The sequence below is a fragment of the Nocardioides astragali genome (assembly GCF_024436375.1).
GTDB classification, from domain to species: domain Bacteria; phylum Actinomycetota; class Actinomycetes; order Propionibacteriales; family Nocardioidaceae; genus Nocardioides; species Nocardioides astragali.
Map to the genome: position 1 here is coordinate 1 of NZ_JAFMZM010000001.1, position 55,955 is coordinate 55,955.

Below are 55,955 nucleotides of genomic sequence, written 5' to 3' on the forward strand. Positions count from 1 at the left end.
GCGTGGGCAGCCGAAAAGGGAGCGACAGCCCGGGCGCCTGGACCGAGCCTCGCCAGGCGCCGGTCCTGCGTCAATGAAACAAGCAGCCGATGACAGGACGTTCCCAAGCATCACTCGGGGGCGTACCGTCGCAGGGGTGATCACCGTGGTTCGGGTGGCTCGGGTGCTGCTCATCATCGTGCTGGCCTTGCTGGCCATCTCGTTTGTAATGGGTGTAGGCACAACAAGCACGGGGCCTGTTGAGAAGGTCGTATTCCTGCTCCTCATAGGCGGGTGCGTTTATGCGGCAGCGAAGGTCACCGCTGTGACCGAGTGGCTAGTTCACCGGTTAGCCCGTCGCTGACGCCTGCATTTGGCAGTCCGCTCATGCCGCGTTCCGGTCACGGCTGATCCCCACACGTCGCCACTACGGGGATGACATGAGTGGGCAGCGTCCAGACTTCAGCGGGATGACGGTCAACGAGCGCCTCTTCACGTCGGGCCTGGTTGAGCAGTTCGATGCCGCGACTGATGCGGGCGACCGGCATCGCGCAATCGAACTTCTGCAGCAGGTTGCGATGAGCGAAAGCAGCGCCACCACGACCGTGGATGCGGTCCTGGCCAACGCGCCGAAGTACGGATACCCCCGCCCTTCCTGAAGCTCCGGATCTGCCGCAATCAGTGCGGCATACCGCCGCCTATCGGACATCCGGATCTGCCGGCGGTCTCAAGGGGTCGGCGCAACACTTCCTTGATTCGACGTTGTCGAGGAGGTCGTTGTGGGGCATGGCGATTACGAGAGGTTGACGCCGGAGGCGACCGACCAGGTGTGGCTGCGGCTGCGTGCTGGGCAGGCGGCAAAGCCCACGGCGCGTGAGCTCGGTTTGTGCACCGGCACGGTGCGCGCCTATCTGTTGCGGTGTGGAGGCATCAGACCGGAGCCGCGGCGGCGCGCGCCGGGTCGGCTCAGCCTGGCCGAACGCGAGGAGATCTCCCGCGGTCTCGCGGCCGGTCAGTCGATCCGGATGATCGCGGCGGCGTTGGGCAGGTCGCCATCGACGGTTAGCCGCGAGGTCAACGCCAACGGTGGGACACGGCGGTACCGGGCGGCACGTGCCGACGTGGCGGCATGGGCTCGGGCGACCCGGCCCAAGCCATGCAAGCTCGCGGACAACCCGGCGCTGCGTGCCATCGTGGAGGAGAAGCTCCAGCGGCGGTGGTCACCGCAGCAGATCGCCGGCTGGCTCAAGATCAACTACCCCGACAGTCCGGAGATGCAGGTGTCGCACGAGAGCATCTACCGCACCCTGTACGTGCAGTCGCGTGGCGCGCTGCGCAAGGAGCTAACCGCCTATCTGCGCACCGGCCGGGTCATTCGCAGGCCCAAAGGAGTCCGTCTGCCCGACGGGCGCGGCGGTCGACCGAACACGCTGCATATCTCCGAGCGACCACCCGAGGCCGAAGACCGTGCGGTGCCCGGACACTGGGAAGGCGACCTTGTGTTCGGCAAAGGGATGAGCCCGGTGGCCACCTTGGTCGAGCGCTCTACCCGGTTCCTGATGCTGGTCGCTCTGCCTGATGGCAACCACAAGGCCGACGTGGTCGCCGACGCGCTGGCTGCCGCCGTGACCACCTTGCCGACCCAGCTTGCCCGCTCGTTGACCTGGGACCTGGGCCACGAGATGGCTGAGCATCAACGGTTCACCACCGCCACCGGGATCCAGGTCTACTTCTGCGATCCCAAGTCACCTTGGCAGCGCGGCAGCAACGAGAACACCAACGGCCTGCTGCGTCAGTACCTGCCACGACGAGTCGACTTCCGCACGCTGACCCAGGCCGACTTCGACGCCATTGCCCAAGAGCTAAACGAACGCCCTCGACAGACCCTCGGCTTCAAGACACCATCACAGGCACTAGCCGAGGTGTTGCGTTGACCGCCTGAACCCGCACCGATGAGGGGGCACACTGCCGAGGAGGCGCGGCGTCGCCTCCGGCCGGCTCGGCCAGGTGAACTGGCTGTGGAGCCGGTAGGAGACTGGGTCAGCGGCCGACCGCGGAGAAGATCACGACGTCCTCGCAGAAGTCGCGGCCGTCGGTCTCGTTGAGACCGGTCGACTCACGGAGCACCTCGAAGGACAGCTCCTCGTCGTTAATGGTGTCGATGACTATCCGGAACCGGATGTTGCCAGGGTCGCGAAGCACCATCTTGCCGGTGTTGTCGAAGTACTTGGCCCCGCCGGCGTTGTTGGTGTCGATCTGGATGACGCCGTCGCCGAGGTCGGTGATCTTCTGGTCCATGTTCATCGAGGTGAACTTGGTCGAGTAGGTGCCGCCGTCGGCCAGGTTCGTCCAGGTGATGGTGCCGCGGATCGACTCGCGGAAGTAGGCGAGGCCCTGGGGGCCACGCTCGTTGACGACGAACGATCCGGAGACGTCGCCGTCTTCGCGGATCGGCAGGCCGTTGCTCTCGCAGATGAAGTCCTCGGACCAAACCTCGTGGAAGTGGCCCCTTTCCAGCGGCTGGGCCGTTGCGGAGGGAGCGACCGGTGAGGCGACCAGAGCGCCTGCGGCGAGCGCTACTGCAGCGCAGACAGATGCGATGCGCATGGGAACTCCTGGGCGGGGAGACGGATGAGGCTTCGAGCAGTGTGGACAGCGTCTCCGACCGTGGCGAATCTGTCATGGCCAAAGATGGGGTACTCGACGCATAGCGTTCCGCTCATGCCGCGATGAGTGCACGCATTCTCTCGTTCGGTGGTTCGCACTAACCTCTGTTGATGTCCCAGGAGTCAGATCGTCGGCAGGCACGCGGGGCGGTTGCGGGCTACCACGGAGCGCGGCTCGCCGAACTCGTCGCGCCCGTAGCCGACGCGATTGACCGCTTCCGCGGCGGTGAACTGGACGCGTTTGACGTCGACGAGGTGCTGTTCCAGTACTCACGTGCTGCGAAAGAGCTTTGGAAGTTCTGCAATATCGGCGACATTGAGCTCACAGCGGGCCAGCTGCATGATGGTGCGCCGATCGACTGGTGGGAACGCGGAGCATCGACGCGCGCCAGGCACCCGCCTGTCAACGAAGTGCCGACCAGCGAACCTAGTTGACCGGCACGCAATCAAACGTGCGTCTTACCGCCGCGTTCGCCCCACCGAGTGATCTCGGTGTGCAACTAGGCCGAACGATGTCGGTGCATCCGGGCAGCATGCGTCCATGGTCTCCGTGGTCGAAGCTATGCAGCTACTGGAAGTAGCGCGCGCTGAGCGCCCTGAACAGAGAACCACGGGATTGCCAGCGCTGGACGAATCCACCGGAGGGTTCGATCTCGGGCAGTGCTGGATCGTGGTTGGAACCCCCGGCCAAGGGCGCAGCGCACTAGCCGCTCAGTGGGCTTGGCTGCTGGCCAGCCAACACGGCTTCACCACTCAGCTGGTCTCAACAAAGGAGCCGGTTGCCCGTGTTGCGACCCGCCTTGCCGCGTCTGTCGCGAAGGTGCCGATGAGTCACTTCGGTCATCGCGGGCTGTCGGGGCGCGATCCGGAGAAGTTGCGCCGAGTGGGTCCGAGGCTGGAGTCCGCGCCTCTCTCAATAGTCGGGCCAGGCGAACTTTCAATCGCCGACGTGGACATGGATGAGTTGCCGAGTTCGCAGGTGCTCGTCGTTGACGACTCTCACCACTCGGGCGGGATGTGTCCACAACGAACGGCCGCTCTCGCCGCTCGCGGGCACCTCGTCGTTCTGACGCTTCCCCGCTATCGAGTCGTATCCAACGCGGGAATCGAACCGACGTGGGCCGACGTCGCGGACTTCATCCTCGACATCGACCGCCCCGACCTGCTCGACCGCACCTCGCTGCGACCTGGCGAGGCTGACCTCCACCTATTGCGTAACCGCTGGGGACCGACTCAGTCCCATTTGGTCGGCTTTCAGGGGCACTACTCACGATTCGTCGATATGGCCCGTGTCTGAGCCCGAACGATGGAAAGGTCAGTGCATGAGACTTCCTCAACTTCTTCAGTCGTCCGACGACTCGGGTGCCGTCAGTGCGTTGCAGCGCTACTACTCCTTGGGTGAATACAGTGACTCGGACCCGTTCACGGGGGCGCGGTTCGACGACTGGGACAGCACTCTCTCGCGAAGTGAAGACGTGAACCGGTTCACGGCCGATGACTTAGTCGCCGTCAGCCTGCTATCTGTGTACGTTCCTCCGGCCGCCGCTATAGAGCTGCTCGACACGGGCGCGGCGAAGTTCAGTCGGCTCTTGCGAGAGCTCGGCGGTGATCGCGACTTGGTGGAAGAGACTCAAGCGTGGAGCGATGCTTGGGCGGGCTGGAGACTCTGGAGCGAACTGACGGCGCTACCAGGAGTGGGCGCCACAACGGCCAGCAAGCTTCTGGCCCGGAAACGGCCCCGTCTGCGTCCCATTTACGACTCGGTGGTAGCGACCGTGATTGATTCTCAAGACATCTGGGCGCCATTACGGAAAACCCTGAACGAGCTTGATGACCTCCACCCCCGCCTCCTACGCCTAAGGGAGCAAGCAGGGCTCACAGACGCCGTTTCGGCACTCCGCGTATTCGACGTGGTCGCATGGATGGAGGGCAAGGGCGCGACGTGACTGAGGTCCTACCGACGATCAGCCGGTGCCCCATTCCGCCGCCTACGACTGTCAAGCCATTAGGGGCGTCGGTGCTTCGCGTACCGGCGTAACCGTTTCGGTCCGGGGGCGCGTTGCCCGAGCATCGAGGAGTCCGACGGCTGATCGTGGGAATCGCGGTAGTCGTTGATGATCCTGTCCGGTTGACCGCTCAGCGGGCAATCTTCCTCGCTGCCGGCTGCTGGCCAGCCCCGAATGCGGTGAGTCCCAGCATGAGGGGCTGGTCCACTCCGCTTCATTTCGAACGGGCACCAGACAAGCCTGAAATCCGGACGGAGACTGGCCTGGCTACGCCCCTCCCTCACCGCCTTCCAGTTCAGAGAGTTGCCTGATGAAGAAGATCATGCAGATCTTGGCACCGGTGCTGGCCCTCGTGTTCCTCGCGCCCACTGCGACGCACTCAGCCCCTGACAGCACCCGGTACGGCACGGCCGGCCTTGTCGCCACATCGGCCTACGCATCGGACGAGGCGCCACCCCCTGCCATCGTGCAGTCTCGGGAGGTACCGACGGTGAAGGTTGGCCTGAGCGTGACCGGCAGGGCCGCGTGGGTCATAGGGACGCAGCCGGAGGGACGGTGCGCCGACATCACGTTCACCCCAGGCCAAACCGTCAGGGTTCGTGATGGGAAGACGGGCAGGAAAGTCGCGGTCGGCACGATGGGGTCGTGCCATTACCAGATGACCCAGGAAGGTTTCTGCATCGCGGGACTGGGCTGCTTTCCCGCAATCGTGAGGGCCGTGTTCAGGATGCAACTGCCGCGCCTGCCTTACGTCGGGATCCCGAAGTACGTCATCAACGTCGGCGGGAAGCAGTTCCAGATCGGGGTACGCAAGCTCGCCGCTGAAGGTTGGTCGTACCGGTTCTAGATCTAGTGCGCTGGATCTCCTTCTCCAATGGTCATGCACCCCTCGGTGATCGGCAGCACCGGGCACGAGCGGGTCGTTCTCACTGAGTCAGCCTGGCCTCGCGCAGCGTGAGTCGGGCCCGCGTACAACGCCGCGGCCGAGTCGCAAGCCTTCGCCTTCACCCAGCAGACGCTGCTGCACTTGGCGCACTCCTGGACTTCCTAGTTGGTCGAGAGGATGGTGGACCGAAACCCGCGTTCGGTCTAGGAGGCGCTTGAATGAAGAGTCTCCGGAGGCTACGACGATTATCGGTCGCCCTCGTGGCCGGTGTCGCTGCCATAGCTATCGCAGGTCTCGCTTCCTCCGCTAGGGCTGTGGATCTCGTTGGGGGTCCAGACCGAGTCTCGTTGGGGGTAAACGACGGTCAAGCTGACAAGAGCAGTTACGGAGGTCAGGTCTCAGACGACGGCAGGTACGTGGCCTTCATGTCCACTGCCGACAATCTGGTGTCGCGGGACTCCCGCCGCCAACAGGTGTACGTCCGAGACCGGGAGCTTGGCGTCACAACGCGTGCCAGCGTCTCGTCATCGGAGCGACCCGCCGACCAACACAGTTGGCTCGAGGACATGTCAGCCGACGGTCGATACGTCCTCTTCACCAGCAGAACCACCTACCTAGTACAACACGACACCAACCAGGCGCTGGACCTATTCATGCGTGACACTGTGAAGGGCAAGACGACAAGGGTCAGTGTGGGCAGCGGCGGCCGTCAGGCCAACGATCACACGCTTGAAGGCAACATCTCCGGCAATGGCAAATGGGTAGTGTTCTCCTGCCTAGCAACCAACCTTGCTCCCGGTGCATCAAACCCTGGCCAGGCACAGGTCTTCATGCGGAACCTCGACACGGGACAGACCATTCTGGTCTCCCGCAACAGCCGCGGAGAGCCGGCGAGCGGGGAAGGCGCGTCGAACGCGTCGGTGTCAGCGAACGGGCGCTTGTGACCTTCGAGTCCGCAGCGCAAAACCTTGGCGCGCGATCGACGAGCACGCGTTCGGGCAAGGTGTATCTCCGCGATCGTCGCACCGGCAAGACGCGCCTCGTGTCGGTGGACCCAAGCGGACAGCCGTTCACCCGAAGCAGCGAGAACTCGAACCTCTCGGCGGATGGCAGAGTAGTTGCCTGGATGACCGGCTACTACGACCGTGCCGGCCCCTACTTCACTACTTACGCTTGGGATCGAGACACAGGTAAGAGTGAAGCCGTGAGCGTCGCATCGACGGGCGCCGTGTCAAGAAACGGCTCGGTAGGGACTATTTCGCTTTCCCGGAACGGCGAGCTCGTGCTTTTTGGGTCCCGTGCCTATCTGACCAGCGACGAATCGCAGACCGACGACACATCGCAACTTCCCGAAGAACAGGATGCCGACGTCTTCGTCCGCGACAGAGTGTCCGGCGCGACAGTCCGAGTCTCTCGGCCCGGGGCCAACCCTATGTGGAGTGTAGGCAGCTATCCAAGCGAGATATCGCGGAACGGCCGCTGGGCCGTGTTCTATTCCTCGCACGACACATTGGTGCCGAACGACAACAACGGCTACATCGGGGACTTCGATGTGTTCATCCAGAGCCTTGAACGCGCCAACTGACTTGTTTGAGCTTTAGAGCGTCGGGGGACCGACGTACGCAACGCGTCCACCTGTCCTCTCCCGAACACCGGGCGAAGAGAGCGCGCTGGACGCGTCTATAAGCCCGCGGGCCGCCGGCGCACGCGCCCGAATCTCCGTCTCCGAGAGGTGTGAGGCATCCGGTGAGCGAGTGGTGAGGCACCCCAGTTACTGCCGTCTGCCCCATCGATCAAAGTCGTCCGCCAGAACTGTCCGATGCCTTCCACCGCTGAGTGCTTGTTCAGGCTGGTGACGGCCCCAGGCTCCCGGTTTAGATCTCGCATCCTCCTGGGCCTCTCCCCGGCCCGTCGAGTAAGCAGGGGGTTGCTGACCAGAACTTCGCCGAAGCGAGTCATTCCGCCGCCACTGCGCGCGCTCAGAGCCGACGAGCGTTATGCAGGAACGTAGATCAACCGGATCACGTCTTCGATCTGATCGATGGCCATGAGGCGGAGCGGCGGCCGGGGTCCGGCGAAGTACGGCTTGCCGTGACCGAGCACGACCGGATGCAGGTAGATCCGATACTCATCGATCAGGCCGAGCTCGGTGAGGCTCTGGGCTAAGCCGGGGCCGGCAACTTCGACCTCCCCGTCGCGCTCGGCCTTCTGCTTGCGGATGGCGCCCTCAAGATCATCCTGAACGAGCGTGGCGTTGGGGCCGACCGACTTCAACGAGCGCGAGACGACCCATTTCGGCTGGTTCCGCCATGCCGCCGCGAAGGCCAGTTCCGGTGCATCCCATTCGGGATGATCGTCGTCCCAGTAACGCATGACCTCATACATTTGGCGACCGTAGACACAGCCGGCTTGCGCCCGAGCCTCCTCGATGAAGTGGCGGAAGAGCGTAGGGCTTGGCGCGAACGCCATGTGGTCGACGTAGCCGTCCAGGGACTGGTTCATTCCGAACACGAGCTTGGCCATACCGAGTCCTTTCATCGCCGCACCCCCATCGATCATCGCCCATCAAGCCTCCGCACATGCCGCGATTCCCGCGCTGATAGGTGCCCCGTTCCGCCGCGATCGCCCTGCGCGAGCGGCAGCGACGGTCCGAGACCGTCTCGGCGTGGCGGTCCTCGTCGAGCTGCCCGGAACTTGACGAAACTTCAAGCATCGTTGCGGTTTGGGCGATGTCCGTTACACCTGCTTCTACGAGGCGCCCGGGAGCATTCGCTCACGCAGTTCGAGTGTTCCTGGCGCCTCGACCATTGCTCAGAGAGATGCTTGTCGTGGCGGACGATGGAGCCGGAGGTCCGCAGCGGCTTACCCACACGGGTGGGCGTGCGTCTTTCCCGGCGTGAGTCTTTTCGCCGCGAGCCGCGTACCCGGCTTTGCCGATGTCACGGGTCCGGTGCGTTCTTGATCCGATCGCGAACATCCCAGATGACGTGCCGCAGTTCTGCTGGTTGACGCTGCGCGGCCACCTGAGACGTCTTGCAGCCCGGGGACGCACTCGCCGCTGTCCGGTCGCAGCAGCCAACGGAGGCTCGATCACCCGTGAAGCTCGGAGCCCCCGAACGGCAGCCGGGCCACCACCGGCACGCGGCGCTCAAGTCGGTCGACTGCGATCCGTGCCTGCGCAGGTGCGTGGCGCGCCGCCCGACCCGACCGGCGCAGGGCCTCGCAGCTGATGACCCGCTCGGCACCCAGACAGGTGTCGTTGCCCTTGCGGCCGTTCGCGAAGTCGCCGCCGCCACTGCCCAGGTCGAGGAAGTCCGGCCCTCGTGTGGCGACGACGGAGTCGCGCCCTCCGCGCATCCAGGCCTCCAGGCTCCGTCCTCCTCGCATGATGATGTCCTCGTTCCGATGGGTGCCGCGGACCCGCCAGCGTGCGTCCTCGCCCTGGATCCACAGGACCTCGAGGCCGCGCACCCGACCGGCCCGCACCTTGGTCAGGAGAACTCCGCGGGCTAGGTCCACGGTGATCGTCGTGCCCTTGCCGAAGCCCGCCTTCCGCACGTCGAAGGTGACGAGGTCTCTGGAGCTGCCTCCGTCCACCGACATGCCGCGGGAGGCGGGGGTGAGTCTGAGGTCGATGTCGTCATGGCCCCCACCGCCGTCGACGTCGACGTGCTCCACGCCCTCGACCAGGAGCTGGTCGTCTCCGTCCTGGCCGCGGAGGACGGCCGGGCCGGTCGCCGGATGGGCTTCGAGGTGGTCCCTGCCCTCCCCGCCCCGCGCTGTACCTCCGGCCTGCCCCAGGACGATCCAGTCGCTGCCGGACCCTCCCTCGATGTCATCCGGGCCGTCGACCGCCGGGTCCACGTCCGTGCGACCGTCAGCGTCCGTCCAGTCCGCGTAGAGGGAGTCGTTGCCGCCGGCGCCGTCGATCACGTCGGCACCGCCACGACCCGTCAGCACATCGAGGTACGGCGATCCGATCAGGACGTCCGCGGTGCGCGTGCCCACGACGCCCATGGCCTCGGTCACGACGACCCGGTCGGTGCCTGACGGCTCTGCGACGACACCCAGACCGCCGATAGGCGTGAGGTCGGCTCGGATCCCGCCCGATACGCCGGCGGCGAGGAGGTCCGAATAGATCACGGTGTCCGCAGGCAGGGAGAAGTCGTCGCGCGTCACGGGATCGAGGCCGAAGTCGACGTAGTCGTTGCCTACGCCCGGCCAAATGGCGTCGCCTCCGGCATCGCTATCGAGCCCACCCAGGATGCGGTCGTCGCCCGCCATGCCCGCCAGACGGTCCGACCCCTCGTCACCGCAGATGACGTCGTTGCCGAGCAACCCGGAGATGGTGTCGTCGCCCCCGAGGCCAACCATCACGTCGTCGCCTTCGGTCCCACGGAGGACGTCGTCCCCCGGCGTACCGAGGTGCGTCGCGACCCTGCCTTCGCACGTCCCCTCGACTGCACTTGCGGGGACAGCGGGAAGCAGCGGCGCGACGAGCGCCAAGCCGGCGAGGATTAGCCGCGGCACCATGGTTCCTCCAAGAGAATCCATCTCATGGAAACCCCGCCAGGCGGCCCTGTCAAACCCCACATTGGCGATCTCGACTGCGCCCCCCTCGCCGCTGATCCCCCCGGTCTCACGCTGGCCGTCTTCGCTGTCCGCGGCGAGAGACGGTACGTCGATCTCTTCGCCGTCGGAGATTTGCTGCGCGACGCGGTCGCGCTGCGCCGCCACGAGGGTGGCCTGGAACCGCGGGGGCACGGACGCGGGGTGCATGAGGGATCCGGCGGGGCCGCCTGCTTGGTGTGGAAGTAGTGCGCGGAGCGAGCACGCCATCGAGGCGCGTCTTACCGCCGCCTGTCGGCGCCTGACAGCAGCCGGATCTAGCCAAGATGAGTGCGAGCGACTCGTGTCAGGTTAGGACCGGGTTCAGCGGCTTCGCCTCCTGGGTCGAACCTGCCGTCGTCGCGCGAGAACCGGCGCTCAGGCCGTGGCTTGTCATCGTGAGCGCACTACCTCTCGGACATCCGAGACAAAGCGCTTCACTCCCCGAAGTAGATCCGACGGGCCTCCTCATCCGGGACGAGCCCATCCGGTCCGCAAGCCTCGAGCATTGCGAACCCACCGAGCGTGGGGTCTGCCTCGCGGGCGGCCGCATTGAGTTCGCGTCGACGGTCGGCCTCGGGTCCCTCTTCCGCGTCCAGAAGCGCGCACCAGCGGTCGTACGCGCGAAGCACTCCGTAGTAGGCGTGCCGCTGGTACGCGAACTCGCTGGTGGCCCGCTCCCAGTTCCCGTTGTCTGCCAGCAGTTCACTGAGCCCGCGGACGTCGCGGAACAGCAGTGAGGTGCCAAGTCCTTGGGTGGGGTCCAATGCGCCTGCCGCGTCGCCCACGAGCACTGCGTGGCCGAGGGCTGTGCGGCTCGACCACGTGCAACTGTTGGGGAAGAAGCCCAGCGGTCCCGTCTTCCTGGCTCCGTCCATCGTGCCCGAAGGCATGAACTTGGCGGCGAAATCCACGAACTTGTCGACACTGTGCGCTATCCCTGCCGCGCGGACCTGGTCCGCGCGCAGCCGGATGTAGACACGGCACGAGTCGCTGCTCGTCGCGAACCAACCAACTGCCGCTGCCGGTGTGGTGGCCCAGCCGAAGGTGTCGTCCCATGGCACACCGGACAACAGGAGGCCACCGAACCAGTGATGCTCGGCGTCGGTCACCGTTTCGGCCCCCAACCACCGCCGTGCGCCGGACTTCTTCCCGTCGGCTCCAACGATCAGCCTGGCCCGGACCTCAGTCGTTCGTCCGTTCGCGATGATCGTCACGACGGGTCGATGGCCGTCCTGGACAGCGGCGACCTTCGCTGGTCGCATGACCGTGGCCCCCTGTGCCTCGGCCCAGGTCAGCAAAGTCTCCTGCAGGAGAGGATGCGAGAACGCGATGGCTGGTAATGCATCGATCGACACGTCCGCCCAGCGCAGCGAATCCACCCGCTGTCCATCGGCATAGAAGTCGAGCGCGGGTCGGTTCACGGCGCCGGCCTGTACGAGAGCCTCGCCGAGGCCGGCCCGCAAGGCCTCGTGATGACCCCATGGCCACGTCAGTTCGCCCCGGATGCGGTCCCGGAACACGCGCTCCTTCTCGACCACCAACACACCGAGACCCGACCGTGCCAGCACGCCTCCGACGGAGGCCCCAGCCAACCCGCCCCCGGCCACGACGACGTCGAAAGGTTGAGTAGCCATGACCTGATTCAATCCCTCGGCGGGCCGCAGTCAATAGGCAGGCCCATTCCGGCCACAAGCGTCCGGACATGCTCAAAATGCACAAGCTTGCTCGGCCATCGCGGGCCGCGTCATACCGCCGCGATCAGGTGAGCCCAGGCAGTACCCGGGTCTCTGCTCGGATAGAACCGACGTCCGTACCAAGAATCCCGGCCAGGCCGGGACTGCAGCCTCAGGCGCGGCCGCGGAATGCAGGGCAGAGTCGCGGCATGAGCTCGAAACGAGGATTGGACAGCGCAGGAGGCACGATGCGGCCCCTAGGACTCCTCGGCAGCGTGGTCGTGCTGAGCGCGACCCTTGCGGTTCTCGGGACCGCTGAGCTCTCCACACCAGGGACCGCAGAGGTCCCCGCAACTGGCACGTCCGAGTACGCATCTCAAGACACCGCCGACCTCTCCGCTTTCGAGACTGGCTACCTCGCAGTCGACAGCAGCCAACGTGAGCGGCCGACCTGCATGGGGCACCCAGCGTCACCGGGAGGAGTCGGCACCAGCGGCGACGATGTTCTCGTGGGGACACCCCACAAAGACGTCATCGTGGCCGGTGGCGGGAACGACGTCGTACTCGGCGGCGACGGAAAGGACGTCATTTGCGGCGGCCCCGGCGACGACCGACTTGTCGGCGGACGCAACCCGGCCGACTGGAGCCAGGCCAAGCACGGCGACCGACTCTCCGGCGGCAGCGGCGATGACCGCATCGTCGACCGGTGGGGGTTCGCCGACAAGCTCATCGGCGGCACAGGAGACGACCGTCTGGTCTCGAGCAACGGGATGCAACACAAGGTCATCGGCGGCCCCGGCGCGGACCGGCTCATCAGCAGGAACGTGCACGACAACACCATGCTCGGAGGCCGAGGACCAGACGTGCTCACGGCGCTGTCCGGTGGCGGGTACAGCAGATACCACGCCGGCGGACCTGGGCGCGACATCATCGATGTCGGTCCCACCGGCGACATCCTCGTCGGGCTCACCGGCGACGGCGACCAACTCCGCGTCCATGGTGACGCCTACGTCGTTCCGGGCTTCTCGGACAGCCCCGTGGGCATTGAGGTCGACATGGCCGCGGGAATCGCGCGGCGCATCGGGGCAAGCCCCGAAGGGCCCGTCGATGTCATCACGTTCCTGGCGCCAGAACTGGTCGCGTGGTTCATGTACGGCAGCGACTACGGCGATCGGATGAGCGGCTCCGACGGCGACGACTCGTTCTTCGGGGGGGCCGGCAACGACGTCCTCGTCGGACTCGGCGGTCGCGACGGGCTCTATGGTCACCAAGGCGACGACCTGATCGACGGCGGCGACGGCGACGACTGGGCCGACGGTGGCGCCGGCACCGACACCTGCCTCAATGCCGAAGAGGTGGGGAAGTGCGAGCCGTAGCTCCACAAGGTCGCTGTCACGCGACCAAGCCCAAGGCAGCGGGGCGTGAACTCGCCCAGCCTTACGGCCCTCGCCGAGCGGCTGAAGCCCGAACCCCGCTGACGTCACCACTCTGCGCGTCACCCCTGTGTGGGAGGACCGGACTGGCGCTCGCACGGCGCGATGTGTGTGCTTGTGAGGTGCGTCCTTCCGCCGCGAAGCGGTGTGCGTACGGACGCTGGAGGGGCTCATGACGCCAGACCGTTTCGCGGGTGAAGCCTCGGGAATCCAGACGGTGAGCCGGTGGTTCTCCAGTTGATGACCAGCGACTCAGAAGCCGAGCGCGGGGCCTTGGACGCCTACTCCGCGATCGTCACATCCGTCGCGGCGCAGTTGACGCCGCGGGTGGCGGCACTGCGCATCCAGTTGGCTCGGGGCGAGTCGGCCGGATCGGCCGTCACGCTCACCGGTGAGGGCCACCTGATCACGAACTCTCACGTGCTCGGTGAGGCTGATGACGGTACGGCGGAGTTCGCCGACGGCACCGTGGCCCGTTTCGAGGTCGTCGGACGGGATCCGCTCTCCGACCTCGCGGTGGTGCGCACCGATCGTGAGGTGCCGAGTCCACCTGAGTATGGCGATGCCGACTCTCTCCTCGTCGGCTCCCTCGTTGTGGCGGTCGGCAACCCGCTGGGTCTGGCCGGAACGGTGACTGCCGGCGTCGTGAGCGCCCTGGGACGAAGCATGCCGGTTCGCTCGCGGACCGCGGCCCGGCTGATCGAGGACGTCATTCAGACAGACGCCGCGCTCAACCCTGGCAACTCCGGCGGTGCGCTGGCCGACAGCCGCGGACGAGTGGTCGGCATCAGTACGGCGGTGGCCGGGATCGGTCTGGGGCTGGCTGTGCCCATGAACGCCACCACTCGCCGGATCATCCATGCGCTGATGCATGACGGGCGGGTGCGCCGGGCCTACCTGGGTCTGGTAAGCACTCCCGCGCCGCTGACACCCGTACAGGGGGAGCGGTTCGGGCAGCGGCGCGCGCTGCGCGTCGTGGAGACCGTGCCGAAGAGCCCGGCCGCGCTGAGCGGGCTGCGCACCGGCGACGTCGTGCTTGCCGTTGATGGCGTATCTCTCGATGACGCTCAGTCGTTGCAGAAGAGGCTGTTCGCCGACGCGATTGGGCGACGGATGGAGATCACCGTGCTGCGCAACGGGGCTCTGGTCGATGCCGTGGTGGTACCGACCGAACTCGCGGACTGACGGCTCGGCGAGCGATCCTCGCCCGCGACGACTCCCGCGCCCGTGACGGACGGGCCTGTCGAGGGTCGTGGGGTTGGCTGGCCCGAGTGAACCAGATCGTTGTCGCGAAGGGCATCCTCGTTCAGTCTCACTGCGACGGACGGTCGCTGGAGTTGGTGTCTCCGTGGGTGAAGTGCGCGCGCAGCCGTCGCTGTCGATGCTTGAAGAAGGCGTCGACATCAACGCCGAGGGACCTCTCGACCGCTCACTTGTCGGCGCCCAGCTCGCCGCCGGTCAGCGATTTCCGCGCGGTCTTCAGTCCGCGGGTCGAGTCCACCACCCTCGCTCTCGCCTGGGACGCGTCGGGACAGCGTCTGGGGTACGTGACTGACGGTCGCCACAAGGGCAGCGTGCACTTCGCGGCTGGGATCGCCCTGTGCCGGGCGGCAGGGTGCGTCATCAGCGACGTCGATGGCAATGCCGTGCACTCCGGCGCTGTGATCATCGCTGCCCGGGACCTCGCGCCCCACGCGACGTTGATGCAACTGGTCGCCCGGCATCGTTCTAGTTGAGCGGAGCCAAGGGAGTTCAAGGGCCGCGGGCGATCGACGCCTTTGGCCCTTGAACGTGGAAATCGCTGTGAGGAGCAGGGCGGGTCACGCCATCTCAGGGACGTGGAGGTGCGCGAAGACCATCTCCATCTCGTCCACCTGTTCGACCCTGGCGCCGAGCTCGTCGGCGACCCTCTCGCGGAGGGCCCGAGCGTCGTTGGCGGTGGCGTCCATGGATCGCGCGCTGTCGAAGACGACGGTGCCGACCACCCGTCCCGCCTCGCGATCGATCATCAGACTGGCGCTGCAGAATCCATCCATCTCTTCAAGACGCGGGAGGACAGCCATCTTGTAGGTGTCGATCGCCCGATCCGCAGTGCCAGGGTCGCCACTGAGCCAGGTGAGACGTGCGCACGCGCCCTCCGGCGCGGCGTGGTCACGATGCACCACCGCCACCTCCCACTGGTGTACTTCGCTGCCGCTGCTGCCCAGGCTCTGCTCCGCACGGCTTCGGAGGGACACCACCTTGTCGGCGCTGGCTGACGTGGCTTCCTTCGACTGCCACGCCGTCGTGGCAATACAGCGACCGGAGTCGCGGTTCACGAGCAAGGACATTCCGACGCATCCGTCCATCGCGGACACGGCAGGAAAGATCTCGTCACGGACGACACGGATGCCGTCGTCGATCTTGCTCGGATCTGCCTGAACTTCGGTGGTGCGCACAAACATGACGCGTCCTCTCTACCCTCGGCAGCGTCCCGGCGGCGCTGCCACCAACGAACCACGCTGCGCCTGTGATGGGCTTGCGTCAAGGTAGAAACGAGGGAGATCCGACCTCCCCCGTTCACGTACGCCGACGACGAACGGGGAAGCGACCGTGGACTGCGTCATACCGCCGCCACTGCGCGCGCCCAGAGCCGACGAGCGTTATGCAGGAACGTAGATCAACCGGATCACGTCTTCGATCTGATCGATGGCCATGAGGCGGAGCGGCGGCCGGGGTCCTGCGAAGTACGGCTTGCCGTGACCGAGCACGACCGGATGCAGGTAGATCCGATACCTCTCGATCAGGCCGAGCTCGGTGAGGCTCTGGGCTAAGCCGGGGCCGGCAACTTCGACCTCCCCGTCGCGCTCGGCCTTCTGCTTGCGGATGGCGCCCTCAAGATCATCCTGAACGAGCGTGGCGTTGGGGCCGAGCGACTTCAACGAGCGCGAGACGACCCATTTCGGCTGGTTCCGCCATGCCGCCGCGAAGGCCAGTTCCGGTGCATCCCATTCGGGATGATCGTCGTCCCAGTAACGCATGACCTCATACATTTGGCGACCGTAGGCACAGCCGGCTTGCGCCCGAGCCTCCTCGATGAAGTGGCGGCCGCTGGGAGGAGTGGAGCCTCGGGGGATGGATCGACGAGACCACGGTCGTGGCGATCACGCCGTCGCGGGACGGGTTCGAGGTGGACTGGACGACGCCAGTCCTGCTGACCTGTACGGTCCCGGCCGGCGATTGCGCCGTGCTGGAGGGTACGGAGGAAGGCGTCAACCTCCCGGCAGACCGCCGCTACGGGCTGCCACGAGAGAGCAGCATCGACCCGGGCTGACGCCGCTCGGTTTGAGTGTGCCGCGGATGTCCGCAATGGTGGAGGGGACACATTCGCCATTCGGAAGGAGAGCCAATGCTTGCTCTCACCGAGAACGTGACCGAGATCGTCAAGAAGCTTGCCGAGGAGGTGCCGGCCGTCTCCGGCCTCCGGATCGCTGCGGAAGCAGACGGGCAGTCCCTGTCGGTCAGCCCCGCTGACCAGGCGGCTCCTGACGACCAGATCCTCGAGCAGGACGGCGCGACCGTCTACGTCGAAGAGGTGGCGTCGGTGTTGCTGGCCGACAAGATCCTGGACGGCGGCGTGGACGAGGAAGGCAACATTCAGTTCGCGCTGGGCCAGCAGGCCTGATCGAGTTCTGACGTTGGAGTCCTGGGCCCTTCGGGGTCCAGGACTCCTGTCATTTCCCGCGAGAGGGCATGCCGATGTCCTTCATGACTCGCCACTTCTTGACACGCTCGACTCAGCTCGGGGGCCAACTCAAGGTCGGGCTGCCTGACGGCCCGGGGTGACCTCTGACCACGTGTACCCGTCAGTCGAGACGGCGAGTGTCCGGTATCCGGTTTGAGCGACGATCACTCCTCCTGATGCTCTCAAATCAACCGACCGGTGGGGACCGAACAAGGTGGGGGCACCTGCCAGCAACTTGATGCCGCTTCCCTGACGTGACAAGCGCCAGATCTTGCCTCTTCGGTCACACACGGGCGTCGAGGTCGAGCACTGCACGTCCTCGACCTCGGCGAGGAGGAGCGCCCCGTCGTTGGCGAACGCCAGGCCAGCGAAGGGCATCTGCTCCCGGGGCAACGCGACGCGACGAAACGTCTGCTCGTCGCCCGTCAGCCACAGCTGCCTCAGGTACAGCGGCCCGTCCAGCCCATCACTCGCCAACGCGAGCGCCTGCCGGTGCCCAGGCCCGACGGCATACGGTGAGAAGTAGGAGTCGGGCAAGATCCGCGAGCGACCGAGCGGAAGTGGCACCTCTGTACGCCGCCAGTGGTGACCACCATCCGTGCTGGTCTCGAACCTCCAGACCTTGTCGGCCCCTCGGTATCCAGCGACGCTCATCAACGCGCCTTCGTGACCCGGTATGTGCTCCAGAAGATCACCGGGTGGCGAGTCGGCGAGCGGGAAGATCTGCCCGGCCTCGACGTCCGCGCCCCAAAGAGAGGCCAGCACTGTGCTGTCGTCGGGTGCAAGGATCTGCACTGGTGCGCCGATCGCATGAAAGAACCCATAGCGGTCGATCTCGACGAGGTCGCTGTCAGCGTCTGGAGTCCGTGACGGCATCACCTGCAGCGGTTTCGCCTCGCCGCTTGCGTAGAGCACGAACGGCGGGGGCGATATGCCACGAAATTGGCTCCGCGCCCTGATAGCGACCGCTCCGCGTCCCAGAGGGACGGATGAGACGCGGTCCGCGAGGTCCCAGCGGATGAGGAGTCGGGACGCGTGAGCCCAGTTGTCGTCGGTGGTCGCGACGACCACGTCACCAGACTTCGGATGGTCAAACTCCGCTACCGCTTCGGTGTGGGAGGTGTACTGCACGTTTCTCAGCTCGAACCCAGCTCCGACCCGGTCGACGAACTCAGCCCTCTTCAAGAACGCAGCAAGCCTAGTGAGCTTGGCCTTCGAGACAGGGTCCGTTGCCACGGACTCTGGATCTTGCGTGGGAGCACTGGTCTGGCGTTGCTCACCGCGCGGCCGAGGCTCATCGCTGCTGCACCCCGCCGCGAGTACGGCCAGCGAGACCAAGGACGCAAGCCATCTGAGTCCTGACACTGCTCCCTCCCGCGTTCGATGGGACAGGGCCGTCGCTGTTGCCACGATGCCGAGCGGACGTCGCACTTGGCAAGGGTCGGGCGGGCAGTCAACGGCTCATCCAGGAGCGCACTGCATCAGCGGCGAACTTCGCGATTGTGGGGTGCGTCCTTCCGTCGCTTTCAGGCGCGGCATGAAAGGCCGCAGGATCTGGCTGCCGTGAGTCAGCGACCTGGGGTGACCTCGGTCCAGCGGTGGCCGTCCCTGGAGACCGCCACGGATCGCATGCTGGTGCGGGCGACGATCATGCCGCCGGAGACGTCGATGCCCACGTACGCGAAGTGACCGGACAGTCGGGGGGCACCGAGTGCGGTCTGGAACTTGTTTCGCCCGGGCGCCAGACGCCAGATCCTCCCCGGCCGGGGACAGCTGTAGCTGCTTGCGCACCGGGGTTCGGGCTCCAGTACCTCCGCCAGCAGCAGGGCTCCGTCCGGGGTGTAGGCCATCCCGCCGAAGTACGGCTCGTCCCAAGGCAACGGCACACGGCGGAACGCCCGCTCGTCCTCGGTCTGCCACAGCTCGAGCAGGACCAGCGGAAGGTCTTCCAACTCCTTCGTCATCGCCACAGCCTGACGGTGACCAGGCCCCACCGCGCTGTCCGAGCCGCTGACGAAGTACGGCGATCGCCCGAGCGAGGACGGAAGATCCACGTCAGCCGTGGTCCACGAGCGGCCTCCATCGGTGCTCGTGTCGAAGCGCCACGTCTGGGTTCTCCGGTCGAAGCCGTCCACGCTGAAAATCGCACCGTCACGCCCAGGGACGCGCTGCCACAACTCGCCGTACCGCGAGCCCTCGACCGGGAACATCTCGCCCTCGTCGCCATCGACCGCCCACAACCTGCCCGGGTTCCACCTGTCAGTGAGTCCCGCGAGGCGCCAGAACTCCACGTCGAGGAGCGTGCTCCCTGCGTCGAGAGGGCGTGCGGGCACTTTTCGCAGAGGTCGGACCTTCCCGCCCGGAAGGAGCACGAAGGGTGGGATCGGCCTGCGGGAGTACTCATCGCCGACCCTGATGGCGACTGCGCCGTCGGCGAGCGGGACGTACTCGAAGCCGTCCGCCACGTCATAGGGCAGGACGAAGGTCGTCACGTGGCGCCAGTTGTCGTCGGTCGTCGCAACAGCTGAGGCCCAGTCCTTGATACTCCGACCGTCGCGGACGAAGTCGGCGACTGCGTCGGTCGGCGACGTGTAGTACACGTCGCGCAACTCGAAGCCGGGTCCGACTCGATCAGGGAACTCTGCCTGGCCGATGAGCTTGTCGAGCCTCGCCAGCTCCTTGACCGAGACGGGACGCTCCGTGGCCGACGTCGCCGAGGTGGGAGACTCACGGGGCGATGGGGACGACCGGGGCTCGCTCGAGGGTCGGCGCTCGTCGCCGCTGCAACCAGTCGCGACGGCGGCGAGCGCCGCCAGCATCACGTACCACCTGGCTCCTCGCATGCCCTCTCCCGAACTGCGTGGGTGCAGACTCCCTGCTCGCTGTCAGGATGCTCCTGCGGACGACCCGCGGCAATGGAATGGTCTACTGAGCGACCGGTGTGCGTCGGCACTTCGTATAGCTCGGGGACGAACGTCAGGGCTGAGAGGACGAGGTCCCGCGTGCGGACATCCGCAACGTGACCACCACGTTGCGTCGGCTCACACCAAGAACCCTCATCGATCGGAATCCAGCCGAAAGGGCACCACGCGCCCTCGCGCATGTCACGCCGGTCACCCGTAGTGGATCCGCGGCACGGTCTGTCGCTACTGCCCGTCGGCCGTGACGTCGCGAGCCTCGGGGTCGTGCCCGAGCACAGCGCGGCCGCCGTCGACCGGCACGACCGCGCCGGTGACGAAGCCTGCAGCAGGCGACAGAAGGAACGCGACGACGGAGGAGACATCATCGCCGCGCCCGACGCGGCCCAGCGGGTGCAGCCGGCGCAATGGGGCGTCCAAGCGGTCGTCGTACCGCTCGGTCACGATCGACCCGAGCGCGACCGCATTGACCCGGATGCCGCGCGGAGCGTAGTCCACCGCCAGAGCGCGGGTGAGCCCCTCGACAGCAGCCTTGGCGGTGGCGTAGGGCAGAGCACCGGGTACGGCTCGCTGCGCCTGGTGGGAGGAGACGTTGACGACGGAGCCGGCAGTCCCGTCCGCCAGGAACCGCCGGATCGCCGCCGCACTTCCGGCGACCGCCAACCCGAGGTTCGCCGTGATGAGCTCGAGAACGTCGGCAACCGGCGTGTCGTGGACAGCCGCATCGCGGAACACTGCCGCGTTGTTCACCCACCCAGAGAGCGTTCCCGCCCGCGCGGCCCGATCGACCGCTTCGGCGAGCGTGGCTTCGTCCATCCCGTCGCCAGCGACGCCCTCGATATCCGCCCGTTGCTCCGTCCAGGCGAGCGCCTCCACGTCTCGGTCCAAAGCGACGACCTGACCCTCGCGCGCCAGACGCTCCGCGATCGCTCGACCAACTCCGCGCGCCGCCCCCGTGACCACGTACGAGTTCGTCATGGGACAAGCCTAAAGTCGTGGGGGAGGAGGCTCCCGGCGTCAAGCCGTGCCGGCTCGCGCGCGATCAGCCTTGTAGAGCCAGGACTCACCGCCGTCGCGGGCGAGCGCTCGGCCCACGAGGATCACGGCCGCCTGCTTGAGCCCGGCGTCCTCGACCTGATCAGCGATGTCGGCGAGGGTGCCGCGGAGGATGAGCTCGTCGGGCTGCGAGGCTCGGTGGACGACGACGGCGGGGCAGTCGGCGCCGTACTCCTCCACCAGCGACGCGGCGAGCTCGCGCGTCTTGGTGATGGCCAGGTGCAGCACGAGCGTGGCGCGCGTCGCGGCGAAGGCGCCGAGCGACTCGGTCGCCGGCATGGCGGTCGAGCGCGCCTGGGTGCGGGTGAGGACGACGCTCTGGGTGACCAGGGGGACGGTGAGCTCACGGCCGACGGCGGCGGCAGCGGCGGCGTACGCCGGGACGCCGGGCGTGACGTCCCAGACGATGCCGGCGGCGTCGAGGCGAGCGGTCTGCTCGGCGAGGGCGGAGTAGAGGGAGGGGTCGCCAGAGGTGAGGCGTACGACGTCGAGCCCGTCTGCGGAGGCGTCGACCATGGTCGCGGTGATCTGGTCGAGGTCGAGGTGCTGCGTGTCGACATGGCGGGCTCCCGGGCAGTGGGAGAGGACCTCGGCGTCGAGGTAGGTGCCCGGGTAGAGCACGACGTCCGCCGCCGCGAGGAGCGCCGCCGCGCGCAGGGTGATCAGGTCGGCGGCGCCAGGTCCGGCCCCGACGAAGTGGACGGTCACTCGACGAACCTCGGCGTCCAGACCTGGCCGGCGGCGGTCACGGTGGTGGACGAGGCGCCGACGATCAGCAGGCACTTCATGTCGATCGTGTCGGCCTCGAGCTCGGCGAGGGTGGTCACGGTCAGCGACTCCTCGGCGCGGCCGACGTCGCGGCCGACCACGACGACCGTGTCGGGGCTGCGGTGCTCGAGGAAGAGCTTCTGGAGGTCAGCGACCTGGGAGGTGCGGCTGCGCGACGCCGGGTTGTAGACCGCGAGCACCAGGTCGGCCTCCGCGATCGCGTGGAGGCGCTTCTCGATCACCGACCACGGCTTGAGCCGGTCGCTGAGCGACAGGACGGCGAAGTCCGCGCCGATCGGTGCACCCGCCTTGGCCGCGACTGCCTGGACGGCGCTGATGCCGGGGAGGACCTCGATGGGTACGTCGGGCAGCCCTTCTTCTCTGGCGGCGGCGGCTTCGAAGACGGCGCTCGCCATGCCGAAGACTCCCGCGTCTCCGCCGGACACGACGGCCACGCGCTCGCCTCGCTGTGCGAGGTCCAGTGCGAAGCGGGCGCGGTCGACCTCGACGGTGTTGCCCGATGCGTGGCGGGTGAGGCCCTCGCGCTGGGGGACGCGGTTGACGTACGGGGCGTAGCCGATGACGTGGTCGACCTGCTCCAGCGCGGCAGATGCCTCTGGGGTGAGCCAACGGTCGGGGCCGGGGCCCAGGCCGATCACGAAGAGTCGAGTGCTGCGCCCCGCGGGGTCTGCGACGGGTTGCGCACTCGACTCGGCTCGCCTGCCTCCCGGGTCGGTGGCCACGGAGTCGCCGGGGACGACGATGAGGGAGAAGTAGGGGACGGTCGCGGGGTCGACGTCGGCGACCGGCATCCAGCGTTCGGCAGGCATGGAGGCGCGCTCGACGTACAGCGCGTGCTCGAGGCGGCCGGCCTGGCGCAGGGCGTCGACGACGCCGGGGAAGCGGCGGCCGAGCTTCATGATGATTGCGCCGTCGGTGTCGGCGAGCCGGCGGGCGAGCTCGGGGACCGGGAGGGTGCCGGGCAGCACGGTGAGCACGTCGGTCTGCCGCACGAGCGGGGAGGCGAGGACGGCGGTGGCGGCCGCGAAGGCGGGTACGCCGGGGACGACCTCGGTCTCGAAGCGCGGGGACAACCGGTCGTGGAGGTACATGAACGAGCCGTAGAACAGCGGGTCGCCCTCGGCCAGCACGACGACCGTCCGGCCCTCCGCGAGGTGCGCGGCCAGGCGCGAGGCGCAGTCCTCGTAGAACTCCGCCATCGCGCCGGCGTACCCACCCGGATGCGCGGTGGTGCCGGTCGTGACGGGGTAGCGCAGCTCCTCCTCGACCACGCCGGCCGGGATCAGGTCGGCAGCGATCGTGCGGGCGTTGGACTGCTTGCCGACACCTGCGTGGAAGGCGATCACGTCGGCAGACTCGATGAGTCGTGCGGCCTTGCGGGTGATGAGCTCGGGGTCGCCGGGGCCTAGCCCGACGCCGTACAGCCGGCCGGTCACTCCCGCTCCTGCGGCAGCGCGTTGAGGGCGGACGCGGCCATCGCCGAGCCGCCGCGGCGGCCGCGGACGGTGAGGAAGGGGATGTCCAGGTCGACCTCTTCAAGAGCCTGCTTGGACTCGGCGGCGCCGATGAAGCCGACGGGTACGCCGACGATCGCGGCGGGCCGTGGTGCCCCGTCGAGCAGCATCTCGAGGAGGTGGAAGAGCGCGGTGGGGGCGTTGCCGATGGCGACGACCGCGCCGTCGAGGCGGTCGGTGAGCAGGGAGAGCGCCGCGGCCGAGCGGGTGGTGCCCATGTCCTTCGCGAGCTCGGGCACGCCCGGGTCGCGGAGCGCGCAGAGGACCTCGTTGTCGCGCGGGAGGCGGGCGCGGGTGACGCCGGAGGCGACCATGTGTGCGTCGGTGATGATCGGTGCGCCGTTGTTGAGGGCGGCGCGCGCTGCGCTCACCAGGCGGGGGTGGATGACGAGGTCGTCGGTCAGGTCGGTCTGCCCCGTGCCGTGGACCATGCGTACGGCGACGCGCTCGGCGTCGGCGGGCAGGTGGTCGAACGTGGCCTCACGGCGGATGGTCGCGAACGACTCGTCGTATATCGCGGCACCGTCGGCGACGTAGTCGTAGCGCCGGGTCGGGCGGGACAGCAGGCTCATCACGGCTCCTCGGGGTTCGCGCCCCTCGTCGGCAGGACGTCGCGCGGGCAGTGTCTGGCTCGTCCCCTCCGGTCTGGCTGGTGGGGAGTGACAGTGGCGGAACCGCCCCGGACTCGCGCCGGGTTCCTGCGTCGCGTGACAGGGGCAGCCTAGGGGAGCGGGCCGTAGCGGCCGCTGCCGGCCGAGGAGTAGACGTGACCGGTCGGCGTCACGACCGCTGCGATCGGGGGGCCGTTGCACTCGCCGACCGGAGCGGAACGCCACCCGGGGAGGGACTTGGCGAGGTTGCACGCCTGGCAGAGGCCTTGGGCGTTGCCGAGCGACGTCGGTCCGCCTCGCACGGGTCGCTCAGGCCGGAACTCAGTTGATCCGTGCCCGTCCCCGCTGACACGATCGCGGCATGGAGGACGACTGCATCTTTTGCGCCATCGTGGCGGGGCGCGCCGAAGCCAGCATCGTGGACGAGGACGACGTCGCGGTGACGTTCATGGACCTCAACCCGGTGACGCCCGGACACCTGCTCGTCGTGCCGCGGACGCATGCGGCCGGCTTGGAAGACCTCGACGGGGAGACCAGCGCGCATGTGTGGTCGGTCGGCCACCGGATGGCGCGAGCGCTGAGGCGCTCGGGACTGCGGTGCGACGGCATCAACGTGTTCGTGGCTGACGGCGAGGTCGCGTTCCAGGAGGTGTTCCACTTCCACCTGCACGTCTTCCCGCGATATGCGGGAGACGGCTTCACGATCGGTGCGGACTGGAAGGAACGCGAGCGGGCGCTGCTGGAGGCCGACGCCGAGGCGGTCCGAGAAGGGCTCGGCGCCGGCGTCTAGGGGAGTGGTTTCGAGGCTCGCTGCGCTCGCACCTCAACCAGCGAGCACGGGCCTGGGTTTCGTGACGGGACTTCGTCCCTCCTCAACGCACGGCGTGGTGGGTGACGAGGGACTTCCAGGGGGTGACGACGAGCCGCCCCGGGAGGTCGTACGAAAACTCTCGATCGATGACCCCGCCCTCGACTGCGACGTGCACGACATCTTTCGCCACCTCGCCGTACGCCGGGGGCGGAGACGAGACCAACGCGCGAGGGTCGGGGTCCTGCGACGCCGGCGGGACCGGCAGCTCGTCGATGTGCCAAGCGCTGCCGCGGACCTGCTGGAAGGCGCGGGCCAGGCCGGTGAGGCGGGCGGCGGCCTCGGACAGCGGGACGACGGGACCCCAGTGCAACGACCCGATCCGGAGCTGGACCTCGTCCGCCGAGAGGGCGACGAGACCGAGGTCGCACGACCGGCCGGCGAGGTCGCCGCGGCCGTCGTCGAGCACGACGAGGAAGCGGCCCGACAGCTTCGCGAGCGACGGCGTCGCGCACATCCGCTCGTCCAGCTCGGCCGTCACCGGGCGCAGGTCGACGCGACCGCCGACGAGACCGCACAGAGGCGAGACGAGGATGTTGCGGACCAGCTCGTGCGACGGGTGCGGCAGCAGCCCGGTGTCCCGGATCGCGGCGATCACCTCGGCCGGGAGCACGCCGTTCGACAGAGGGAGCGCGCGCAGCTGGAGGTTGGCCCGCTTGGTCAGGTGCACCCGCCCGTCGCCGTACGTCTCGGCGACGTCGAGCAGCGACGCGAGTGTCGTACGCGAGAGGTGCCCGCCGGGGAGGCGGAGGCGGACCAGTGCACCGTCAGCGGCCGGCCACGGGCGGAGGACGCCCGGGCACAGGTCGCCTCGCGTCCGGAGAGTCATGGCGGGGATCTTGGCACGAGCGGACCCGCTAGTCTCGGCGGCACCACTCCGCGTGGGACCCAGGAACCCGGTGCGAGACCGGGGCGGTTCCGCCACTGTGAAGGCCTGTCGAGCACAGGCCGAAGCCAGACACTGGCCCACGCGGATCCCATCACGAGGGGCGAGAACCCCGAGGAGGATCCGTGCGCATCGCACTCTTGTCCACGTCCGACACCGACCTGCTGAGCGCCCGGGCGTCCGGTGCCGACTACGTCCTCGCCAACCCGGCGCGGGCCGGTCACCAGTCGATGGCCGAGGTGATCGAGGGCTGCGACCTCGTCGTCGGGCGGCTGCTCGGGTCGCCGCAGGACCTGTGCTCGGACTTCACCCGCGTCGCCGCGACCGGCATGCCGGTCGTCGTCCTGGGCGGTGAGCAGACCCCGAGCGCCGAGCTGATGGAGCTCTCGTCGGTGCCGATCGGCGTCGCCGCCGAGGCGCACCGCTACCTCGCCGAGGGTGGCCCGGAGAACCTCCGCCAGCTCCACGCCTTCCTCTCCGACACCGTGCTCCTGACCGGCGAGGGCTTCGAGCCGCCGGCGGTGCTGCCGCAGTGGGGGTTCGCCTCCCGCCCCGAGTCGAGTGCTGAACCCGTCGTGGCTGACGCGGGGGCCAGCACTCAACCCGAGAAGGCCAGGATCGGGGTGCTCTACTACCGAGCCCACGAGGCGAGCGGCAACACCGCCTTCGCCCACGCCCTCGCCGACTCGATCGACGCGACCGGCCAGGCGGTCGGCGTACCGATCTTCGCCGGGTCGCTGCGCTCCGCGCCCGACGAGCTGTACGACGCTCTCGGCAGCCTCGACGCGCTGATCGTCACCGTGCTCGCGGCCGGCGGCAGCGTGCCGTCGAGCGCCAGCGCCGGTGGCGACGACGAGTCGTGGGACGTCGCGCGGATGTCGGCGCTCGACATCCCGATCATCCAGGGCCTGTGCCTCACCTCCAGCCGCGCGGAGTGGGAGGCGTCCGACGACGGCGTGAGCCCGCTGGACTCGGCCACCCAGATCGCGATCCCGGAGTTCGACGGCCGCATCATCACCGCGCCGTTCTCCTTCAAGGAGGTCGACGCCGACGGGCTGCCGCACTACGTCGCCGACGCCGAGCGCTGCGCCCGCGTCGCGGGGATCGCGGTGAAGCACGCGCGCCTGCGCTCGATCCCCAACACCGAGAAGCGCCTCGCCCTCGTGCTGTCGGCCTACCCGACCAAGCACGCCCGCATCGGCAACGCCGTCGGGCTCGACACCCCGGTCTCCGCGATCCGGCTGCTGCAGCGGCTGAGGGCCGAGGGGTACGACCTGGGCGAGGCCAACGACGTCGTCGGGATCCTCGACCGGGACGCGACCGACACCGAGAAGGGCGACGCGCTCATCCACGCGCTCATCGCCGCCGGCGGCCAGGACGAGGAGTGGCTGACGCACGCCCAGCTCACCGATGCACACGTGCGGATCACGCCGCAGCAGTACGCCGAGTGGACCCGCGACCTGCCCGAGGACCTGCGGGCCGCGATGGTCGAGGCCTGGGGCGAGGGGCCTGGCTCGCTCTTCGTCAACGATGCGGGCGGGCTCGTGCTTGCGACCGTCCGCGCGGGCAACGTCGTGCTGCTCATCCAGCCGCCGCGCGGCTTCGGCGAGAACCCGATCGCGATCTACCACGACCCCGACCTCGCGCCCAGCCACCACTACCTCGGCGCCTACCGCTGGCTGGCCAGTCCCGTCGACCAGGGGGGATTCGGCGCCGACGCGGTGGTGCACCTCGGCAAGCACGGCTCGCTCGAGTGGCTTCCCGGCAAGAACGCCGCGCTCTCGGCGTCGTGCGGCACCGACGCGGCGCTCGGCGACCTGCCGCTGGTCTACCCGTTCCTCGTCAACGACCCCGGCGAGGGCGCGCAGGCCAAGCGCCGCGCCCACGCGACGATCGTCGACCACCTCGTGCCGCCGATGGCCCGCGCGGAGTCGTACGGCGACATCGCCCGCCTCGAGCAGCTGCTCGACGAGCACGCCAACATCGCGGCGATGGACCCCGCCAAGCTGCCGGCGATCCGCGGCGAGATCTGGCAGCTCATGCATGCCGCGGAGATGCACCGCGACCTCGGGCTGGAGGAGCAGCCGGACGACGAGTCGTTCGACGACTTCATCATGCACGTCGACGGCTGGCTGTGTGAGATCAAGGACGCGCAGATCCGTGACGGCCTGCACGTGCTCGGCGAGGCGCCGTCCGGTGGGGCGCGGGTCAACCTGGTGCTCGCGATCCTTCGGGCGGCGCAGGTGTTCGGCGGGCAGGCGCAGGCGGTGCCGGGGCTGCGGGCGGCGTTGGGCTTGGGTCTCGTGACGGGCGCCAGCGCGCCCTCCTCGACCAGCGAGGCCGGGCAGCCGTCCACGGTCGAGACGGACCGGATCGAGGCGATCGCGCGGGAGCTGGTCGAGGGGATGGACAAGGCGGACTGGGACCCGGCGCGGGCCGCCGAGCTCCACGACGACCCGGAGGTGCAGCGGGTGCTGGAGTTCGCGGCCACCCAGGTCGTGCCGAGACTCACCCGGACCACCGACGAGCTCGACGCGGTGGTCCACGCGCTCGACGGCGGCTTCATCGCCGCCGGGCCGTCGGGCTCGCCGCTGCGCGGACTGGTCAACGTGCTGCCGACCGGGCGCAACTTCTACACGGTCGACCCGCGCGCGGTGCCGTCCCGGCTGGCGTGGCAGACCGGCCAGGCGATGGCGGAGTCGCTGGTCGCGAAGTACGTCGACGAGACCGGCACCTATCCGCAGTCCGTCGGGCTGTCCGTGTGGGGCACCAGCGCGATGCGCACGAGCGGCGACGACATCGCCGAGGTCCTCGCGCTGCTCGGCGTACGCCCCGTGTGGGACGAGGCGTCGCGCCGGGTGAGCGACCTGCAGGTGGTGCCGCTCGACGAGCTCGGCCGCCCCCGCATCGACGTCACGGTCCGGATCTCCGGCTTCTTCCGCGACGCCTTCCCCCACGTGGTCGCGATGCTCGACGACGCCGTACGCCTCGTCGCCGCCCTCGACGAGCCCGACGAGGCCAACCATGTCCGCGCGCACGCCCGCGCCGACCTGGCCGAGCACGGCGACGAGCGGCGCTCGACCACCCGCATCTTCGGGTCCAAGCCGGGGTCCTACGGCGCGGGCATCCTGCAGGTCGTCGAGTCGGGCAACTGGCGCAACGACAACGACCTCGCGGAGGTCTACACGGCGTGGGGCGGCTTCGCCTACGGCCGCGACCTCGACGGTGCGCCGGCGGCCGACGACATGCGCGCCAACTACCGGCGGATCAAGGTCGCGGCCAAGAACGTCGACACCCGAGAGCACGACATCGCCGACAGCGACGACTACTTCCAGTACCACGGCGGCATGGTCGCGACGGTGCGCGCGCTGACCGGCAGCGACCCCAAGGCGTACGTCGGCGACTCGACGACGCCGGACGCGGTCCGCACGCGCACGCTGCAGGAGGAGACCAACCGGGTGTTCCGGGCGCGGGTGGTCAACCCGCGGTGGATCGGCGCGATGCAGCGCCATGGCTACAAGGGCGCCTTCGAGCTGGCCGCGACGGTCGACTACCTGTTCGGCTTCGACGCGACCGCGGGCGTCGTTCACGACTGGATGTACGAGTCGCTGGCGAAGGAGTACGTCCTCGACGAGACCAACCAGCAGTTCCTGCGCACCTCCAACCCGTGGGCGCTGCGCGGCATCGTCGAGCGGCTGCACGAGGCGGCCGAGCGTGGCCTGTGGGAGGACCCGGACGCCGACACGATGGCCGCGCTCCAGCAGGTCTACCTCGACGTCGAGGGAGAGCTGGAGGACCGATGATCCACGTCATCGGCATCGGCTGCCACCCCGGTCAGCTGACCGCCGAGGCCCGTGAGGTGCTCGCGGCCTGCGACTACGTCATCGCCGCCGACAAAGGCTCTGCCGAGGATGGGGATGACCCGCTGCTCGCGCTTCGGCGCGCGATCTGCGCCGAGGCGGGCATCCCCCTGGTCGCGGTCCCGGACCCGTCGCGGGACCGGGACGACCCCGCCGACTACGACGCGGCGGTCCTCGACTGGCACGACGCCCGCGCAGCGGCGTACCGCGCCGTGATCGAGCAGCGCCCCGGCACCGTCGGCTTCCTGGTGTGGGGCGACCCCGCGTTCTACGACTCGACGATCCGGGTGGTCGACCGCCTCGGGATGGCGTACGACGTGGTGCCCGGCATCTCGGCGCTCTCGCTCCTGGCCGCCCGCCACCGGGTCGTGCTCCACGAGGTCGGTCGGCCGGTGCTGGTGACGACGGGTCGACGGCTGGCCGACGAGGTCGCGGCCGGCCACGACAACCTCGTGGTGATGCTCGACGGCTCGCTGCGGGCGAGCGGGCTGGACGGTGACTGGGACATCTGGTGGGGCGCCAACCTGGGCAGCGCCCACGAGGAGCTGGTGGCCGGGCGACTGGGCGACGTGGTCGAGCGGATCGGGGCCGCGCGGGCGCGGGCCAAGGAGCGTGACGGCTGGGTGATGGACACCTACCTGCTGCGGCGGGGAAATTCTCAAAGTTGAGGGGAATCGACTCAACTTCTGGCGCGTTGCACGAGGTGGGACCAGAGTGGTCCGAGACAGGACGACGGAGGAGAAGAGTTGAGCCAGTTCGGTGCTGAGAAGTTCACCACCCGCAGCCGCGAGGTCATCGAGGCTGCCCAGCTCGCCGCCACCACGGGCGGCAACACCCACACCGAGCCTGTCCACCTGCTCGTCGCCCTCCTCCGGCAGGAGGACGGCACCACCCGCAGCCTGGTGACGAAGGCCGGTGTCGACGCGGCGCAGCTGCACGCTCGCGCCGAGTCCGTCCAGCAGTCGCTGCCACGCGCCACCGGGTCCACCGTCCAGCAGCCGAGTGCGGCCCCGGCCCTGACCCGCGTGCTGGCCTCCGCGATCGACCTGGCCGGCTCGATGAAGGACGACTACGTCGCCACCGACCACCTGCTGGTCGCCCTGGCCACCGTCGAGTCGTCCGCGCAGAAGGTGCTCACCGACGCCGGGCTGACCGCGGACGGCCTGCGCGAGGCCATCACCGCGGTCCGCGGCAACCGCCGCGTCACCAGCGAGAGCGCCGAGGCGTCGTACGAGTCGCTGGACAAGTACTCCGTGGACCTCACGAAGGCCGCGGAGGACGGTCGACTCGACCCGGTCATCGGGCGGGACGCCGAGATCCGGCGCGTGGTCCAGGTGCTGTCGCGGCGCACCAAGAACAACCCCGTCCTCATCGGCGAGCCGGGCGTCGGCAAGACCGCGGTCGTCGAGGGTCTCGCCCAGCGGATCGTCGCCGGCGACGTGCCTGACTCGCTCAAGGGCCGCCGGCTGCTCTCGCTCGACCTGGCCGCGATGGTGGCCGGTGCGAAGTACCGCGGCGAGTTCGAGGAGCGGCTCAAGGCGGTGCTGGAGGAGATCAAGGACGCCGAGGGCCAGGTCATCACGTTCATCGACGAGCTGCACACCGTGGTCGGTGCCGGCGCGGGCGGCGACTCCGCGATGGACGCCGGCAACATGCTCAAGCCGATGCTGGCGCGCGGCGAGCTGCACATGATCGGCGCGACCACGCTGGACGAGTACCGCGAGCGGATCGAGAAGGACCCCGCACTCGAGCGGCGCTTCCAGCAGGTCTTCGTCGGCGAGCCCAGCGTCGAGGACACCATCCAGATCCTGCGCGGCATCCAGGAGAAGTACGAGGCGCACCACGGCGTACGCATCACCGACGCCGCGCTCGTGGCCGCGGCCACGCTGTCCGACCGCTACATCACCGGCCGCCAGCTCCCCGACAAGGCGATCGACCTCATCGACGAGGCCTCGTCGCGGCTGCGGATGGAGCACGAGTCCTCCCCCGAGGAGATCGACCAGCTCCGCCGCCAGGTCGAGCGGCTCAAGATGGAGGAGTTCGCGCTGGCCAAGGAGACCGACGCCGCGTCGGTCGAGCGGCTGGAGGCGCTGCGCCAGGACCTCGCGGACAAGGAGGAGGAGCTGCGCGGGCTGGAGTCGCGCTGGGAGCGTGAGAAGGACCAGCTGCAGGGTGAGGGTGAGCTCCGCCGTGCGCTGGACCAGCTCAAGGTCGAGGAGGAGAAGTACCTCCGCGAGGGCAACCTCGAGGCCGCCTCCAAGATCCGCTACGAGTCCATCCCCAACCTCGAGCGGCAGATCGAGGAGATCGAGAAGGCCGAGCAGGCCGACCTCGAACCCCTGGTCGGCGAGGAGGTCGGCGCCGAGCAGATCGCCGACGTCGTCGAGGCGTGGACCGGCATCCCCACCGGCAAGATGCTGCAGGGCGAGACCGCGAAGCTGCTCGAGATGGAGTCGGTGATCGGCCAGCGGCTGATCGGCCAGCGAGAGGCGGTCAACGCCGTCAGCGACGCCGTACGCCGCTCGCGCGCCGGCATCTCCGACCCCAACCGGCCGACCGGGTCCTTCCTCTTCCTGGGACCGACCGGGACCGGCAAGACCGAGCTGGCCAAGGCGCTGGCCGACTTCCTCTTCGACGACGAGCGGGCGATCGTCCGCATCGACATGAGCGAGTACAGCGAGAAGCACTCGGTCTCGCGGCTGGTCGGTGCGCCCCCCGGCTACGTCGGCTACGACGAGGGCGGACAGCTGACCGAGGCGGTGCGGCGTCGCCCCTACAGCGTGGTGCTGCTCGACGAGGTGGAGAAGGCCCACCCCGAGGTCTTCGACATCCTGCTGCAGGTGCTCGACGACGGACGGCTGACCGACGGCCAAGGCCGCACGGTCGACTTCCGCAACACGCTGCTGGTGCTCACCTCCAACCTCGGCTCCCACTTCCTGGTCGACCCGGTGATGGGGCCGGAGGCGAAGAAGGAGTCCGTCATGGGCGTGGTGCGCTCGCACTTCAAGCCCGAGTTCCTCAACCGGCTCGACGAGGTCGTCATGTTCGACGCCCTCAGCAAGGACGACCTGGCCCACATCGTCGACCTGCAGCTGGCGCTGCTCGAGCGGCGGCTCGCGGTACGGCGGATCACGATCTCGGTGACCGACGCGGCACGGGCTTGGCTCGCCGAGACCGGCTACGACCCGGCGTACGGCGCGCGACCGCTGCGGCGACTGATCCAGACCGCGATCGGCGACCCGTTGGCACGGATGCTGATCGCCGGCGAGGTCACCGACGGCGGCGGGGTGAGCGTCGACGTGGGCGAGGGTGGGCTGGTCCTGGGGGCGTGACCCGCTCAGGGATGGAGGCCGCGGAAGGCGCCACCGACGACGCCCCCGCCGCCGGGCCGGTCCAGTCCGTGGTCGCCGCAGCCTCGTGGATCCGGGACCGGGCGTCGTCGAGGTCGTGCCCGACGTCCGCGAGCGTGTCCGCCGCACCGGTGAGAGCGGCCGCGTCGCCGGAGACGATGCGACGGTGGTCGAGCTCGGGGTCGATCATGACGCGCCCCCACCTTCGCCGTCGGGAAGGTTGAGGACTTCCTCTCCTGAGCCCCACGGGAAGATCACCAGAGCTCCGGAGGTCCCCTCGACGAGGGTGCAGGCCCCGTCAGGCACCTGGCAGGTCATCAGCTCCCTCCTGTCGGTCGGAAGGATCTCAAGGCCCTTGCCCGGGCCGGAGATGGCCACGCCGACCACGGTGGAGTCGTCGAGCCACCACCTCAGGTCCCACCGCGGAACGCCGGTGCTCAGCCGAACGACGTCCCCGGATGCGGACACCACGCGGTCGTGGAAGTCGTGGTCCTCGATGGCCCAGGCGCCGTCGGGGCTCGTCGGGTCCGCCGGGTCGAGGAGACCCACGTCGTTGTGGTCGGCCGCCTCTCCGTCGCCGCTCGGCAGGGCGTAGAGGGTGTCGTCCCCCAGCCCTTCGACGAAGGCGGAGTCGTTGTCAGGGAAGCGAACGCGGAGGTAGACCTCGGGATAGTCGTGGGCGAGGTCGTCCTCCTGCGGGTCGCCCATGCCGTCGGTGGTGTCGACGACGCGTTCGCCGGTGGTGAGGTCGACGATCACCGCCGTGGCTTGGGGATAGTCGCTGAAGCGGTCCTCGGGTCCCGAGGTGGCGTCGATGAGGCCGAGGTAGCGCCCGTCGGGCGAGCTGGCGAGCGACTCGACGTAGATGGTGAGCCCAGTGGCGGACACCGAGCCGTCACGATCGGCGAAGTGCAGCGGTGCGGTCGTCATGTTGCTGTGCTCAGTGACGTCTTCGTCGCTCTCGGCGGGGGTGAAGTAGACCCCGTCGCCGGCCGGGACGTAGGTCGTGGCCGGGCCGCCGACGTCGATCGTGGTGCCGTCGGCGAGGTGGACGACGCTGCCGGAGGCCCACACGAGTCCGCCGACCTCGACCGGGTCGGTGCTCGTGCTCCAGGTCGCCGGGTCCTCGCCGGAGGGTGCGTCGGTGCCCCCGGGCGTGCCCTCGCCACTGCTGGTCGAGCATCCGGCGGTCAGAAGTAGTGCGGCGGCGAGCGCCGTACGGGCTGGCAGTCCGGTGGGAAGCATGAGAGGAGTCTCCCCTGCCCCGTGTCCACCAACCGGGTGGTGGCCCTCGCCCTCACCCACCGATCAGACGTCCTTCAGGCGGCGCTCAACCGGCTGCGGGATGCTGTGTCCCGTGACTGAAGCGCCGACCACCGACCGCCCCCGTCCCTGGTGGCGACTCCCGGACACCCCGGTCCCGGGGGGAGTGCCCGATCTCGCCCGCGCGCTGCTGTGGGTCGAGCTGGCGATCGTGCTCCTGCTCTCCCTCGGGCGATCTGCCGTCTACTCGGTGGTCAGCCTGGTCTCCGCGGTGGCCGCTCCCGGCGCGCTGTCCGCCCAGGCGGCGAACCTCAACACTTCCCTGGCCGACCGCCCGTGGCTGGACCTGACCTTGCAGCTGCTGCGCATCGGCTTCGCGCTCGTCCCCGCCGCGCTCGCGGCGTACCTGCTCGTCCGCTCCGGCACCCGGCTCCGCGAGGTCTGGGCGCGCGACGGCGGCTGGGCGACGTGGGGCGACCTCGGTCGCGGCGCCTGGCTGGCGCTGGGGGTCGGCACGCTCGGCGTCGTGTTCTACCTGGCGACGTTCGCGCTGGGCACGAACCTGACGGTGGTGGCCCAGTCGTTGCCGGGGGAGTGGTGGCGGGTGCCGGTGCTCGTCCTCGCGGCCGCCGAGAACGCCGTCCTCGAGGAGGTCGTCGTGCTGGGCTTCGTGCAGGTCAGGCTGCGCCAGCTCGGCTTCGGCGACTCCGCGGCGATCGGGCTGGCTGCTCTCCTGCGCGGGAGCTATCACCTCTACCAAGGGCTCGGCGGGTTCGTCGGCAACCTCGCGATGGGTCTGCTCTTCGGCTGGCTCTTCCGCCGGTGGGGCCGGGTGATGCCGTTCGTGGTGGCGCACACCCTGCTCGACGTCGGCGCCTTCGTCGGGTACGCCGTGCTGGCCGGGCGGGTCAGCTGGCTGCCGACCCTCTAGCCGACCTGACGCAAGCGCGAGCTCACTCGCCGACCTCGACCTCCTCGGTCGCGAGCTCAGGGCTCTTCTCGTGGCGTCCGCGACGGCCGAGCAGCCCGCCGGCCCACAGGGCCCAGAGCACGAGGACGGGCTGGAAGAGCAACCGGACGAAGCGGGCCCGGTCGGTGTCGAGGCCGAAGGCGTCGGTGCCCTCGAGGTACTGCGCGATGTTGCCGGGGAAGATCGCCACGAAGAACGCCGCGAGGAGCGCGCCGATGGTGCGCCGGTGCCGGGGCAGCGCGGCGAACGCGGCGCCGAGGCCGATCTCGACGACGCCGGAGCCGATCACCGTGAGGTCCTCGTCGACCGGGAACCAGTCCGGGACCTGCGCCTGGAACTCCTGGCGCTGGGTGGTCAGGTGCAGCACGCCGGCGCCGACCATCGCGGTGCCGAGCAGGACGCGTGCGACTGTCTGGGCCTTCATGCCTGCCACCCTAGGACTGCGGTGGCAGCAGCACGCCGGGGTTCATCAGGCCGTCGGGGTCGATCGCCTGCTTCACCGCGCGCATGAGGTCGACCTCGACGTCGGACTTGTACGCCGCACCTGCCGCCGCCTTCGTCCGGCCGAGGCCGTGCTCGGCGCTGATCGAGCCGTTGCCGGCGGCGACCGCGTCGTAGATCGCCGTCGAGAGGTCGACGGCCGCGCTCCGGAGGGCGGCGTCGTCGGCGTGCCCGTCGACCAGGGGCGCGTTGAGGTTGTAGTGGAGGTTGCCGTCGCCGACGTGGCCGTAGGTCACCGGACGGACGCCCGGCAGCCGCGCCTGCAGGATCGGTCCGATCTCGGCCACCCACTCGGCGAGCCCGGCGATGGGCAGGGTGACGTCGTGCTTGAGCGTGGCGCTCTCGACCTTCTGCGCCTCGGAGATCCCCTCGCGCAGCGCCCAGAGCGCGGAGCGCTGGGCGGGGCTGCCGGCGACGGCCGCGTCGGAGGCGAGCCCCGCGTCGACCGCCTCGCCGAGCAGGGCCTCCAGGGCGTCGTCGAGGCCGCCCTCGGACTCGGCTCCGGCGAGCTCGACCAGGACGTACCAGTCGCTGGTCTCCGCGAGCGGGTCGCTCGTGCCGGGCAGGTGCGCCAGCACCAGCTCGAGCGCGGTGCGGTTGGCGATCTCGAAGGTGGCGAGGTGGGCGCCGGCGTGCTGCTGGGCGAGGGCGAGCAGGGAGACCGCGGACGCGACGTCGCGCACCGCGACCCAGGCCGTCGCGTGCCGCGGGGTGGCGGGGAAGAGGCGCAGCACCGCGCCGGTGATCACGCCGAGCGTCCCCTCGGAGCCGACGAAGAGCTGGGTGAGGTCGTAGCCGGTGTTGTCCTTGCGCAGGCCGCGCAGGCCGTCCCAGAGCCGGCCGTCGGGAAGGACCACCTCGAGCCCGAGGACCAGCTCGCGGCTCATGCCGTAGCGCAGGACCGCCGTGCCCCCGGCGTTGGTGGCGAGGTTGCCGCCGATGGTGCAGCTCCCCTCGGACCCGAGCGACATCGGGAAGAGCCGGCCGGCCTGCTCCGCGACGGCCTGGACGTCCGCGAGCACCACGCCGGCGTCGACCGTCATCGTCCCCGCGACAGGGTCGACCTCCCGGACCTGGCGCATCCGCCCCAGCGACAGCACGACCTGGCTGCCCGAGGCATCCGGCACTCCTCCGCCCACCAGGCCGGTGTTGCCACCCTGCGGCACGATCGTGGTGCCAGCCTCGTGGCAGGCAGCCACCACGGCCGCCACCTCCTCGGTCGAGCCGGGCCGCACCACCGCCAGGGCCCGGCCCACGTGGACCCCGGTCCAGTCGACGACGTACGCCGCCACGTCGGCGGGCTCGGTCAGGACGTGGGCGTCACCGACGCGCCGGCGCAGTCGGTCGAGCAGGTCGTTCACGCGTAGCTCCTTGGACTCTGGCGTCGGAGGTCTGGTCGGTGCTCGGCCGAGCACGACGGCCACGAGCATGCCGCAGCGCCCGCGCTGACGACCACCAGGTCGTGGCGGGACGACCGGCTCCCGAGGCCGACTTCGCGATTCTGTTCCCCTTCTCGCCCGCGCATGTGATGGTTGGGCGTCCCGATCGCGAGAAGGGGTGCGATGCCCGACCAACCAGCCGCCCAGGAGCAGGCCGCTCCCTGGGCAGACGAGACACGCCAGCACCTGCAGGTGCTCGTCGAGGGCGTGGCGACACTGGCCGGCTTCGAGCAGTCGGCCATCACGCTGCGCCGCGACGACGTGTGCGAGGTCGTCGCGGCGGCGGGGGTCGCCGACGGCTTCGTCGGCAGGTTGCTGCCCACCTTGACGATCGAGGCGGAGCTTGCCAACGCGGACGAGTGGGGCGTGTGGCGGTTCGTCCCGCACGACCGCGCCAGCGAGGAGGCGCTCGCCTACAGCCACATCCCGGACGTCGTCCCCCTCGACGGAGAGGATGCCTGGCACCCGCTCGACCTGCTGGCCGCGCCGCTGCACGACGACGAGGGCCGGCTGCGCGGCCTGCTGTCGGTCGACAGCCCGCGCAACGGCCGGCACCCGGGTCCCAAGCAGCTGGCCGTGCTGACCCAGTACGCCGGTGTGGCTCGCACCCTGGTCCTGCTCGCGCTCGAGCGGGAGAGCCTCGCCGAGCGCGTCCGGATGGCCGACGAGGCGCGACAGATCGTGCGCGAGGCCCTGGGCGAGCCGTCACTCGAGCTGGTGCTGGAGGCGTGCCGGGAAGCGATCACGTCGTGCTTCGGTGCGGTCGGCATGTGGCTGACGGCGTTCGACACCGACGGCGGCACGTCCGCGACGTCGTACGCAGTGGGCGGGGAGGTGGAGGCTCCGTTCTCGGAGATCGACGACGTGGTGATCAAGCTCGCCCACCGCTACTGGGCCGATCAGTACGCCGCCCACTTCTCGCACGACCGGTCCGAGGCCCCCGGACTGCCTCCGGCCGATGCCAAGCGATTGCTCGCGTTCCTCGACCGGATCGGCATCGGTTCGGTCCTCTTCGTCCCGCTCGGCGCCGGACCGGAGTGCCTCGGGTTCCTCGTCCTGACCCGCGTCAGTGACACGCCCGCGTGGACGGCGGTGGAGCGCGATGCCGCCCTCGAGATCGGACGCGACCTCGGGCGCGCCGTGGCCAACGCCCACCAGCTCGAGCGCGAGCGCGCCGTGGCCGACCGCCTGCGCAAGCTCGACAGCTATCGCGTGCAGATGGTCAACACGCTGGGGCACGAGCTGCGCACCCCCCTGTTCTCGATGACCGCCAACCTGGAGATGCTCGACATCGAGGGGATGGGTGAGGAGAACCGCCGATCGGTGGCCGCCGCGAGCCGGGGGGCGACACGCATGCAGGCCGTCATCGAAGACCTCCTCACGATGGCCAAGGTGGCCGACCCCGCGCGCGAGTTCGTGCCCGAGGCCGTCGACCTCCGCGGGATCCTGCTCGAGGTCGCCGACGAGTGCCACCACGCGGCCTTGTCGAAGGCCCAGGTGTGCCACGTCGACGTGCCCGAGGAGCCCGTCCTCGTGGCCGGAGAGCCCGCCGAGCTGCACCGGATGCTCGCCAACCTGGCGAGCAATGCCATCAAGTACTCGGTCGTCGGCGGTCGGATCGACGTGCGGCTGGCGGGGGAGGACGGAGAGGTGCGCGTCTCCTTCGCAGACCAGGGCATCGGCATCTCGGAGGAGGACCAGCAGCAGCTCTTCCGCGAGTTCTTCCGCTCCTCCAACCCCGTCGCGCTCGCCCGCCCGGGCACGGGCCTGGGCCTGGCGATCGTGGACCGCATCGTCCGTCGCCACTCCGGACACATCGACCTGACATCCGAGCTCGGCCGCGGCACCACGGTCACCGTCACCCTGCCGGCCCACCAGGGACCCGTCGTCAGCGCGGAGTGAGCTCCAGCGTCATGAAGGTGCTGTTGGGGTCGTCGACGTACGACCCGAACGGCGCGCACGGCACGAAGCCGGCCTTCGCGTAGAGCGAGCGCGCCGGCGCGAAGAACGACATGCTGCCGGTCTCGAGGGACACGCGCACCACGCGGCGCGACCGGGCGTCCTCCAGGGCGTGGGCCAGCAGCATGGAGGCGACCCCGCGACCACGGACGCGCGGTTCGGTCCGCATGCTCTTGAGCTCCTCGTGGTGGTCGTCGAGGGCCACCAGCGCCGCCGTACCGACGATCCCGTCGGCATCCGTCGCCACCCACATCCGTACGTGCGGCGCCTCCAGCGCCGACAGGTCGAGCGCGTGCCTGCTCTCCGGGGGCGCGGTCGGCTCCATGTCGTCGAGGTGAGCCTGGAGGAACGACGCGAGTCGTGGGTCCGTGAAGTCCGCACGGGAGATCAGCACGGGAGCATCTTCGGCGAGTCGTGTTTCGCGTGTGTGTCGCGCGTGGGCCCGGGGGGATCTGGGTACTGCGGCCTGTCAGGAAATCCGAGACCAGGAGGCTCCCATGTCCACCGACGCAATCGTCATCCTCAGGGACGACCACAAGCAGATCCGCAAGGTCTTCAAGGACTTCCAGTCCACAGAGGACACCGCGACCGCTCGCAAGGGCAACTTGGTCGACACGATGATCGAGCTGCTGACGCAGCACACCTACATCGAGAACGAGGTCATGTACCCGCGCGTGCGGGAGCTCCTGCCCGACCTCGAGGACGACGTGCTGGAGTCCTACGAGGAGCACCACGTGGCGGACGTCCTGGTGATGGAGCTCGCCGGGATGAAGCCCACCGACGAGCGGTTCACCGCCAAGACGATGGTCCTCATCGAGAACGTCACCCACCACATGGACGAGGAGGAGCAAGAGTGGTTCCCGCAGGTCCGTGAGGGACTCGGCCGCAAGGCGCTCCAGGAGATCGGCCAGGAGCTGATCGAGGCGAAGAAGAAGGCCCCCAGCAGGCCGTCCGAGCCCAGCGCGCTCAAGAAGACGATCGACGCCGTCATCGGCTGACCTGACGACGAGTCAGGGCCCGGCGTAGCCCTCGCGGTAGCTCGGGAAGCCCGGTGCCCAGCCGGTCGACCGGAGCCGGGCGTTGGAGAGCCGCTTGCCGTGCCCACGCGCGGCGTCGGCCGGCGGGGGAGGAGGCGCCCCGATCCTGTCGGCGAGGTGGGCCGCGACGTCACCGAGCTGGGCCGGCTCGTCGTCGGTGCCGAGGTAGAGCCGCTCCGGTCGCCCCGGCATCGTGAGCAGGTGCACGACCGCGGCCGCCGCGTCCTGGCGGTGGATGCGGTTGGTCCACCGGTGAGGGTCGTCGACCCGTCCCTCGCGGACGGTGTCGACCAGCCGCGTGCTGCTGCCGCCGTACAGGCCGGAGAGCCGCAGCACGGTGCCGCGCGGGACGCGGGCATGGAACGCCTCCTCGGCGGCGAGCAGCATCCGTCCTGGCCCGTCCGTGGGCGCGGCGATCGCCGTCTCGTCCTCGAGCGGCGGCAGGTCGTGGGAGCCGTGGACCGCGGTCGAGGAGACCAGCACCGCCCGCTCGGGTGCCTGCTGGAGCGCGTCGAGCGCCCGCGCCGTCCCGTCGACGTACGTCGCCCGGTAGGACTCCTCGGTCCGCGGGCGCGCGGTGAGGGCGACCACGACGAAGCGCGGGCGCAGGCCGGCCAGGTCCGGTGCCTCGCGGGCCAGGTCGACGGACCGCCCCTGGAGGGGCGCCGGGACGCGGGCGGCATCGCGTCGCAGCGCCAGCACGTCGTGCCCGAGGTCGGACAGCCGGAGCCCGACCCGGGCACCGAGGTCGCCGCAGCCGACGAGCAGGACGTCCGGATTCATGGGCGCACCGTACGCGCTCAGAGGTCTAGTCTCGACCTGTGGCTCGCACCCTCCAGACCGACTACCTCGTCGTCGGTGCCGGCGCCTTCGGCATGGGCTTCACAGACGCGCTCATCGAGCACTCCGCCGACGCGCGGGTGGTCCTGGTCGACCGTCGCCACGGTGCTGGGGGCCACTGGCTGGAGGCCTACCCCTTCGTGCGGCTGCACCAGTCCTCGTGCTTCTACGGCGTCGCGTCGACACTGCTCGGAGACGGGTCGCTGCAGACGAGCGGGCCCGAGGCGGGTCTGCAGGAGCGGGCCTCGCAGCCCGAGATCACGTCCTACTACGCGCGGGTCCTCGAGCGCCTCGTCAGCTCGGGCCGCGTCGAGTTCCTCCCCGAGAGCGACTTCGACGGCCACCGCACGGTGACCTCGCGGACCTCGGGCGAGCGCTTCGAGGTGCCCGACTCGTGCCGCATCGTCAACGCGCACTACCTGGCGCCCACCATCCCGGCCGAGGTGCCGCTGCCGTTCGCGGTCTCCGACGGAGCGCGGGTCCTGCCCGTCAACGACCTCGTCCTCCTGGAGGACGAACCGAGCCAGTACGTCGTCGTCGGGTCGGGCAAGACCGCGACCGACGCGATCGTGTGGCTGCTCGGGCGCGGCACTGATCCGGGCGCGATCTGCTGGGTGCGCCCCCGCGACCCGTGGATGCTCGACCGGGCCCGGGTGCAGCCTGACCCCGCGGTCTTCTTCGGGCTGGGCGCCGACATCATGCAGTCCGTCGCGGGAGCGTCGTCCCTCGACGAGGCGTTCCTCCTCATGGAGGACGCCGGCGTGATGCTGCGCATCGACCGCTCGGTGACGCCCACGATGGCGAAGGCCCCGACGCTGGCCCGGTGGGAGCTCGCGGAGCTGCGGACGGTGGAGGACGTCGTACGACTGGGGCACCTCAGGTCCGTCTCGCGAGGCCGGCTCGGCTTCGACGACGGGTCGGTCCGCATCGCCGACGACGCCGTGGTCGTGCACTGTGCCGCCGACGGACTGAAGAACCCGCCGCTGGTGCCGGTGTGGCGGCCGTCCGACATCACGATCCAGCCGGTCCGCGCCGGCTTCCCCTGCCTGGCCGCCGCGCTGGTGGGCTACGTCGAGGCGACCCGCGCCGACGACGCGGAGAAGAACCGTCTCTGTGCGCCCTCCACCTACGGCAACTCGCTGGAGCAGTGGGCCTCTATGACCCTGCTCGGGACCCGGAACGCCCAGACGTTCTCCGCGGAGCCGGACGTCAAGGAGTGGGCCAACGGCGTGGCGCTCAACCCGGCGCGGGTGCCGCCCGGCTATCCGGGATCACCGGCGTACGACGACGCGCGCGAGCGGCTGGCCGAGCACACCGGGCCGGCGCTGCAGAAGCTGTCGGCCTTCTGCTGATGCCGGGCTTCACCTTGTGCACGACGCCGAGCTGCAGGCGCGTGCCACGTCGAGCGTCCAACGGTCTGCCGCTACGCTGCCGACCATTCGGGTAGCGGGGGCGGATGTGCAGTTGCGACGAGTGACGGCGTGGCTGGCTCTGACCGTGTGCCTGGTGACCCTTGGAGCCGGGTGCGGTGGTGGGGAGCTGGACGCCCTGAAGTCGGACCCGATGGCGACGGAGCCGATCGAGGGCCTCGAGGAGGTCGACGGCTCCGAGAACGAGGGTTCTTCCGGCGGAGTCATCGGCAAGCCCGCACCGACGCAACACCAACGCATCTTCGCCGGCTCCACGGACGCGGAGGTCGAGCGCGCCTTCGAAGAGGTGCTGTCGATGGCCGAGGAGGTGGGGTGGCAGGTCAGTTCCGTCTCCCCTCTCCGCGACGGTTTTGTCGCCGAGCGCGAGATCGATGGCCACCGCTCCAGGCTCACCGTCAGCGTGAATCGCGACCCAGATCTCGGACCGGCTCCAGGGCTCTCGATATCAATCAGCACCACGGTGGAGTGACCAAGCTGCTGCCGACGGACGCGAGGAACTCGTCGACATCGGCCGACGTGGGGGCCGACTGCGGTCCGCGTCGGGTCACCTTGATCGCGGCCGCGGCGTTGGCGCGACGGCACCCCGCGACCCACGGCGTGCCGGCGGCGACCTCGGCCAGCAGCGCGCCGGTGTGGGTGTCGCCGGCGCCGTTGGTGTCGACGGGCGTCTGCGGGAAGCCGGGCACGGCCGTGGTCGCGCCGCCCACGTGGACCGCGCATCCCTCGGGGCCGTCGCGCACGATCGCGACCGCGTCACCGCGCAGCAGCGGCGCGACGGCTGCGGTGAGCGCGGCGAGGTCCGTTGGCGGCTCCTCGCCGACCTCGCGGAGCAGGTCCTCGGCCTCCTCTGCGTTGCTCGACCAGACGTCGGTCACGTCGAGCATCGCGGTGCGGACGTGCTCGGGGAGGCGGGCGAACGCCGATCCCGGATCGAGCACGACGACAACGTCGGGGTGGAGCGTCGGCAGCCACTCCAGCAACGGGTCGCGCGTGCTGTCGAGGGCCAGCGAGAAGCCGGTGACGCACACCAGGTCTCCCGGACCCGGATCGGAGGTGGCCAGCGAGTCGACGCTGATCCGGCGCTCGGCGCCCAGCGTCGTGACGAACGTGCGCTCGGCGCTCGGCTCGATGAGCACCACGCAGATGCCGGTGTCGAGGTCTGCCACCGGAGGAGCGGAGACGTCGATGCCCTCGGCCGCCAGCGCCGCCCGGACGAGGTCGCCGTGCGGCCCGGTGCCGTGCGCGCCGGCATGGACGCACTCCGCGCCGAACCTGGCCGCCGCCACCAGCACGGTCACAGCGCCGCCGGCGTAGTCGGCCACCGACGACGCCATCACGTTCTGTCCGCGGGCGGGCAGGTCGGGCACCTCGACGACGACGTCGACCAGGGCCTGGCCGGTGTGGATGACCCGACTCATCGGGTGGTTCATCGGGGTCCCCGCCGAGTTGTCGGGCGGCGGAGCGAAGCGGGGGAGACCGAAAACTCGGTGGGGTGATTCATCGGATCGCTGCGTCGGCCAGGACGTCGTCAGTGGTGGCCACGGTGATCTGCGGCGGGTAGAGCGCCATCACGTCCATGGCCGCCCGGTGGTTGGCCGGGCTCGAACCGGCGCAGGCGTCGGTGACGACGGTGACCGTCGCGCCGGCGTCCGCGGCGGCGAGGGCCGTCGAGATGACGCAGCAGTCGGTGGAGACGCCGGCCAGCACCAGGTGCGGCGTGGGCCCGGTCACCGCCTGGAGGGCGTACCCCCACTTGCCGAACGTCGGCAGCGACACGACGTGGTGCCCCAGGTCGGCCATCTCGGGGACCAGCGCGAGGAGGGGGTCGTCCTCCGGCACGTCGGCGAACGGCCACGCCTCCAGGTAGGCCTTCCAGCTGCCCTGCGGCTCGCGGGCCGGCACCCAGCGGGTGACGACGGTGCGATCACCGGCAGCGGCGGCGAGCCGTCGTACGGGATCGACGATCGCGGGGAACATCGGCGAGCCCCACTGGCTCGACCGGTCGGCGAAGATCCGCTGCGGGTCGATGACGACCAGCCAGGCGTCCGGGTGCATGCGGACAAGCCTGTCAGAGACGTCAGCGGCCGCCGGTCCCCCGACCGGCAGCCGCTGACTCGCTCGAGGCAAGCAGGGGAACTACTTGACCTCGGAGCGCCGCAGGAAGAGCAGGCCCACGACGAGCGGGACGACGATCCAGATCATCGTGGTCGAGCCGAGCATGGCCCACTCCTTCGTGGTGTTCGTGGCACCCTCGAAGAGGCTGACCTGGGTGTAGTTCCAGTCGATCCACGGCTGCAGGTCGTAGAACCACTCGCGCACGGACGCGAGCAGGGCGAGGATGCCCGGCAGCACGAGCGACACGACGAAGTAGCCGACGATGGCGGCCGCGGAGTTGCGCAGCACGACCCCGAGGGTGAAGCCGATCGCCATACCGACGAGGTTGCCGAGGACGATCTGCGGCGCGGTCGCGAGCGAGATGTCCCAGACCGTGTCGACGCCGGCGAGCGTGGAGCCCGCCAGGTTGCCGAGGGCGCCGACGGCGAAGGCGACGGCCATCGAGACGATGCCGACAAGGAAGGTCGCGATCGCCTTCGCCCCGATCACGCGGCCGCGGCTCGGCACCAGGGTGAAGGTCGTCAGCCCACTGCGCTGGCTCCACTCGCTGGTGACGCCGAGGATCGCGATCATCGGCAGGATCACCGACATCGGGAAGCCGATCGCGGCCGCGAAGTTCTCGTAGGTGACGGCGCTGTCGGGCGCGAAGATGATCACGGCGCCGGTCGCGATGACCGACAGGGCGCCGATGCTGATCAGCATCCAGAAGCCCGAGCGGGTGTTGAACATCTTGCGGAGCTCGACCTTGATCAGGCGGGCCGTAGGGATGGGACGGGCGGTCCGGCGAACCGGCGCAGCCTCCGTGATGTCCGTGCTGGTCGTGGGGGAGACGGTCGTGGCGGTCATGCCGCAACTCCTTCGCGTTGGGTGTCGGCAGTGAGCGACAAGAACATGTCTTCGAGCCCGGCGCCCTCGGCGGACCGGAGCTCGGTGAGGGCGATGCCGGCGGTCAGGGCCACTGTGCCGACCCGAGCGGGGTCGGCGTCGGTGCGTACCGAGCCGTCCCCGGCGAGCGTGCTGGGGATCCCGGCCTGCTCGAGCGCGTGGGCGAGGTCGCGCGGCGACGTCGAACGGGCGAGCGTCCCGGCCGCGGCGAGGAGCTCCTCCTTGGTGCCTGACGCGACGATCTTGCCGTTGCCGATCACGACCAGGTCATCGGCGATGACCTCGATCTCGTGCAGCAGGTGGGAGGACAACAGCACCGTGCCACCCTGGCTGGCGAAGCCGGTCAGCAGGTCGCGCATCCACCGGATCCCCGCGGGGTCGAGCCCGTTGGCGGGCTCGTCGAGGATCAGCACCTTCGGGTCTCCGAGGAGGGCGGTGGCGATACCGAGCCGCTGGCGCATGCCGAGGGAGTAGTTGCGCACCCGGCGCTTGGCCTCGGTGGGGGTCAGGCTCACCAGCTCGAGCATCTCGTCGACCCGCGATCCGGGCAGGCCCATGGTGGCGGCAGCGACCGAGAGGATCTCGCGGCCGGTCCGGCCGGCGTGCTGGGCTGAGGCGTCCAGCAGGACGCCCACCTCGAGGCCCGGGTTGGGGAGGTCCGCGAACCGTTCTCCATTGATGGTGGCGGTGCCGGATGTCGGGACGGTCAGACCGACCATCACGCGCATCGTGGTGGACTTGCCGGCACCGTTCGGACCGAGGAAACCGGTCACGCGGCCAGGCTGGGCGGTGAAGGAGACGTTGTCGACGGCGGTGAAGCCGGCGTACCTCCGGGTCAGGGACTCAACTGTGATCATGGGCCCAACCCTCGCGGTCCCACGCGGGTCCGCACATCGGGGACAGGTCCCCGTCGGTCCCTGAGGGCAACCCCGAGACAACCCCTGTCGCCGCGATGTGGCTGGGTTGGGACGACCTTGCGAGGATGGCCGGGTGAGCCAGCCCACCGAGCAGCGTCCGCCCCAGGTCACCGTGGCGTCGGGCATCATCATGTTCGCGTCGTTCATCGTGCTGGTCACCGCGTGGGAGCAGGTGGCGACCCTCGGCTCCCTCGACACCCAGCAGGCGATCCGGGACGTCCTCGCCGAGGCGCCGTTCTCCTCGCTGGGCTTCGACGTCGAGGGCGCCGCGCAGGTGCTGCGCATCACGTGCATGGTCGCTGCCGCCTGCGCCTGTGCGACCGCGATCCTGGGCTGGTTCGTCCGCAAGCCCGACCGCTCCTCCCGGCTGGCGCTCACGATCTTCGCCGGGCCGGTCTTCGTGGCCGGACTGGCTGTCGGTGGGCTGGCCGGGTCGTTCGTCGCTGCGGGCACGGCGATGCTGTGGCTGGCGCCCGCGCGGGAGTGGTTCGCCACCGGGCGGTGGACGCCGCCCGCGTCGGCTCCCGACAAGCAGGCGCGGAGTCGTACGTCGCTGGGCGCCCCGCGCGGCACCGACCGGCCGCTCGACCCGCCCCGCACCGGACCGACGACCCCTCCGCCCGCGACCCGGCCGTTCGGTGAGCACCGGCCGCCGGGCGAGCACGCCCACCTCGGCGCGCAGCCCCCGACCGGGCCCGCGGCGCTGCCCACGACGCGGCAGCAGCACCAGCAGCTGCTGCTCGCGCGCCCCCCGGCAATGGTCGCGGCCTTCGTGATCACCGTCGTCACGGCTGGTGGCCTGCTGGCCCTGTCGCTGCTCTGGCTGGCGATGGCGGGCCTGTCGCCCGAGTTCCTGATGAGCGTGCTCGAGCAGCAGCAGCCGGAGCTGGTCGACGACGGCCTGACCCTGGAGCAGGTGCGCGAGACCGTCTACGCCTACGCCAGCGTCTTCATCGTGTGGTGCCTGCTGGCGCTCGTGCTCGCGGGCTTCGCCATGGCGCGGCGCGACTGGGCTCGGCGGGGCCTGATGGTCACGGCCGCCGTCAGCGCCGCGGTCTGCCTCGTCTTCGTGGTCAGCATCCCTCTCATCGTGATCCCGGCGGCCGCCGCTGTGGCGACGGTCGTCTGCCTGCGGCGGATCGAGGTCCGGCGCTGGTTCTCCCTCGAGCCGCACTGACGCGCGCGACCGCGGACATGGTGAGATGGACGCATGAGCGAGCCCACTCCCTACGGTCAGCCCAACCCCTATGCCCAGCAGCCGTCCTACGGAATGGCCCAGCAGCCGATGGGTGACCGTCGTCCCGGCACGGTGACCGCAGCCGCGTGGATCACGATCGTGTTCTCCGCCATCACGGGCGCGGTCACGGGATTGCTCGGCCTCTCCTTGCTGGTCGCCGGCGATCAGTTCATCGAGGACGGAGAGCTTGACGCCGAGCTGCAAAAGATACCGGAGCTCCGAGATCTCGATATCACCGCAGACCAGCTGGTAGGCGTGGCGACGGCCATCCTCCTGGTGTTGGCAGTCTGGGCCCTCGTCGCGATCGTCCTGGCCGTCCTCGTGCTGCGCCGCTCCAACGTGTCGCGGATCCTGCTCGTCATCTCCAGCGCCGTCACCGCCGTCCTGTCGCTCCTCGGGGGCGCCAGCGGCGTGTCCCTCGTCCTGGTCGTCGCCGCCGTGGCCGTGATCGTGCTCCTCTTCACCGGCGGTGCCGGCGACTGGTTCAAGCGCCTGTCCGGCGGCTACCCCGGATCTCCGACGGGCTACCCCAGCACCCAGTACGGCAGCCCGTACGGCGTCCAGCCGGGACAGGACGCGCCGACCCCCTACCCCAGCTCCGACAACCCCTACGGCCAGACCCCGCAGCCGCAGCCGCCCGCCGCGGACAACCCCTACGGCCAGCAGCCGCCGCCCGCCGAGAACCCCTACGGCCAGCAGCCGCCGCCCGCCGAGAACCCCTACGGCCAGCAGCCGCCGGCCGAGGGTGGCACCGACTACCCCGACCACCCGCCGCGGGACTACCCGGGTCGCTGACCCCGGGCCCGAGGCGTCGGGTTCGGTCAGCGCGCGAGGTCGGCCGCGGCGAGACGTCGTACGCCCTCACGGATCACGTCGGGCTCCTTGCAGAAGGCCCACCGCACCAGCTGGCGCCCGGCCTCGGCGTCGTCGTAGAACCCCTGCGTCGGGATCGCGACCACCCCGGCGCGCTCGGGCAGGGCCAGGCAGAACTCGCGTCCGTCGGCCCAGCCCAGGTGGGAGACGTCGGTCGTGGCGAAGTACGTCCCCTCGGGCACCCGCGGCGCCAGGCCGGCCGCGGCGAGCCCGTCGCAGAGCAGGTCGCGGCGGGACTGGAGGTCCCGCGCGAGGTCGCGCGGCCAGTCGGGCTCGTGGTCCAGCGCGTGCGCGACGGCGGGCTGCAGAGGTGCGCCCGAGGTGAAGGTGAGCCACTGCTTGGCGGCGAGGACCGCCTGCACGAGGGGCGCCGGCCCGGTGGCCCAGCCGACCTTCCAGCCGGTGAAGGAGTAGGACTTGCCGGCGCTGGAGAGCGTCAGCGTCCGCTCCCACATGCCGGGCAGGGTCGCGATCGGGACATGGCCCTCGGTCGATCGCGCGTCGTCGAAGACGAGGTGCTCGTAGACCTCGTCCGTCACGACGATCACGTCGTGCTCGATCGCCAGGTCGGCGACCACCTGCAGCTCGTCACGGGTGAGCACGGTGCCGGTCGGGTTGTGCGGGGTGTTGAGCAGGATCAGCTTGGTCCCCCCGGTGACCGCCGCGCGCAGCGCGTCGAGGTCGGGCCGGAAGTCCGGTGCCCGCAGCGTGACGGGGCGGCGACGTGCACCGCACATGTCGAGCATCGCGACGTAGGAGTCGTAGTAGGGCTCCAGCACGACCACCTCGTCACCGGGGTCGACCAGCGCGAGGAGGGCCGCGGCCACGGCCTCCGTGCATCCGGTCGTGACCACGACCTCGCGGCCCGGGTCGACGACGAGGTCGTAGTGGCGCTGCTGGTGGCGCGCGATCGCGGCTCGCAGTGACGGGATGCCGATGCCGGGGGCGTACTGGTTGGCGCCGTGCTCGAGCGCCGCCTCGGCGGCGGCGATCACCGACGGGGGACCGTCGACGTCGGGGAAGCCCTGGCCGAGGTTGAGCGCCCCGGTCCGCACCGCGAGCGCCGACATCTCGCTGAAGACCGTGGGCGGGATGTGGGCCAGGCGGCGCGACAGCCGTAGGTCGGTCATGCCGACGAAGATAGCGAGGCGACCGCTCCTGCCGGTCCGGGGACGGTGCTCAGGAGGGGCTGACCAGCCACGGGTCCTTCAGGTCGAAGTAGGACGTGTCGCCGACGGTGAGCGAGTCGACCTCGGCCATCGCCTTGCGGATCGACTCCGGGGGCTCCTTCTGCTCACCCGCCCGAGCCTCGTCCTCGCTGCTGAAGTAGATCGCCATCGTCCACGCGTCGCCGTCGTGGACGGCGCTCAGGCTGCCCAGCACGTCGGGGCGGTAGGTCTGCCACTCCGGGTTGTCGTCGTTCATCAGCTCGCGGGCCCGTTGGGGGTCGCTCGTGCGGCCCTGCATCACCTGCACGAACCCGGCCGAGTCGAGGTCGCCGTGGTCGTCGACGTCGACCTCCGTGCTGTCGTGGAACTCCGGCTCGCTCGTGAAGACCTCCGCCATCTGCGCCCACCACTCGCCCTGCTCGGGCCGGTCGCTGTTGCGGCGCGCGGCCTCCTCGGACTCGAACCGAGCGAGGGCGACGAACGTGCCGTCATCCGTGACGCCCGCCGTGCTGCCGAGCCAGCCATCTGCTGTGGGGCCGAGCTCGGTCACCCATCGATCGAGCAACGTCTTGGCCTGCTGGGGATCGGAGACCGGTCCCTCGATCACCTGGACGAACATGTGTGCCTCCTCTTGAGATCGGGCCGTGGATCGGGCCCTGGATCTGGCCCTCCGTCGGGCCGTGCACCGGCCGGCATCGGGGTTGCCGTGCCTGGCTCTCGACGCTACGCCTCACCGCGCGGCACCGCACCCCGGTCCGGTCCAGCTCCCCGGCCGGTGCTTTGGCAGGATCGCCCCATGACCCCGGACGCAGCGCTCGCCGCCGACATCGATGCCATCTGCCGCCTGACGGGGGAGTTCACGCTCCGCTCGGGGCAGGTCGCCGACACCTACTTCGACAAGTACCTCTTCGAGGCGCAGCCGGCCCTGCTCGACCGGGTGGCGGCGCAGATGGTCGACCTGCTGCCGGAGGGCACCGAGCTGCTCGGCGGGCTCGAGCTCGGCGGCATCCCGATCGCGACGATGGTGAGCGCGAAGACCGGCCTGCCGGGGCTGTTCGTCCGCAAGCAGGCCAAGGAGTACGGCACGGCCAAGCTCGCCGAGGGTCCGGAGGTGTCCGGTCGCCGGGTCACCCTCATCGAGGACGTGATCACCACCGGCGGCGCGGTCCGCGACGCGACCAATGCGCTGCGCGAGCTCGGCGCGGTCGTCGAGGTCGTCGTCTGCGCGATCGACCGGTCCCCCGACGGGGAGAACCCGCTGGCCGACGTCGGCCTCGAGGTCAGGTCGGTGCTGACGCGGGCCCAGCTCGACGCCGTACGCGACTCAGCCTGAATCAGGGCCGACGGCTGTCAGTCGACGTCGCGGCCGGTGATGTCGCGGTCCGGGCCGCCGTCGTGCGACCCGATCTCGGCGCCGGGTGCGTGGGTGCGCTTGTGGCGCCACCACTCGATGATGATCGGGATCACCGAGAACGCCAGGATCACGATGATCAGCTTGTCGATGCTCTCCCCGAGGTGGGGGAACGCGTCGCCCAGGAAGAAGCCGAGCAGGCAGATCGAGGCGACCCACAGCACGGCACCGACGAGGCTCCAGACGAAGAACCGCCTGCGGTCCATGCGCGTCACACCGGCGACGACGGTGATGTAGGTGCGGACGAACGGCACGAAGCGGCCGATCACCAGCGCCTTGTTGCCGTGCTTGTCGAAGAAGGCGGTGGTCTGGTCGAAGTACTTCCGCTTGATGATGCGCCCGTCGCGCTCGTAGAGCGGCGGTCCGATCTTGTGGCCGATCTCGTAGCCGACGACGTTGCCGAGGAACGCGGCTCCCGTGAGGGCGGCCATCGCGATCATCAGCTCGACGAACGTCGGTCCGGGGAAGAGGTCGAGCTGCCCGGTCGCGATGAAGAGGCCCAGCGCGAAGAGCAGCGTGTCGCCGGGAAGGATGGGGAAGAAGAGCCCGCACTCGACGAAGACGATCAGCAGGCTGATCCAGAACAGCTCGGCGCCGAAGCGGTCCAGCAGCCAGTTGGGATCCATCCAGTCGATGCCGAGGAGCAGCGGCACGAAGGCCGCCTGGATCCCGTCGAGTGCGCTCACGGGCGCCACGATAACCATCGGAGCCTAGGGTTCTCGCATGCACGAGGAGGAGCGGGCGCCCTACGACCCCATGCCGCACGGCCCGCCCGAGGTGGGGGTCGGGCCGTGGGAGGGGCCCTGGCCCGAGGGGGAGCAGTGGGACGCCGACCTGCTGCGTGAGGGCGACCGCCGCAACGTGGTCGACCGCTACCGCTACTGGACGATGGCGGCGATCGTCGCCGACCTCGACACCAGGCGGCACGGGTTCCACGTCGCGATCGAGAACTGGCAGCACGACTTCAACATCGGCACGATCGTGCGCACCGCCAACGCCTTCCTCGCAGCGGAGATCCACATCGTCGGCAACCGGCGCTGGAACCGCCGCGGCGCGATGGTCACCGACCGCTATCAGCACGTCCGGCACCATCCGGACGCCGCGTCCTTGGCGTCGTACCTCCACGGGATCCCGCCGCAGTCGGGTGGGCCGGTGCGGCTGCTCGGCATCGACAACCTGCCAGGGTCGCTCCACCTCGAGACGATGGAGCTGCCGCGCCAGGTGTGCTTCCTGTTCGGGCAGGAGGGGCCGGGTCTGTCCGAGTCGGCGCGCGAGGTCTGCGACGGCACCTTCTCGATCGCGCAGTTCGGCTCGACCCGCTCGATCAACGCCAGCTCGGCCGCGGCCATCGCCATGCACAGCTGGGTCAGGACGTACGCCGACCTGGCGGGCGAGGACGCCTGGCGGGGCTAGCCGGCCTGGGTCCGGGGGGCCGCGACGGACAGCACGAACGGGTCCAGGATGTCCCCACGGCACCCCGGACCCGGTCGCGGACCCAGGGCGCTAGCGCCGCGTCTGCGAGTAGCAGGTGAGGGTGTGGTCGCCGGCCTTCCAGGCGACCTTGGACGGCCAGCCGAAGCGGAAGTAGCGGGTCGTCACCGCACTGCGGCAGCGCTGGTTGCCGATGCGCTTCCACGCCTTCTCGGAGGGGTACCGCTTCTGGTCCACCGTCAGTGCGCCTGTCGCGCGGAAGGTGTGCTTGTCGGCGCAGACGGTGACGTGGAAGTCGCGGCCGGCCAGGCAGCGGGACACCTTCGCGCTGAACGGGTACGAGCCGACCTTGAGCTGGCCCGGCAGCGGGTGCAGCGTCGTCAGGTGTCCCAGCACGAGGTCGCACCGCAGCCACCGGGCTCCGGCGGCCTGTTGCTCGGGCGTCGGGCCGAAGTAGCCGACGGTGTAGGCGGTCAGGTTGATGCCGCGCATGCTGGTGCCGAGGACCTTGCGCTGGGCGGAGAAGCACGTCTCCAGCGCGAACCGCCCCAGCCCCGTGCTCTCGTAGGTGAGGTCGTCTGGCAGCAGCGCGACCGCGATGACCTGCGAGGTGTGCTCGCCGGCGCAGTCCACCGGAGCCTCGGGGTGGGACGCGAGGGCGAGCTCCTCGGGGCTCATGTCGAAGCACTGGCCCACGACCGGCGCCTGGTGCATCGGGTCGGCGGCGCCGGCGGTCGGCGTGCTCCAGACGGACAGGGCAGCAGCGAGAAGGCAGGTGATCACGGCACTCGGCCCGAGTCGTCGAGTCATGACGTCAACCTAATCCTGACGCACGGGCCGCGGCCATCCCCCGTGGCCACGCGGGCAGGACCCCGACGCACCTCGTGCGCTACTTCTGGGGTGCCAGCACCGCCTCGAGTGCCTTGAGGCCCCGGCTGCTGTGGCTCTTCACGGTCCCCTCGTTGATGCCGAGCTCCGTCGCGGTCTCGCGGACCGACAACCCGAGCCAGTGCCGCAGCACGACCACCTTGCGCTGCTGCTCCGGCAGTGACTGGAGCGCGTCGAAGAGCGCCGAGCGCTCCTCGACGGCAGTCGGCTGGTCACCGGGCCGGTCGGGGAGGTCGGCGCTCGGCCGCTCCCGCCGCCAGGGTCGGCGGGAGTCGTCGATGTTGGCGCGGACCATGATCTGGCGGACGTACGCCTCCTCGCTGCCCTCGTGACGGATCCGGGGCCACGCGACGTAGAGCTTCGTCAGGGCGGTCTGCAGCAGGTCGTCGGCCTTGTGCCAGTCGCCGCACAGCGCGTAGGCGATGCGGCGCAGGTGGCCCTGGCGTGCAGCGACGAAGTCCGAGAACGCTCCATCGTGGTTCACCGCATGCCGCCCTCGTCGGCGCGATCGGCCATGAAGGCCACGAACTCCTGGAGCGTGCTCGCGCCGCCGGCCTTGACCTCCGCGACCGTGGTGATCGCGTCCGGGCCGTCGCCGGGACCACCCACCGCCAGGACGAACCAGCGCTGTTCCTTCCACTCGAGCAGGGCGACGGCCGAGACGGCGCCCGTGGCGTGGGTGCCGTAGGCGCGGAGGTCGGGGTCTGCCCGCTGCTCGAGGACGACGACCCCGGGCTCGTCGGGGACCACCGTGCCGTCCTCCGTCAGCTTGACCGGGCTCACCCCCTCGTGGGGGTCGTCGGGCGTCCCGCCTTGGAGGGCGACCTGGTCGGCGAGCCACTCCTCGAAGGTGACCCACCCCGAGTCAGCCTCGCTGGTCCAGCTCGCGCCCGTGCCGCCGTCCATGACCAGCATCCAGGTGGTGACGCCGCCCTTGCGCAGCACGAGCCCGACCGACGGGAGGTCGGATGCCAGGGGGTCGCGAACCTCCGTCACCACCTCGACACCCGAGCGCACGCGCACGTCGCCCGCGGTCCACTGCACCAGCCCGCCGAACCAGTCGTCGTCTGGCGAGGACGGTCGGCTCGTCATCCCGCCGCCGGCGATCTCCGCGGCGACGAAGTCGTCGAAGGAGGCGTAGATCCCCTCGTCGGGGGTGGTCGCCGACCCGGCGCCGCCGTCCTCGCCCCACTCGAGCGTCATCCACCACCGCTTGCCCTCGTAGGTGAGGTCGAGGGCGACGGACTCGGAGTCCTTCTCCGGGAAGAGGTCGTCGATCCGCTCGTGCACTACCGCGCCCGGCCGGATGTGCAATCCGTCGTCGTCCGCCTCGGCCGGCCAATCCCTCTGACCCGACGGGCGGAGGTCCGACAGTGCGGACGTGCCGCTCGGGTCCGTCGCGACCGGGGTGTCGCTGCTGCTCGGTCCGCGGTCCGGAGCGACGCCCCAGGCGATGCCGCCCACGACGGCTGCCGCACCCAGCCCGGCGACCACCGCAGCCAGCCGCCGCCGGCGTACGGCGCCCCGCCCGGCGGCGACGTAGTGCTCGACGGCGACGTCCTCGCCCGTGCCGAACGACAGGTCGAGCTCGCGTGCCCAGTCGATCTCGGTCTCCATGCTGATCCTTCCCCCGGTGTGAGTCTGGCACCCCTCTACACGGAACGGCGGGGCCATCGGTTGTCACGTGGTGAGACGTCTGCGCGCGAAGATCGCGACCCGCGAGTAGCCACTAGGGTTGGCACCGTCTGTAGGACCCCTTCTGAGGAGAACTCCCCGATGCCCATCGCCACCCCCGAGGTCTACGCGCAGATGCTGGACGCCGCGAAGTCGAAGTCCTTCGCCTACCCGGCCATCAACGTGTCGTCCTCCCAGACCCTCAACGCAGCGCTGAAGGGCTTCGCCGACGCCGGTTCCGACGGCATCATCCAGGTCTCGACCGGCGGCGCCGAGTACCTCTCCGGCCCGTCCGTGAAGGACATGGTCACCGGCTCCGTCGCGTTCGCCGCCTACGCCGCCGAGGTCGCCAAGAACTACCCCGTCAACGTCGCGCTGCACACCGACCACTGCCCCCAGGGCAAGCTCGACGGCTTCGTCCGGCCGCTCCTCGACATCTCCGCCGAGCGCGTCGCGCGCGGCGAGGCTCCGCTCTTCCAGTCGCACATGTGGGACGGCTCGTCCGTGCCGCTCGACGAGAACCTCCAGATCGCCGAGGAGCTGCTGGCGAAGTGCGCGGCGGCCCACATCATCCTCGAGATCGAGGTCGGGGTCGTCGGCGGTGAGGAGGACGGCGTCGCCAACGAGATCAACGACCAGCTCTACACGACCCCCGAGGACGCCATCGCCACGGTCCGGGCGCTCGGCGCCGGCGAGCGTGGTCGCTACATGACCGCTCTGACCTTCGGCAACGTGCACGGCGTCTACAAGCCCGGCAACGTCAGGCTGCGCCCCGAGATCCTCAAGACCGCCCAGGAGGCAGCCGCCAAGGAGCTCGGCCTCGGCGCCGACGCCCGCCCGTTCGACCTGGTCTTCCACGGCGGATCCGGCTCCACCGCGCAGGAGATCAGCGACGCCGTCGACTACGGCGTGGTCAAGATGAACGTCGACACCGACACCCAGTACGCCTTCAGCCGCCCCGTCGCGGCCCACATGTTCGCCAACTATGACGGCGTGCTGAAGGTCGACGGCGAGGTCGGCAACAAGAAGCTCTACGACCCCCGCGCCTGGGGCAAGGCCGCCGAGGCCGGCATGGCCGAGCGCATC

The 55,955-nt window shown here is 69.7% G+C and carries 57 protein-coding genes and 1 riboswitch (1 of these 58 running past the window's edge); of the genes, 28 read left to right on the top strand and 29 right to left on the bottom strand.

The features are described 5' to 3' along the window. The first annotated feature begins 136 nt into the window (after nt 1-136). The 3 genes from J3P44_RS00005 to J3P44_RS00015 all read left to right on the top strand — a co-directional run bounded on the left by J3P44_RS00005 (nt 137) and on the right by J3P44_RS00015 (nt 1,913). Nucleotides 137-343 (top strand): hypothetical protein, encoded by a 207-nt coding sequence (locus tag J3P44_RS00005; protein ID WP_255888177.1) that lies wholly within the window; start codon nt 137-139, stop codon nt 341-343. Nucleotides 344-449: 106 nt separating this feature from the next. Next, on the top strand, nt 450-638 hold the full coding sequence (locus tag J3P44_RS00010) for a hypothetical protein (protein ID WP_255888178.1): 189 nt from the start codon (nt 450-452) through the stop codon (nt 636-638). 120 nt (nt 639-758) lie between these two features. Continuing rightward, nucleotides 759-1,913 carry an IS30 family transposase gene (locus J3P44_RS00015; RefSeq protein WP_255888179.1) on the top strand — a complete coding sequence of 385 codons (1,155 nt, stop codon included), beginning with the start codon at nt 759-761 and terminating at the stop codon, nt 1,911-1,913. Between the two features lie 106 nt (nt 1,914-2,019). On the opposite strand, the gene J3P44_RS00020 is transcribed toward J3P44_RS00015, so the two are convergent. After that, nucleotides 2,020-2,586, bottom strand: a complete 567-nt coding sequence (locus J3P44_RS00020; RefSeq protein ID WP_255888180.1) for a hypothetical protein — start codon at nt 2,584-2,586, stop codon at nt 2,020-2,022. A 170-nt stretch (nt 2,587-2,756) separates the two neighbouring features. On the opposite strand from J3P44_RS00020, the gene J3P44_RS00025 reads away from it, so the two are divergent. From J3P44_RS00025 to J3P44_RS00050, 6 genes are all read left to right on the top strand, one after another. Then, nucleotides 2,757-3,080, top strand: a complete 324-nt coding sequence (locus J3P44_RS00025) for a hypothetical protein (protein ID WP_255888181.1) — start codon at nt 2,757-2,759, stop codon at nt 3,078-3,080. Nucleotides 3,081-3,186: 106 nt separating this feature from the next. Beyond that, nucleotides 3,187-3,942 (top strand): DnaB-like helicase C-terminal domain-containing protein, encoded by a 756-nt coding sequence (locus J3P44_RS00030; RefSeq protein ID WP_255888182.1) that lies wholly within the window; start codon nt 3,187-3,189, stop codon nt 3,940-3,942. 25 nt (nt 3,943-3,967) lie between these two features. Continuing rightward, nucleotides 3,968-4,591: a DUF6308 family protein gene (locus J3P44_RS00035; RefSeq protein WP_255888183.1), complete on the top strand. Its 624-nt coding sequence runs from the start codon at nt 3,968-3,970 to the stop codon at nt 4,589-4,591. 370 nt (nt 4,592-4,961) lie between these two features. Continuing rightward, on the top strand, nt 4,962-5,498 hold the full coding sequence (locus J3P44_RS00040; protein WP_255888184.1) for a hypothetical protein: 537 nt from the start codon (nt 4,962-4,964) through the stop codon (nt 5,496-5,498). Between the two features lie 464 nt (nt 5,499-5,962). Further along, entirely contained in the window at nt 5,963-6,481 is a 519-nt protein-coding gene (locus J3P44_RS00045; RefSeq protein WP_255888185.1) for a TolB family protein, read from the top strand. Next, complete coding sequence (locus tag J3P44_RS00050; protein WP_255888186.1) at nt 6,478-7,122, top strand: TolB-like translocation protein; 645 nt, start codon at nt 6,478-6,480, stop codon at nt 7,120-7,122. Before J3P44_RS00045 ends, J3P44_RS00050 begins: the two co-directional genes overlap by 4 nt. A 410-nt stretch (nt 7,123-7,532) precedes the next feature. Here the strand turns inward: J3P44_RS00050 and J3P44_RS00055 are convergent, their stop codons facing one another. From J3P44_RS00055 to J3P44_RS00065, 3 genes are all read right to left on the bottom strand, one after another. After that, nucleotides 7,533-8,060, bottom strand: coding sequence for a dihydrofolate reductase family protein (locus J3P44_RS00055; protein WP_255888187.1), 528 nt, complete (start codon nt 8,058-8,060; stop codon nt 7,533-7,535). Nucleotides 8,061-8,627: 567 nt separating this feature from the next. Next, a complete protein-coding gene (locus J3P44_RS00060) occupies nt 8,628-10,070 on the bottom strand; it encodes a calcium-binding protein (RefSeq protein WP_255888188.1) in 1,443 nt (480 codons plus the stop codon). 512 nt (nt 10,071-10,582) lie between these two features. Next, nucleotides 10,583-11,782 carry an FAD-dependent oxidoreductase gene (locus J3P44_RS00065; protein WP_255888189.1) on the bottom strand — a complete coding sequence of 400 codons (1,200 nt, stop codon included), beginning with the start codon at nt 11,780-11,782 and terminating at the stop codon, nt 10,583-10,585. A 494-nt stretch (nt 11,783-12,276) separates the two neighbouring features. On the opposite strand from J3P44_RS00065, the gene J3P44_RS00070 reads away from it, so the two are divergent. The 3 genes from J3P44_RS00070 (at nt 12,277) to J3P44_RS00080 (ending at nt 14,990) form a co-directional block, all read left to right on the top strand. After that, on the top strand, nt 12,277-13,197 hold the full coding sequence (locus J3P44_RS00070; RefSeq protein ID WP_255889140.1) for a calcium-binding protein: 921 nt from the start codon (nt 12,277-12,279) through the stop codon (nt 13,195-13,197). A gap of 282 nt (nt 13,198-13,479) precedes the next feature. Next, entirely contained in the window at nt 13,480-14,439 is a 960-nt protein-coding gene (locus J3P44_RS00075; protein ID WP_255888190.1) for a S1C family serine protease, read from the top strand. An 86-nt stretch (nt 14,440-14,525) separates the two neighbouring features. Continuing rightward, nucleotides 14,526-14,990 (top strand): inositol monophosphatase family protein, encoded by a 465-nt coding sequence (locus tag J3P44_RS00080; RefSeq protein WP_255888191.1) that lies wholly within the window; start codon nt 14,526-14,528, stop codon nt 14,988-14,990. An 84-nt stretch (nt 14,991-15,074) separates the two neighbouring features. Here the strand turns inward: J3P44_RS00080 and J3P44_RS00085 are convergent, their stop codons facing one another. Together J3P44_RS00085 and J3P44_RS00090 are read right to left on the bottom strand one after the other, a co-directional pair. Then, complete coding sequence (locus J3P44_RS00085) at nt 15,075-15,698, bottom strand: antibiotic biosynthesis monooxygenase (protein WP_255888192.1); 624 nt, start codon at nt 15,696-15,698, stop codon at nt 15,075-15,077. A 198-nt stretch (nt 15,699-15,896) separates the two neighbouring features. After that, nucleotides 15,897-16,286 (bottom strand): dihydrofolate reductase family protein, encoded by a 390-nt coding sequence (locus J3P44_RS00090; protein ID WP_372496432.1) that lies wholly within the window; start codon nt 16,284-16,286, stop codon nt 15,897-15,899. Between the two features lie 104 nt (nt 16,287-16,390). Here J3P44_RS00090 and J3P44_RS00095 point away from each other — a divergent pair, with 104 nt between their 5' ends. Both J3P44_RS00095 and J3P44_RS00100 read left to right on the top strand, forming a co-directional pair. After that, on the top strand, nt 16,391-16,567 hold the full coding sequence (locus J3P44_RS00095) for a hypothetical protein (protein WP_255888193.1): 177 nt from the start codon (nt 16,391-16,393) through the stop codon (nt 16,565-16,567). Between the two features lie 75 nt (nt 16,568-16,642). Next, the gene (locus J3P44_RS00100; protein ID WP_255888194.1) at nt 16,643-16,918 is read left to right on the top strand and encodes an iron-sulfur cluster assembly accessory protein; all 276 of its coding nucleotides are present in this window, start codon (nt 16,643-16,645) and stop codon (nt 16,916-16,918) included. A 129-nt stretch (nt 16,919-17,047) separates the two neighbouring features. Here the strand turns inward: J3P44_RS00100 and J3P44_RS00105 are convergent, their stop codons facing one another. The 7 genes from J3P44_RS00105 to J3P44_RS00135 all read right to left on the bottom strand — a co-directional run bounded on the left by J3P44_RS00105 (nt 17,048) and on the right by J3P44_RS00135 (nt 24,168). Continuing rightward, nucleotides 17,048-18,214, bottom strand: a complete 1,167-nt coding sequence (locus J3P44_RS00105; RefSeq protein WP_255888195.1) for a hypothetical protein — start codon at nt 18,212-18,214, stop codon at nt 17,048-17,050. Between the two features lie 332 nt (nt 18,215-18,546). Further along, nucleotides 18,547-19,821, bottom strand: coding sequence for a hypothetical protein (locus tag J3P44_RS00110; RefSeq protein WP_255888196.1), 1,275 nt, complete (start codon nt 19,819-19,821; stop codon nt 18,547-18,549). Nucleotides 19,822-20,124: 303 nt separating this feature from the next. Next, a complete protein-coding gene (locus J3P44_RS00115) occupies nt 20,125-20,874 on the bottom strand; it encodes an SDR family NAD(P)-dependent oxidoreductase (protein WP_255888197.1) in 750 nt (249 codons plus the stop codon). A 39-nt stretch (nt 20,875-20,913) separates the two neighbouring features. After that, a complete protein-coding gene (locus J3P44_RS00120; protein WP_255888198.1) occupies nt 20,914-21,660 on the bottom strand; it encodes a cobalt-precorrin-4/precorrin-4 C(11)-methyltransferase in 747 nt (248 codons plus the stop codon). Next, entirely contained in the window at nt 21,657-23,177 is a 1,521-nt protein-coding gene (locus J3P44_RS00125) for a precorrin-2 C(20)-methyltransferase (RefSeq protein WP_255888199.1), read from the bottom strand. The genes J3P44_RS00120 and J3P44_RS00125 overlap by 4 nt, the downstream gene beginning before the upstream one ends. Continuing rightward, nucleotides 23,174-23,827, bottom strand: coding sequence for a precorrin-8X methylmutase (locus J3P44_RS00130; protein ID WP_255888200.1), 654 nt, complete (start codon nt 23,825-23,827; stop codon nt 23,174-23,176). Before J3P44_RS00130 ends, J3P44_RS00125 begins: the two co-directional genes overlap by 4 nt. A gap of 149 nt (nt 23,828-23,976) precedes the next feature. Beyond that, nucleotides 23,977-24,168 carry a hypothetical protein gene (locus J3P44_RS00135; RefSeq protein ID WP_255888202.1) on the bottom strand — a complete coding sequence of 64 codons (192 nt, stop codon included), beginning with the start codon at nt 24,166-24,168 and terminating at the stop codon, nt 23,977-23,979. Between the two features lie 59 nt (nt 24,169-24,227). On the opposite strand from J3P44_RS00135, the gene J3P44_RS00140 reads away from it, so the two are divergent. Further along, entirely contained in the window at nt 24,228-24,656 is a 429-nt protein-coding gene (locus J3P44_RS00140) for an HIT family protein (protein ID WP_255888203.1), read from the top strand. An 82-nt stretch (nt 24,657-24,738) separates the two neighbouring features. Here J3P44_RS00140 and J3P44_RS00145 read toward each other — a convergent pair whose 3' ends face one another. Further along, nucleotides 24,739-25,563: a ferredoxin-like domain-containing protein gene (locus J3P44_RS00145; RefSeq protein WP_255888204.1), complete on the bottom strand. Its 825-nt coding sequence runs from the start codon at nt 25,561-25,563 to the stop codon at nt 24,739-24,741. Between the two features lie 21 nt (nt 25,564-25,584). Then, nucleotides 25,585-25,718: riboswitch (cobalamin riboswitch) on the top strand. Nucleotides 25,719-25,745: 27 nt separating this feature from the next. On the opposite strand from J3P44_RS00145, the gene cobN reads away from it, so the two are divergent. The 3 genes from cobN to clpB all read left to right on the top strand — a co-directional run bounded on the left by cobN (nt 25,746) and on the right by clpB (nt 32,812). Beyond that, nucleotides 25,746-29,423, top strand: coding sequence for a cobaltochelatase subunit CobN (gene cobN / locus J3P44_RS00150; protein WP_255888205.1), 3,678 nt, complete (start codon nt 25,746-25,748; stop codon nt 29,421-29,423). Further along, nucleotides 29,420-30,148 (top strand): precorrin-6A synthase (deacetylating), encoded by a 729-nt coding sequence (cobF, locus tag J3P44_RS00155; RefSeq protein ID WP_255888206.1) that lies wholly within the window; start codon nt 29,420-29,422, stop codon nt 30,146-30,148. The genes cobN and cobF overlap by 4 nt, the downstream gene beginning before the upstream one ends. A gap of 78 nt (nt 30,149-30,226) precedes the next feature. Further along, entirely contained in the window at nt 30,227-32,812 is a 2,586-nt protein-coding gene (gene clpB, locus J3P44_RS00160) for an ATP-dependent chaperone ClpB (protein ID WP_255888207.1), read from the top strand. Nucleotides 32,813-33,016: 204 nt separating this feature from the next. Here clpB and J3P44_RS00165 read toward each other — a convergent pair whose 3' ends face one another. Then, nucleotides 33,017-34,075 carry a hypothetical protein gene (locus tag J3P44_RS00165; protein WP_255888208.1) on the bottom strand — a complete coding sequence of 353 codons (1,059 nt, stop codon included), beginning with the start codon at nt 34,073-34,075 and terminating at the stop codon, nt 33,017-33,019. 112 nt (nt 34,076-34,187) lie between these two features. Here J3P44_RS00165 and J3P44_RS00170 point away from each other — a divergent pair, with 112 nt between their 5' ends. Next, nucleotides 34,188-35,024, top strand: coding sequence for a CPBP family intramembrane glutamic endopeptidase (locus tag J3P44_RS00170; RefSeq protein ID WP_255888209.1), 837 nt, complete (start codon nt 34,188-34,190; stop codon nt 35,022-35,024). A 22-nt stretch (nt 35,025-35,046) separates the two neighbouring features. On the opposite strand, the gene J3P44_RS00175 is transcribed toward J3P44_RS00170, so the two are convergent. Continuing rightward, a complete protein-coding gene (locus J3P44_RS00175; protein WP_255888210.1) occupies nt 35,047-35,487 on the bottom strand; it encodes a DoxX family protein in 441 nt (146 codons plus the stop codon). 10 nt (nt 35,488-35,497) lie between these two features. Further along, nucleotides 35,498-36,925, bottom strand: coding sequence for an FAD-binding oxidoreductase (locus tag J3P44_RS00180; protein WP_255888211.1), 1,428 nt, complete (start codon nt 36,923-36,925; stop codon nt 35,498-35,500). 201 nt (nt 36,926-37,126) lie between these two features. Here J3P44_RS00180 and J3P44_RS00185 point away from each other — a divergent pair, with 201 nt between their 5' ends. Continuing rightward, nucleotides 37,127-38,905 carry a sensor histidine kinase gene (locus tag J3P44_RS00185; RefSeq protein ID WP_255888212.1) on the top strand — a complete coding sequence of 593 codons (1,779 nt, stop codon included), beginning with the start codon at nt 37,127-37,129 and terminating at the stop codon, nt 38,903-38,905. Here J3P44_RS00185 and J3P44_RS00190 read toward each other — a convergent pair. Then, on the bottom strand, nt 38,892-39,356 hold the full coding sequence (locus tag J3P44_RS00190) for a GNAT family N-acetyltransferase (RefSeq protein ID WP_255888213.1): 465 nt from the start codon (nt 39,354-39,356) through the stop codon (nt 38,892-38,894). The two genes, J3P44_RS00185 and J3P44_RS00190, sit on opposite strands and share 14 nt — an antisense overlap. 103 nt (nt 39,357-39,459) lie before the next feature. On the opposite strand from J3P44_RS00190, the gene J3P44_RS00195 reads away from it, so the two are divergent. Continuing rightward, nucleotides 39,460-39,960, top strand: a complete 501-nt coding sequence (locus J3P44_RS00195) for a hemerythrin domain-containing protein (protein WP_255888214.1) — start codon at nt 39,460-39,462, stop codon at nt 39,958-39,960. Nucleotides 39,961-39,972: 12 nt separating this feature from the next. Here the strand turns inward: J3P44_RS00195 and J3P44_RS00200 are convergent, their stop codons facing one another. Further along, nucleotides 39,973-40,782: a Rossmann-fold NAD(P)-binding domain-containing protein gene (locus J3P44_RS00200; protein WP_255888215.1), complete on the bottom strand. Its 810-nt coding sequence runs from the start codon at nt 40,780-40,782 to the stop codon at nt 39,973-39,975. A 38-nt stretch (nt 40,783-40,820) separates the two neighbouring features. On the opposite strand from J3P44_RS00200, the gene J3P44_RS00205 reads away from it, so the two are divergent. Beyond that, nucleotides 40,821-42,191 carry an NAD(P)-binding protein gene (locus tag J3P44_RS00205; protein ID WP_255888216.1) on the top strand — a complete coding sequence of 457 codons (1,371 nt, stop codon included), beginning with the start codon at nt 40,821-40,823 and terminating at the stop codon, nt 42,189-42,191. Between the two features lie 154 nt (nt 42,192-42,345). Further along, nucleotides 42,346-42,738 (top strand): hypothetical protein, encoded by a 393-nt coding sequence (locus J3P44_RS00210; protein ID WP_255888217.1) that lies wholly within the window; start codon nt 42,346-42,348, stop codon nt 42,736-42,738. Here J3P44_RS00210 and J3P44_RS00215 read toward each other — a convergent pair. The 4 genes from J3P44_RS00215 to J3P44_RS00230 form a co-directional block, all read right to left on the bottom strand. After that, a complete protein-coding gene (locus tag J3P44_RS00215) occupies nt 42,719-43,687 on the bottom strand; it encodes a PfkB family carbohydrate kinase (RefSeq protein ID WP_255888218.1) in 969 nt (322 codons plus the stop codon). The two genes, J3P44_RS00210 and J3P44_RS00215, sit on opposite strands and share 20 nt — an antisense overlap. A 79-nt stretch (nt 43,688-43,766) precedes the next feature. After that, nucleotides 43,767-44,324 carry a cysteine hydrolase family protein gene (locus J3P44_RS00220; RefSeq protein ID WP_255888219.1) on the bottom strand — a complete coding sequence of 186 codons (558 nt, stop codon included), beginning with the start codon at nt 44,322-44,324 and terminating at the stop codon, nt 43,767-43,769. An 81-nt stretch (nt 44,325-44,405) separates the two neighbouring features. Beyond that, the gene (locus J3P44_RS00225; RefSeq protein ID WP_255888220.1) at nt 44,406-45,230 is read right to left on the bottom strand and encodes an ABC transporter permease; all 825 of its coding nucleotides are present in this window, start codon (nt 45,228-45,230) and stop codon (nt 44,406-44,408) included. Beyond that, nucleotides 45,227-46,126 (bottom strand): ABC transporter ATP-binding protein, encoded by a 900-nt coding sequence (locus J3P44_RS00230; protein ID WP_255888221.1) that lies wholly within the window; start codon nt 46,124-46,126, stop codon nt 45,227-45,229. The genes J3P44_RS00225 and J3P44_RS00230 overlap by 4 nt, the downstream gene beginning before the upstream one ends. A gap of 133 nt (nt 46,127-46,259) precedes the next feature. On the opposite strand from J3P44_RS00230, the gene J3P44_RS00235 reads away from it, so the two are divergent. Both J3P44_RS00235 and J3P44_RS00240 read left to right on the top strand, forming a co-directional pair. Next, on the top strand, nt 46,260-47,363 hold the full coding sequence (locus J3P44_RS00235) for a hypothetical protein (RefSeq protein ID WP_255888222.1): 1,104 nt from the start codon (nt 46,260-46,262) through the stop codon (nt 47,361-47,363). Between the two features lie 33 nt (nt 47,364-47,396). Next, the gene (locus J3P44_RS00240) at nt 47,397-48,218 is read left to right on the top strand and encodes a hypothetical protein (RefSeq protein ID WP_255888223.1); all 822 of its coding nucleotides are present in this window, start codon (nt 47,397-47,399) and stop codon (nt 48,216-48,218) included. Between the two features lie 26 nt (nt 48,219-48,244). Here J3P44_RS00240 and J3P44_RS00245 read toward each other — a convergent pair whose 3' ends face one another. Beyond that, entirely contained in the window at nt 48,245-49,426 is a 1,182-nt protein-coding gene (locus J3P44_RS00245) for a pyridoxal phosphate-dependent aminotransferase (RefSeq protein WP_255888224.1), read from the bottom strand. A 49-nt stretch (nt 49,427-49,475) separates the two neighbouring features. Next, nucleotides 49,476-50,084, bottom strand: coding sequence for a hypothetical protein (locus J3P44_RS00250; protein WP_255888225.1), 609 nt, complete (start codon nt 50,082-50,084; stop codon nt 49,476-49,478). 177 nt (nt 50,085-50,261) lie between these two features. Between J3P44_RS00250 and pyrE the strand changes: the two genes are divergently transcribed. Then, nucleotides 50,262-50,798 carry an orotate phosphoribosyltransferase gene (gene pyrE, locus J3P44_RS00255; RefSeq protein WP_255888226.1) on the top strand — a complete coding sequence of 179 codons (537 nt, stop codon included), beginning with the start codon at nt 50,262-50,264 and terminating at the stop codon, nt 50,796-50,798. A gap of 17 nt (nt 50,799-50,815) precedes the next feature. Here pyrE and J3P44_RS00260 read toward each other — a convergent pair whose 3' ends face one another. Beyond that, a complete protein-coding gene (locus tag J3P44_RS00260; protein ID WP_255888227.1) occupies nt 50,816-51,562 on the bottom strand; it encodes a DedA family protein in 747 nt (248 codons plus the stop codon). Nucleotides 51,563-51,599: 37 nt separating this feature from the next. On the opposite strand from J3P44_RS00260, the gene J3P44_RS00265 reads away from it, so the two are divergent. Beyond that, nucleotides 51,600-52,289 (top strand): TrmH family RNA methyltransferase, encoded by a 690-nt coding sequence (locus tag J3P44_RS00265; RefSeq protein WP_255888228.1) that lies wholly within the window; start codon nt 51,600-51,602, stop codon nt 52,287-52,289. 90 nt (nt 52,290-52,379) lie between these two features. Here the strand turns inward: J3P44_RS00265 and J3P44_RS00270 are convergent, their stop codons facing one another. The 3 genes from J3P44_RS00270 to J3P44_RS00280 form a co-directional block, all read right to left on the bottom strand. Then, entirely contained in the window at nt 52,380-53,117 is a 738-nt protein-coding gene (locus J3P44_RS00270) for a septum formation family protein (protein WP_255888229.1), read from the bottom strand. A gap of 79 nt (nt 53,118-53,196) precedes the next feature. After that, on the bottom strand, nt 53,197-53,679 hold the full coding sequence (locus J3P44_RS00275; RefSeq protein ID WP_255888230.1) for a SigE family RNA polymerase sigma factor: 483 nt from the start codon (nt 53,677-53,679) through the stop codon (nt 53,197-53,199). Further along, nucleotides 53,676-54,812, bottom strand: coding sequence for a hypothetical protein (locus J3P44_RS00280; protein WP_255888231.1), 1,137 nt, complete (start codon nt 54,810-54,812; stop codon nt 53,676-53,678). The genes J3P44_RS00275 and J3P44_RS00280 overlap by 4 nt, the downstream gene beginning before the upstream one ends. A 159-nt stretch (nt 54,813-54,971) precedes the next feature. Here J3P44_RS00280 and fbaA point away from each other — a divergent pair, with 159 nt between their 5' ends. Further along, on the top strand, nt 54,972-55,955 hold the 5' portion of the coding sequence (gene fbaA / locus J3P44_RS00285) for a class II fructose-bisphosphate aldolase (RefSeq protein WP_255888232.1). The gene runs 51 nt beyond the window's last position; the window shows 984 of its 1,035 coding nt (coding positions 1-984); the start codon lies at nt 54,972-54,974; the stop codon falls past the right edge of the window.

Bases quoted from the DNA above. Each gene is read 5' to 3' on its own strand.
- J3P44_RS00045 (WP_255888185.1), top strand. From the start codon at position 5,963: ATGTCCACTGCCGACAATCTGGTGTCGCGGGACTCCCGCCGCCAACAG.
- J3P44_RS00215 (WP_255888218.1), bottom strand. From the start codon at position 43,687: ATGAGTCGGGTCATCCACACCGGCCAGGCCCTGGTCGACGTCGTCGTC.
- J3P44_RS00225 (WP_255888220.1), bottom strand. From the start codon at position 45,230: ATGACCGCCACGACCGTCTCCCCCACGACCAGCACGGACATCACGGAG.
- J3P44_RS00065 (WP_255888189.1), bottom strand. From the start codon at position 11,782: ATGGCTACTCAACCTTTCGACGTCGTCGTGGCCGGGGGCGGGTTGGCT.
- J3P44_RS00055 (WP_255888187.1), bottom strand. From the start codon at position 8,060: ATGGCCAAGCTCGTGTTCGGAATGAACCAGTCCCTGGACGGCTACGTC.
- pyrE (WP_255888226.1), top strand. From the start codon at position 50,262: ATGACCCCGGACGCAGCGCTCGCCGCCGACATCGATGCCATCTGCCGC.
- J3P44_RS00020 (WP_255888180.1), bottom strand. From the start codon at position 2,586: ATGCGCATCGCATCTGTCTGCGCTGCAGTAGCGCTCGCCGCAGGCGCT.
- J3P44_RS00195 (WP_255888214.1), top strand. From the start codon at position 39,460: ATGTCCACCGACGCAATCGTCATCCTCAGGGACGACCACAAGCAGATC.
- J3P44_RS00130 (WP_255888200.1), bottom strand. From the start codon at position 23,827: ATGAGCCTGCTGTCCCGCCCGACCCGGCGCTACGACTACGTCGCCGAC.
- J3P44_RS00100 (WP_255888194.1), top strand. From the start codon at position 16,643: ATGCTTGCTCTCACCGAGAACGTGACCGAGATCGTCAAGAAGCTTGCC.
- J3P44_RS00270 (WP_255888229.1), bottom strand. From the start codon at position 53,117: ATGACTCGACGACTCGGGCCGAGTGCCGTGATCACCTGCCTTCTCGCT.
- J3P44_RS00165 (WP_255888208.1), bottom strand. From the start codon at position 34,075: ATGCTTCCCACCGGACTGCCAGCCCGTACGGCGCTCGCCGCCGCACTA.
- J3P44_RS00025 (WP_255888181.1), top strand. From the start codon at position 2,757: ATGTCCCAGGAGTCAGATCGTCGGCAGGCACGCGGGGCGGTTGCGGGC.
- J3P44_RS00185 (WP_255888212.1), top strand. From the start codon at position 37,127: ATGCCCGACCAACCAGCCGCCCAGGAGCAGGCCGCTCCCTGGGCAGAC.
- J3P44_RS00060 (WP_255888188.1), bottom strand. From the start codon at position 10,070: ATGGTGCCGCGGCTAATCCTCGCCGGCTTGGCGCTCGTCGCGCCGCTG.
- J3P44_RS00040 (WP_255888184.1), top strand. From the start codon at position 4,962: ATGAAGAAGATCATGCAGATCTTGGCACCGGTGCTGGCCCTCGTGTTC.
- J3P44_RS00265 (WP_255888228.1), top strand. From the start codon at position 51,600: ATGCACGAGGAGGAGCGGGCGCCCTACGACCCCATGCCGCACGGCCCG.
- J3P44_RS00250 (WP_255888225.1), bottom strand. From the start codon at position 50,084: ATGTTCGTCCAGGTGATCGAGGGACCGGTCTCCGATCCCCAGCAGGCC.
- J3P44_RS00110 (WP_255888196.1), bottom strand. From the start codon at position 19,821: ATGCGAGGAGCCAGGTGGTACGTGATGCTGGCGGCGCTCGCCGCCGTC.
- cobF (WP_255888206.1), top strand. From the start codon at position 29,420: ATGATCCACGTCATCGGCATCGGCTGCCACCCCGGTCAGCTGACCGCC.
- J3P44_RS00140 (WP_255888203.1), top strand. From the start codon at position 24,228: ATGGAGGACGACTGCATCTTTTGCGCCATCGTGGCGGGGCGCGCCGAA.
- J3P44_RS00115 (WP_255888197.1), bottom strand. From the start codon at position 20,874: ATGACGAACTCGTACGTGGTCACGGGGGCGGCGCGCGGAGTTGGTCGA.
- J3P44_RS00220 (WP_255888219.1), bottom strand. From the start codon at position 44,324: ATGCACCCGGACGCCTGGCTGGTCGTCATCGACCCGCAGCGGATCTTC.
- J3P44_RS00280 (WP_255888231.1), bottom strand. From the start codon at position 54,812: ATGGAGACCGAGATCGACTGGGCACGCGAGCTCGACCTGTCGTTCGGC.
- J3P44_RS00230 (WP_255888221.1), bottom strand. From the start codon at position 46,126: ATGATCACAGTTGAGTCCCTGACCCGGAGGTACGCCGGCTTCACCGCC.
- J3P44_RS00070 (WP_255889140.1), top strand. From the start codon at position 12,277: ATGGGGCACCCAGCGTCACCGGGAGGAGTCGGCACCAGCGGCGACGAT.
- J3P44_RS00245 (WP_255888224.1), bottom strand. From the start codon at position 49,426: ATGACCGACCTACGGCTGTCGCGCCGCCTGGCCCACATCCCGCCCACG.
- J3P44_RS00085 (WP_255888192.1), bottom strand. From the start codon at position 15,698: ATGTTTGTGCGCACCACCGAAGTTCAGGCAGATCCGAGCAAGATCGAC.
- J3P44_RS00035 (WP_255888183.1), top strand. From the start codon at position 3,968: ATGAGACTTCCTCAACTTCTTCAGTCGTCCGACGACTCGGGTGCCGTC.
- J3P44_RS00030 (WP_255888182.1), top strand. From the start codon at position 3,187: ATGGTCTCCGTGGTCGAAGCTATGCAGCTACTGGAAGTAGCGCGCGCT.
- J3P44_RS00010 (WP_255888178.1), top strand. From the start codon at position 450: ATGACGGTCAACGAGCGCCTCTTCACGTCGGGCCTGGTTGAGCAGTTC.
- J3P44_RS00090 (WP_372496432.1), bottom strand. From the start codon at position 16,286: ATGTATGAGGTCATGCGTTACTGGGACGACGATCATCCCGAATGGGAT.
- J3P44_RS00145 (WP_255888204.1), bottom strand. From the start codon at position 25,563: ATGACTCTCCGGACGCGAGGCGACCTGTGCCCGGGCGTCCTCCGCCCG.
- J3P44_RS00240 (WP_255888223.1), top strand. From the start codon at position 47,397: ATGAGCGAGCCCACTCCCTACGGTCAGCCCAACCCCTATGCCCAGCAG.
- J3P44_RS00175 (WP_255888210.1), bottom strand. From the start codon at position 35,487: ATGAAGGCCCAGACAGTCGCACGCGTCCTGCTCGGCACCGCGATGGTC.
- J3P44_RS00200 (WP_255888215.1), bottom strand. From the start codon at position 40,782: ATGAATCCGGACGTCCTGCTCGTCGGCTGCGGCGACCTCGGTGCCCGG.